The sequence below is a fragment of the Mesorhizobium sp. M0045 genome (assembly GCF_040323385.1).
GTDB lineage: Bacteria > Pseudomonadota > Alphaproteobacteria > Rhizobiales > Rhizobiaceae > Mesorhizobium.
This window is the reverse complement of record NZ_JAMYUY010000028.1, coordinates 1-51,864: the sequence shown is the minus strand read 5'-3', so window position 1 is coordinate 51,864 and position 51,864 is coordinate 1. Positions and strand designations below refer to the sequence as shown.

48 protein-coding genes and 2 pseudogenes are annotated in these 51,864 nt (G+C 61.2%); 26 read left to right on the top strand and 24 right to left on the bottom strand.

The window, feature by feature from the left end; translation table 11 throughout:
• The 9 genes from NKJ72_RS28335 to NKJ72_RS28295 all read right to left on the bottom strand — a co-directional run.
• Nucleotides 1–738: GGDEF domain-containing response regulator (locus NKJ72_RS28335; protein ID WP_352480389.1), on the bottom strand; the 738-nt coding region annotated here is incomplete at its 3' end.
• A gap of 13 nt (nucleotides 739–751) precedes the next feature.
• Nucleotides 752–1,762: a chemotaxis response regulator protein-glutamate methylesterase gene (locus tag NKJ72_RS28330; RefSeq protein WP_352480388.1), complete on the bottom strand. Its 1,011-nt coding sequence runs from the start codon at nucleotides 1,760–1,762 to the stop codon at nucleotides 752–754.
• Nucleotides 1,763–1,784: 22 nt separating this feature from the next.
• Complete coding sequence (locus NKJ72_RS28325; protein WP_352480387.1) at nucleotides 1,785–4,079, bottom strand: hybrid sensor histidine kinase/response regulator; 2,295 nt, start codon at nucleotides 4,077–4,079, stop codon at nucleotides 1,785–1,787.
• Nucleotides 4,076–4,795, bottom strand: a complete 720-nt coding sequence (locus NKJ72_RS28320; RefSeq protein ID WP_352480386.1) for a chemotaxis protein CheW — start codon at nucleotides 4,793–4,795, stop codon at nucleotides 4,076–4,078. The genes NKJ72_RS28325 and NKJ72_RS28320 overlap by 4 nt, the downstream gene beginning before the upstream one ends.
• The gene (locus tag NKJ72_RS28315) at nucleotides 4,792–6,039 is read right to left on the bottom strand and encodes a CheR family methyltransferase (protein WP_352480385.1); all 1,248 of its coding nucleotides are present in this window, start codon (nucleotides 6,037–6,039) and stop codon (nucleotides 4,792–4,794) included. Before NKJ72_RS28315 ends, NKJ72_RS28320 begins: the two co-directional genes overlap by 4 nt.
• Nucleotides 6,036–6,500, bottom strand: a complete 465-nt coding sequence (locus NKJ72_RS28310) for a chemotaxis protein CheW (RefSeq protein ID WP_352480384.1) — start codon at nucleotides 6,498–6,500, stop codon at nucleotides 6,036–6,038. Before NKJ72_RS28310 ends, NKJ72_RS28315 begins: the two co-directional genes overlap by 4 nt.
• A 28-nt stretch (nucleotides 6,501–6,528) precedes the next feature.
• Nucleotides 6,529–8,166, bottom strand: coding sequence for a methyl-accepting chemotaxis protein (locus tag NKJ72_RS28305; RefSeq protein WP_352480383.1), 1,638 nt, complete (start codon nucleotides 8,164–8,166; stop codon nucleotides 6,529–6,531).
• A gap of 828 nt (nucleotides 8,167–8,994) precedes the next feature.
• Complete coding sequence (locus tag NKJ72_RS28300) at nucleotides 8,995–9,339, bottom strand: hypothetical protein (RefSeq protein WP_352480382.1); 345 nt, start codon at nucleotides 9,337–9,339, stop codon at nucleotides 8,995–8,997.
• A complete protein-coding gene (locus NKJ72_RS28295; protein WP_352480381.1) occupies nucleotides 9,336–9,563 on the bottom strand; it encodes a hypothetical protein in 228 nt (75 codons plus the stop codon). Before NKJ72_RS28295 ends, NKJ72_RS28300 begins: the two co-directional genes overlap by 4 nt.
• Before the next feature lie 717 nt (nucleotides 9,564–10,280).
• Between NKJ72_RS28295 and NKJ72_RS28290 the strand changes: the two genes are divergently transcribed.
• Nucleotides 10,281–10,592 carry a hypothetical protein gene (locus tag NKJ72_RS28290; RefSeq protein ID WP_352480380.1) on the top strand — a complete coding sequence of 104 codons (312 nt, stop codon included), beginning with the start codon at nucleotides 10,281–10,283 and terminating at the stop codon, nucleotides 10,590–10,592.
• Between the two features lie 536 nt (nucleotides 10,593–11,128).
• Here NKJ72_RS28290 and NKJ72_RS28285 read toward each other — a convergent pair.
• The 5 genes from NKJ72_RS28285 to NKJ72_RS28265 all read right to left on the bottom strand — a co-directional run bounded on the left by NKJ72_RS28285 (nucleotide 11,129) and on the right by NKJ72_RS28265 (nucleotide 14,198).
• Nucleotides 11,129–11,512 (bottom strand): nuclear transport factor 2 family protein, encoded by a 384-nt coding sequence (locus NKJ72_RS28285; protein WP_352480379.1) that lies wholly within the window; start codon nucleotides 11,510–11,512, stop codon nucleotides 11,129–11,131.
• A gap of 10 nt (nucleotides 11,513–11,522) precedes the next feature.
• Nucleotides 11,523–12,755 (bottom strand): epoxide hydrolase family protein, encoded by a 1,233-nt coding sequence (locus tag NKJ72_RS28280; protein WP_352480378.1) that lies wholly within the window; start codon nucleotides 12,753–12,755, stop codon nucleotides 11,523–11,525.
• A gap of 2 nt (nucleotides 12,756–12,757) precedes the next feature.
• The gene (locus tag NKJ72_RS28275; RefSeq protein ID WP_352480377.1) at nucleotides 12,758–12,886 is read right to left on the bottom strand and encodes a hypothetical protein; all 129 of its coding nucleotides are present in this window, start codon (nucleotides 12,884–12,886) and stop codon (nucleotides 12,758–12,760) included.
• Between the two features lie 305 nt (nucleotides 12,887–13,191).
• Complete coding sequence (locus tag NKJ72_RS28270; RefSeq protein ID WP_352480376.1) at nucleotides 13,192–13,641, bottom strand: SRPBCC family protein; 450 nt, start codon at nucleotides 13,639–13,641, stop codon at nucleotides 13,192–13,194.
• Complete coding sequence (locus tag NKJ72_RS28265) at nucleotides 13,638–14,198, bottom strand: ArsR/SmtB family transcription factor (protein WP_352480375.1); 561 nt, start codon at nucleotides 14,196–14,198, stop codon at nucleotides 13,638–13,640. The genes NKJ72_RS28270 and NKJ72_RS28265 overlap by 4 nt, the downstream gene beginning before the upstream one ends.
• Between NKJ72_RS28265 and NKJ72_RS28260 the strand changes: the two are divergent.
• Nucleotides 14,091–14,736 (top strand): annotated as a pseudogene (locus NKJ72_RS28260) (DUF899 family protein). The gene NKJ72_RS28265 and the pseudogene NKJ72_RS28260 sit on opposite strands and share 108 nt — an antisense overlap.
• 365 nt (nucleotides 14,737–15,101) lie before the next feature.
• On the opposite strand, the gene NKJ72_RS28255 reads toward NKJ72_RS28260, so the two are convergent.
• A complete protein-coding gene (locus NKJ72_RS28255; RefSeq protein ID WP_352480374.1) occupies nucleotides 15,102–15,764 on the bottom strand; it encodes a GntR family transcriptional regulator in 663 nt (220 codons plus the stop codon).
• A gap of 139 nt (nucleotides 15,765–15,903) precedes the next feature.
• Here NKJ72_RS28255 and NKJ72_RS28250 point away from each other — a divergent pair, with 139 nt between their 5' ends.
• The 8 genes from NKJ72_RS28250 (at nucleotide 15,904) to NKJ72_RS28215 (ending at nucleotide 24,691) form a co-directional block, all read left to right on the top strand.
• Nucleotides 15,904–16,491 (top strand): amino acid synthesis family protein, encoded by a 588-nt coding sequence (locus NKJ72_RS28250; RefSeq protein WP_352480373.1) that lies wholly within the window; start codon nucleotides 15,904–15,906, stop codon nucleotides 16,489–16,491.
• Entirely contained in the window at nucleotides 16,484–18,289 is a 1,806-nt protein-coding gene (locus NKJ72_RS28245) for an alpha/beta fold hydrolase (protein WP_352480372.1), read from the top strand. Before NKJ72_RS28250 ends, NKJ72_RS28245 begins: the two co-directional genes overlap by 8 nt.
• A 5-nt stretch (nucleotides 18,290–18,294) precedes the next feature.
• Nucleotides 18,295–19,347 (top strand): LLM class flavin-dependent oxidoreductase, encoded by a 1,053-nt coding sequence (locus tag NKJ72_RS28240; protein WP_352480371.1) that lies wholly within the window; start codon nucleotides 18,295–18,297, stop codon nucleotides 19,345–19,347.
• A complete protein-coding gene (locus NKJ72_RS28235; RefSeq protein ID WP_352480370.1) occupies nucleotides 19,344–20,819 on the top strand; it encodes an aldehyde dehydrogenase in 1,476 nt (491 codons plus the stop codon). Before NKJ72_RS28240 ends, NKJ72_RS28235 begins: the two co-directional genes overlap by 4 nt.
• A gap of 59 nt (nucleotides 20,820–20,878) precedes the next feature.
• Nucleotides 20,879–21,883 (top strand): ABC transporter substrate-binding protein, encoded by a 1,005-nt coding sequence (locus NKJ72_RS28230; RefSeq protein WP_352480369.1) that lies wholly within the window; start codon nucleotides 20,879–20,881, stop codon nucleotides 21,881–21,883.
• Between the two features lie 69 nt (nucleotides 21,884–21,952).
• Nucleotides 21,953–22,813: an ABC transporter permease gene (locus tag NKJ72_RS28225; protein ID WP_352480368.1), complete on the top strand. Its 861-nt coding sequence runs from the start codon at nucleotides 21,953–21,955 to the stop codon at nucleotides 22,811–22,813.
• A 1-nt stretch (nucleotide 22,814) separates the two neighbouring features.
• Nucleotides 22,815–23,615 carry an ABC transporter permease gene (locus tag NKJ72_RS28220; RefSeq protein WP_352480367.1) on the top strand — a complete coding sequence of 267 codons (801 nt, stop codon included), beginning with the start codon at nucleotides 22,815–22,817 and terminating at the stop codon, nucleotides 23,613–23,615.
• The gene (locus tag NKJ72_RS28215) at nucleotides 23,612–24,691 is read left to right on the top strand and encodes an ABC transporter ATP-binding protein (protein ID WP_352480366.1); all 1,080 of its coding nucleotides are present in this window, start codon (nucleotides 23,612–23,614) and stop codon (nucleotides 24,689–24,691) included. The genes NKJ72_RS28220 and NKJ72_RS28215 overlap by 4 nt, the downstream gene beginning before the upstream one ends.
• Before the next feature lie 166 nt (nucleotides 24,692–24,857).
• Here the strand turns inward: NKJ72_RS28215 and NKJ72_RS28210 are convergent, their stop codons facing one another.
• From NKJ72_RS28210 to NKJ72_RS28195, 4 genes are read right to left on the bottom strand one after another with little or no spacing between them, the layout of a single operon-like run.
• Complete coding sequence (locus NKJ72_RS28210; protein ID WP_352480365.1) at nucleotides 24,858–26,057, bottom strand: mandelate racemase/muconate lactonizing enzyme family protein; 1,200 nt, start codon at nucleotides 26,055–26,057, stop codon at nucleotides 24,858–24,860.
• A gap of 17 nt (nucleotides 26,058–26,074) precedes the next feature.
• The gene (locus tag NKJ72_RS28205; RefSeq protein WP_352480364.1) at nucleotides 26,075–27,436 is read right to left on the bottom strand and encodes a mandelate racemase/muconate lactonizing enzyme family protein; all 1,362 of its coding nucleotides are present in this window, start codon (nucleotides 27,434–27,436) and stop codon (nucleotides 26,075–26,077) included.
• Between the two features lie 55 nt (nucleotides 27,437–27,491).
• Nucleotides 27,492–28,658, bottom strand: a complete 1,167-nt coding sequence (locus tag NKJ72_RS28200) for a mandelate racemase/muconate lactonizing enzyme family protein (protein ID WP_352480363.1) — start codon at nucleotides 28,656–28,658, stop codon at nucleotides 27,492–27,494.
• Between the two features lie 54 nt (nucleotides 28,659–28,712).
• The gene (locus NKJ72_RS28195; protein ID WP_352480362.1) at nucleotides 28,713–29,423 is read right to left on the bottom strand and encodes a GntR family transcriptional regulator; all 711 of its coding nucleotides are present in this window, start codon (nucleotides 29,421–29,423) and stop codon (nucleotides 28,713–28,715) included.
• Between the two features lie 208 nt (nucleotides 29,424–29,631).
• On the opposite strand from NKJ72_RS28195, the gene NKJ72_RS28190 reads away from it, so the two are divergent.
• From NKJ72_RS28190 to NKJ72_RS28165, 6 genes are all read left to right on the top strand, one after another.
• Nucleotides 29,632–31,110, top strand: coding sequence for an ABC transporter substrate-binding protein (locus tag NKJ72_RS28190; protein ID WP_352480361.1), 1,479 nt, complete (start codon nucleotides 29,632–29,634; stop codon nucleotides 31,108–31,110).
• Between the two features lie 65 nt (nucleotides 31,111–31,175).
• A complete protein-coding gene (locus NKJ72_RS28185; protein WP_352480360.1) occupies nucleotides 31,176–32,135 on the top strand; it encodes a carbohydrate ABC transporter permease in 960 nt (319 codons plus the stop codon).
• The gene (locus NKJ72_RS28180; RefSeq protein WP_352480359.1) at nucleotides 32,132–33,022 is read left to right on the top strand and encodes a carbohydrate ABC transporter permease; all 891 of its coding nucleotides are present in this window, start codon (nucleotides 32,132–32,134) and stop codon (nucleotides 33,020–33,022) included. The genes NKJ72_RS28185 and NKJ72_RS28180 overlap by 4 nt, the downstream gene beginning before the upstream one ends.
• A gap of 10 nt (nucleotides 33,023–33,032) precedes the next feature.
• Nucleotides 33,033–34,130, top strand: coding sequence for an ABC transporter ATP-binding protein (locus tag NKJ72_RS28175; RefSeq protein WP_352480358.1), 1,098 nt, complete (start codon nucleotides 33,033–33,035; stop codon nucleotides 34,128–34,130).
• 33 nt (nucleotides 34,131–34,163) lie between these two features.
• A complete protein-coding gene (locus NKJ72_RS28170) occupies nucleotides 34,164–35,327 on the top strand; it encodes a mandelate racemase/muconate lactonizing enzyme family protein (protein ID WP_352480357.1) in 1,164 nt (387 codons plus the stop codon).
• 22 nt (nucleotides 35,328–35,349) lie between these two features.
• The gene (locus NKJ72_RS28165; RefSeq protein WP_352480356.1) at nucleotides 35,350–36,099 is read left to right on the top strand and encodes a ribonuclease activity regulator RraA; all 750 of its coding nucleotides are present in this window, start codon (nucleotides 35,350–35,352) and stop codon (nucleotides 36,097–36,099) included.
• 147 nt (nucleotides 36,100–36,246) lie between these two features.
• On the opposite strand, the gene NKJ72_RS28160 is transcribed toward NKJ72_RS28165, so the two are convergent.
• Entirely contained in the window at nucleotides 36,247–37,386 is a 1,140-nt protein-coding gene (locus tag NKJ72_RS28160; RefSeq protein ID WP_352480355.1) for a mandelate racemase/muconate lactonizing enzyme family protein, read from the bottom strand.
• Between the two features lie 132 nt (nucleotides 37,387–37,518).
• Between NKJ72_RS28160 and NKJ72_RS28155 the strand changes: the two genes are divergently transcribed.
• The 5 genes and pseudogenes from NKJ72_RS28155 to NKJ72_RS28135 all read left to right on the top strand — a co-directional run bounded on the left by NKJ72_RS28155 (nucleotide 37,519) and on the right by NKJ72_RS28135 (nucleotide 42,430).
• Nucleotides 37,519–38,154, top strand: coding sequence for a GntR family transcriptional regulator (locus NKJ72_RS28155; RefSeq protein ID WP_352480354.1), 636 nt, complete (start codon nucleotides 37,519–37,521; stop codon nucleotides 38,152–38,154).
• 115 nt (nucleotides 38,155–38,269) lie between these two features.
• Nucleotides 38,270–39,508, top strand: coding sequence for an ABC transporter substrate-binding protein (locus NKJ72_RS28150; protein WP_352480353.1), 1,239 nt, complete (start codon nucleotides 38,270–38,272; stop codon nucleotides 39,506–39,508).
• Between the two features lie 84 nt (nucleotides 39,509–39,592).
• Entirely contained in the window at nucleotides 39,593–40,501 is a 909-nt protein-coding gene (locus NKJ72_RS28145; protein WP_352480352.1) for a carbohydrate ABC transporter permease, read from the top strand.
• Nucleotides 40,494–41,339: a carbohydrate ABC transporter permease gene (locus NKJ72_RS28140; RefSeq protein WP_254819851.1), complete on the top strand. Its 846-nt coding sequence runs from the start codon at nucleotides 40,494–40,496 to the stop codon at nucleotides 41,337–41,339. Before NKJ72_RS28145 ends, NKJ72_RS28140 begins: the two co-directional genes overlap by 8 nt.
• Before the next feature lie 10 nt (nucleotides 41,340–41,349).
• Nucleotides 41,350–42,430: pseudogene (locus NKJ72_RS28135) on the top strand (ABC transporter ATP-binding protein).
• A 124-nt stretch (nucleotides 42,431–42,554) separates the two neighbouring features.
• Here the strand turns inward: NKJ72_RS28135 and NKJ72_RS28130 are convergent.
• From NKJ72_RS28130 to NKJ72_RS28120, 3 genes are read right to left on the bottom strand one after another with little or no spacing between them, the layout of a single operon-like run.
• The gene (locus tag NKJ72_RS28130) at nucleotides 42,555–43,376 is read right to left on the bottom strand and encodes an alpha/beta hydrolase (RefSeq protein WP_352480351.1); all 822 of its coding nucleotides are present in this window, start codon (nucleotides 43,374–43,376) and stop codon (nucleotides 42,555–42,557) included.
• 9 nt (nucleotides 43,377–43,385) lie between these two features.
• Nucleotides 43,386–44,873 (bottom strand): NAD-dependent succinate-semialdehyde dehydrogenase, encoded by a 1,488-nt coding sequence (locus NKJ72_RS28125; RefSeq protein WP_352480350.1) that lies wholly within the window; start codon nucleotides 44,871–44,873, stop codon nucleotides 43,386–43,388.
• A gap of 18 nt (nucleotides 44,874–44,891) precedes the next feature.
• Nucleotides 44,892–46,118, bottom strand: coding sequence for an iron-containing alcohol dehydrogenase (locus tag NKJ72_RS28120; protein WP_352480349.1), 1,227 nt, complete (start codon nucleotides 46,116–46,118; stop codon nucleotides 44,892–44,894).
• A 183-nt stretch (nucleotides 46,119–46,301) separates the two neighbouring features.
• Here NKJ72_RS28120 and NKJ72_RS28115 point away from each other — a divergent pair, with 183 nt between their 5' ends.
• Both NKJ72_RS28115 and NKJ72_RS28110 read left to right on the top strand, forming a co-directional pair.
• Nucleotides 46,302–47,003, top strand: a complete 702-nt coding sequence (locus tag NKJ72_RS28115; protein WP_352480348.1) for a GntR family transcriptional regulator — start codon at nucleotides 46,302–46,304, stop codon at nucleotides 47,001–47,003.
• Nucleotides 47,004–47,156: 153 nt separating this feature from the next.
• A complete protein-coding gene (locus tag NKJ72_RS28110) occupies nucleotides 47,157–47,750 on the top strand; it encodes a DJ-1/PfpI family protein (protein ID WP_352480347.1) in 594 nt (197 codons plus the stop codon).
• A 53-nt stretch (nucleotides 47,751–47,803) separates the two neighbouring features.
• On the opposite strand, the gene NKJ72_RS28105 is transcribed toward NKJ72_RS28110, so the two are convergent.
• Nucleotides 47,804–48,715, bottom strand: a complete 912-nt coding sequence (locus tag NKJ72_RS28105) for a GntR family transcriptional regulator (protein WP_352480346.1) — start codon at nucleotides 48,713–48,715, stop codon at nucleotides 47,804–47,806.
• Between the two features lie 168 nt (nucleotides 48,716–48,883).
• Between NKJ72_RS28105 and NKJ72_RS28100 the strand changes: the two genes are divergently transcribed.
• From NKJ72_RS28100 to NKJ72_RS28090, 3 genes are all read left to right on the top strand, one after another.
• Nucleotides 48,884–49,936 (top strand): ABC transporter permease, encoded by a 1,053-nt coding sequence (locus NKJ72_RS28100; RefSeq protein WP_352480345.1) that lies wholly within the window; start codon nucleotides 48,884–48,886, stop codon nucleotides 49,934–49,936.
• Nucleotides 49,933–50,715: an ATP-binding cassette domain-containing protein gene (locus tag NKJ72_RS28095; RefSeq protein ID WP_352480344.1), complete on the top strand. Its 783-nt coding sequence runs from the start codon at nucleotides 49,933–49,935 to the stop codon at nucleotides 50,713–50,715. Before NKJ72_RS28100 ends, NKJ72_RS28095 begins: the two co-directional genes overlap by 4 nt.
• A 94-nt stretch (nucleotides 50,716–50,809) precedes the next feature.
• Nucleotides 50,810–51,724 (top strand): sugar ABC transporter substrate-binding protein, encoded by a 915-nt coding sequence (locus NKJ72_RS28090; RefSeq protein WP_352480343.1) that lies wholly within the window; start codon nucleotides 50,810–50,812, stop codon nucleotides 51,722–51,724.
• The last annotated feature ends 140 nt before the right edge of the window (nucleotides 51,725–51,864 follow it).

Below are 51,864 nucleotides of genomic sequence, written 5' to 3'. Positions count from 1 at the left end.
CGCAGCGAGATCCGTAGAGCGATTGCAAGTGCTCTGGATCACACCGGCGACCTGCTTCAGCACCTCATCGCCCGCCATGTGGCCATGGGTGTCATTATAGCGCTTGAAGTGATCTGCATCGATCATCAAAAGCGACAACTGACTCTGCGTGCGGATTGCGCGCTTCCATTCCGCCGCGAGATACTCATCGAAATAGCGCCGGTTTCCGAGACCGGTAAGGCCGTCGATCCGTGTGAGGCGCTCAAGCTCCAGATTTGCCCGCATTAACTGCCGCTGGCTTTCTCGGAGCGCGCGATAGGCCTCCTCTCGCTGAGCGTGGTCCAGATAGGCGCGCGTGTGATAACGGACGCGAGCGACAAGCTCTATGCGGTCGGGCAGTTTGACCAGATAGTCGTTCGCCCCCGCTTCGAAAGCTTGACCCTTGGTTGCCGGATCCTCTTTGCTTGACAGCACGATGACCGGAACAGAATGCGTCGATAAATTCTTTCGATATTGCCGCACCAAGTCCAGACCATCAACACCCGGCATGACCAGGTCCTGCAGGATGACTGTTGGCTTCACCTCATCGGCAACTGTCGTCGCTTTGAGCGGATCGGTGCAGAAATGGAAGTCTATGTCTGGTTCATTGGCAAGCGCCCGCCGGACCGCCTCGCAGACCATTATCTGATCGTCCACGAGCAGAACCATCGACGAATAATTATCCGCCTGGGGCGACACGAGATTTGGTTTGCCTGTCATAGCACAACCCCTTTCACGAAGATCGGCCGCACGCCTCGACAAGGCGCCGGGCGATTGAGTCAAGCGGCAGAATGTCGACAGCTGCACCGATGGCAGCTGCGGCTTTGGGCATCCCATAGACTGCACTCGACGCGCTGTCTTGCGCGATTGTCAAATGCCCTTTGTCGCGAAGCAGCTTGAGTCCTTGGGCACCATCTCTACCCATCCCTGTGAGCAAGACACCGATCACCGCACCCCGCCACCGTTGAGCGGTGCTCTCGAAGAATACATCGACGGATGGACGGTAGACGTTGTCGTGCGGCTTCGGCGTATAGCCGAGCTTGTGAGGCGACTTGAAGACCAGATGATCTGCCGTGGCAGCAATGAGAACAGTGCCGGCCTCGGGCTCATCTCCTTCCTGCGCGGGACGGATTGGAAGGGCTGCATGCTGGCCCAGCCAGCTTGCAAGACCGGGCACGAACTGCGCGTCGAGATGCTGGACGAGAACTATTGCGGCCGTGAAATCGCTCGGGAACGCGGCGAGGATCGCGGCGACAGCTGCCGGTCCGCCCGCTGACGCACCGATGGCAATTAGGTGGTGTGCCGATGACAGAGCGGGGAGCACCATCTGTGTCCTCCCGTTAGGAGATGGCGCGTCACGTACGAGTTTGCTGATCGTCGTTATCTTCTTGATGAGACGAACTGACCCCGGGCCATTAGAGCCGATTGATGGGATGTCGACCGCGTCAAGGGCGCCATAGCCCATGGCTTCATAGACTCCCGGGATGTTGGCCTCAACGCTCGCCGTGACCAGCAGAATCAGGCACGGCGTCTCCGCCATAATCCTGCGCGTAGCCTCGACGCCGTCCATTTCAGGCATCACCAGATCCATGAGGATGAGATCCGGGAGGTCTCGTTGACAGGCCACTACGGCCTCGCGCCCGTTTACCGCGATCCAGGCGACCTGATGCTCCGGGGTTGACGTAACCAGTCGCCGCAGAAGCTCGACCGCAAGGGGCATATCGTTGACGATAGCAATCCTCATTGATGGGTCCCCAAGCTGCGCCTCATTCTGCCGCTTGGCCGATTAGGTCTACGACCGCGTGTAGCAGCGTCTCGTCATGAAAGCTGCCTTTGGTCAGGTAGTAGTCGGCCCCGGCATCAAGACCGCGCCTGCGATCGTCTTCACGATCTTTGTACGACACAATCATGATCGGGGTGTTCGCGAGCCGGCCATCCTTCTTGATCAAGGTTACGAGTTCGATGCCGTCCATGCGCGGCATATCGACATCGGTGATGACAAGATCGAATGGCTCAGATCGGATGGCGTTCCATCCATCCATACCATCGACCGCGACCTCCACCTCAAAGCCGTGATTGTCCAGCAGCTTGCGTTCCAGCTCGCGTACGGTCAAAGAATCGTCAACTACCAGAACGCGCTTGCGCCTCCTCTGATCGGGGCCGGTGGTACCGCGCCGCAAAGTCCGAAGCCCGCCGGACGAGGCGAGCTTGTCGACTGATCGGGTCAGATCGTCGATATCGATGATCAGGACGGGCGAACCATCTTCCATCAGTGCCGCCGCGTTGACGTCCTTGACCTTAGCAAGGCGGGGGTCAAGTGGTCGGACCACCAACTCGCGCTCGCCCAGGAATCGGTCGACAATCAGCCCGTACGCTTCACTGTGATTGCCATTGATCAAGACCACCGAGAGTTCATCGGCATCTGTTTGCGGTTCAGCGCGATCAAGAACCTCGTGGGCGGTGATCAGTCCGATCTGTCGATCCCCGAAGCGGAAATGCGGCCGGCCTTCGAGCATTTCGACGCGAGTGCGCAGTAACTTTACGGTGCTTGAGATGCCTGCGAGCGGGAAAGCGTAGGGCTCTCCATCAATCTCGACGAGCAGCGTGCGCAGCACCGACAAGGTCAATGGCAGCTGGAGCTGGAAACGCGTTCCGATGCCGGACTCTGAGGAGACGGTTGCCAGGCCTCGGACCTGCTTGGCCATCGCCTGGACGACATCGAGGCCGACGCCGCGTCCCGAGAGATTACTAACTGTCGCTTTCATCGAAAAGCCTGGCAGAAACAGAAATTCGAGCAATTCCGTCTCGGTAAGTTTGCCGACCGTCTCCTCGGTGGTCAGGCCACGCGTCGCGATCGTTTCGCGCAGCTTGTTCAGATCGATCCCCCTGCCGTCGTCCGCGACGATGATTTGCAGCAGGCCTGCATTGTGCCGTGCTTCCAGCCTAATGACACCTTCCTCCGATTTGCTGGCTGAAACACGTTCCTCGGGCATTTCGAGTCCGTGGTCGACAGCATTGCGCAGCAGATGCCCCAGTGGTGCGTCGAGTCGGTCCAGGATGTCGCGGTCTATTCCGGTCGACCCCCCAACGATGTCCAACCGCACGTTCTTCCCCAAGGCGCGTCCAAGGTCGCGGACAGTCCTCGAATAGTGCCGCACACCATCCTCGAACGGGCGCATGCGACTCGCCAACGTTTCGTCATAGAGTCGGTTCGCAAGGTCAGTGGCTCTGCGGTCGATTGAGTCCAGTTCGTTAAGGCGCTCTGCGAGGAACGTCTGGCTGAGCCGAAGTTTTTGCTGCGCCGCCGCCAGTGCGTGCACCGTACGTTCGTCGCTGGGACTCTCGGGCAGTGCGTTACCGAGCTCGTCGAAGGCCTTGGCGAGATCCGACTGAAGCCGCTTTAGTCGCAGCAGCCCGTCGGTGAACGGCCTGAGACGGCGAGCCTCCATAAGCGACTCACCGGCAAGCCCGAGTAAGCGGTTCAGACTGTCGGCCGTCACCCTCACCATACGATCGGAACCGGCGCTGCCATTGCGGTGAAAAGCTGGCTCAGATCGATTGAGGTCGGCTGTTTCCCTGGTCGAGGAGATCCAAATGGCCTCAGGCTGGGCAGGATTTGAGGCGGCGGCCTCCGCCTCAGAGATTGCCAGCACCTTGTAATGCGATGGGGAGGATGCCTGCTCCAGCGCCAGCAGAAAACTAGCTATGTCCGGTCTGGCGCTCTCATCCGACGAAGCAGGCTCAGTGGCTATCAACCCAAGGAGATCGATGCCTTTAAAAAGTGTATCGATGTGCTCGCGACCGAGCCTGAGCTGCCCCCGCTGGGCTGTGACCAGGCACTCCTCCATCGCGTGCGCAACTTCTACTGCCGGGGTTAGATCGACGATCCGGGCGGCGCCCTTCAGCGAATGGGCAGCCCGCATGCAGGCTTCCAGACTCTGGGCGGAGATGGGATCGCGTTCGAGCGCCAGCAGACCAGACGTCAGGGCCTGTGACTGCGTCGCCAGTTCCGCACGAAAGAGGTCCAGCATGGAAAACTGGCTGTAGTCCGCGCCGCTCATGCGATGGCTCGATCGAGCATGGCCAGCAGCAGCGCCTCGTCCAGGCAGCCGACCGCGCGCTCTCGCCACGAGATCATGGCGGCTGTCATGCTCGAAGACGCTTTCCCAACCGTCCCGGGCACGGCAAGCTGGTCACTCTGTTTGTAGCGATAGATCCCGTGCATTTCATCCACACCGAAGGCAACGCGCTTGTCCCCGTTGCCGACGACGATCAGTCGTGGAAATGCGCTGGTCCGCAGGCCCCGATCCGCCGTTTTGCGGTCCTCGATTCCGAGCAGCTTGGCAAGCGAAACGCAGACTAGCAGTTCGCCTCGAACATTGACGATGCCAAGAACCGCGCTGTTCCTGCGGTGTGGCAGCGAATGAATACTACGCAGCTCGGCCACTTCTTGGAAGGAGCCAACCGGAAGCGCCAGCCATTCCTCGCTGAGACGAAAGACAACCACCGTCTGAAATGCACCGTCCTCGGCATTCCCGACTGCTACGTCGGTCCTTGCCTGGGCAAAATGTCGAGCCCACTCGTCCCGATAGCCGGGCGACAGCGGACGGTTCAGGAGGTTGCGTGCGATTTCCTTATAGGTCGGGCAGTTCCGGCAGTGGAGATGCTGCTCCAGTTCAGGGCACGACCTGTCACCACGAACGCCTATTTGCCGCCAGCAGTCGCCGACGGCGAGGTCCGGCACCAATGATGCACTACCGGACACAGCTGACGTCAAGTGCCGCTCCTCTTCTCGATCCGGCCGAGCCGCCCCTTCAGTGCTTCGGCCCCGGCGATGTCGCCCTGCTTACGAAGGAGCAGCGCAAGATGGGCGAGGGCTTCCTGATGGCGGGGTTCTAGATAGAGGGCCTTTCGATAGCTCTGGATCGCCTCGGAACGAGCATCCGCTGCATCGTGGGCCAGGCCGAGCAGGTAGAAAATTTCCGGGGACGGGCCAAATTCCGTAAGGTGCGACAGTGCGAGTTCCTTTGCCTCTGCAACTCGTCCCGCATTGGCGGTGCGCTCTACCGCAGCGAGACTCGTGGCCGTCCGCTCGGGCAGGGGGATAGGACCGCGCTCTACCTTGCCAATGACCGGCCGGGTAGTGAGCCGAGCCTTGGCGCCTGGAGAGGCTTGAACAAGGCCCGCAACAGGGGGACGCGCTTTGGGCGGTGCGATCGGAGTGGCAATCTGAGAGGGCCCCTCGTTGATGAACGCGAATGCCATGGGTAATCGGGCCGAAACAAAACCGTGCAGAAAGGGAAGCCCTGATTCCGCCGGCCCGACGAGCAGAAGGCCCCCCGGCGCGAGGAGGTTCTTTAGACAAACCAGGGCGCGATCTTGCAGGGGCCGATTGAAATAAATCAGAAGGTTGCGGCAAAAGATAATGTCGTAGGGTGCCGGACTGGGCGATGCCACAGGATCGAACAGGTTGCCGAGCCTGAATTGGACCTGATTCACGATGGATAGGTCAGGCCGAAGCCCGCCTTCGGCTGCGTGAAAATAACGCTCTCTGAATTCGAGGAAACCACCGCGAAATGAGTTGCGCCCGTAGACGGCGCGCTCGGCGGCCGCAAGATTAGCCGTGCTCACATCGACAGCGTCGATCTTGAAATCCTGGGCGCCGAAACCGGCATCGAACATCGCCATCGCCATCGAATAGGGCTCTTCGCCTGTCGAGCACGGTAGACTTAAGAGCATAATGGGATGACCCGGCCGCTTGCGAGCCGTTGAATGACGCGTCATCGCAGCGAAAGCCTCACGATCTCGGAAGAACCAGGTTTCCGGTACAACAACGGCGTTGATCAGTTCCTGGAGCTCGGATGGGGAGCACGCTAGCAATTCCCAATACGCCTCAAGCTCACCGATCCGGCAGGCAACCATCCGTTCGCGGAGCGCATGACGGACGACCGACGCACCGACGGTGCCGGTGTCCAGTCCAATCGTTTCCTTCAGCAGCTTTTCAACAGCACCAAACATCATGAACTCGTCGCGACCTGCCGGAACAGCGTATTGCGGATCTCTTTCGAGAGGAGCGCTTCTGCCCTGACCCACTGAACAAGCCCTTTGTCGTCCGTCGCTATGTGCCCCAGATAGGGTGGAGTTCCCGCCTCCATCCCCGACGGCGCGAAGTCAGAAGCATCCCGGTCGAACATATCGGTCGCTTGTTCAGCTACGAGGGCAAGCAGGTGGTCCTCACCGTCAGAGGCCGGAAAGCGTATGAGAACAATCCGTGTGCTCAGGACCGGCGACGAGGGCCGCCCAAGCGCAAGCAGGCTAAGATCGATCATTGGCACGGATACCCCGCGATAATTGATTACGCCTACCACACCGCTCGGTGCGCCCGGCAGCGTCCTCACGCCGATGTAAGGCAGCACCTCCTCAATCTGACCTACGTCCAGCACGTACCGGTCACCGCCCATGGAGAACCCGAGGAATAGCATTTCGTCCCTAGCTCGCAGGCAGTTCTGGTTAGGCCCGCAGTTTGAAACGGGAAATACTGCTGCGTAACCCGCCCGAAACCTGATTGAGTTCGTCGATCGCCTGCGTGGATTGCTGCAGAGATTCGACAGTTTGCTGCGCCGCTTCGCTCAATTGGATCAGCGTCTCACTGATCTGCCCTGCACCCGTTGCTTGCGCCTGCATTCCTTCATTGGCGACTTCGAAGCGTGGTACCAAGCCCTGAACCTGCTGGATGATCTCGTAGAGCTGGCCCCCGACCTGCTGCACTTCTTGCATGCCGCGCCGGACCTCTTCGGAGAATTTGTCCATGCCCATGACGCCGGCCGCCACGGCGGATTGGATTTCCTTGACCATCTGCTCAATGTCGTATGTCGAGACGGCCGTTTGATCGGCGAGCCGCCGGATCTCCGTTGCCACTACCGCAAAACCTCGCCCATACTGTCCCGCCTTCTCAGCTTCAATGGCCGCGTTCAGCGAAAGAAGATTGGTCTGGTCGGCAACCTTGGTGATCGTGGTCACCACCTGATTGATGTTCCCGGCCTTCTCGCTGAGGACTGCCAGCTTGGAATTGATCGCGGTGGCGGCTTCCATAACGTGCTGCATTGTTGCCTCCATGCGGGACAGCCCTGCCTGTCCGCCGGTGGCGAGTGTGGCGGTTTGTTCGGCGACCGCAGAAACTTCGCTCATCGTGCGGACCAGCTCATTGGACGTCGCGGATATTTCCTTTGCCGTCGCCCGGATTTCGGTGGTTGTAGCTGCAATCTCGTTGGCGGTAGCCTGCTGTTCTTTTGAGGTTGCGGCCACTTCGGTGATCGATGTGTTGACCTGAATGCTGGATTTCTGAACTTGGCCTATCAGCGTGGTCAGATCGTCGGCCATGGCGTTGAAGCCGTCAGCCAAAGTGCTGAACTCGTCCTGGCGCTTCAAGTCGAGACGGCCGCTGAAGTCGCCCTGGCGCATTACGCGGACGAGGTCGACTAATCGACCAAGCGGGACTGTGACGGCACGAAAAAGAAAATAGCCGCACAAAAGTGCCAAACCTAGTGCTGCGAGAAAACCGGCAATCAGGCCCAGCTCGGCAGTACGGACGATCTCGCCAATTCTTTGGGTCGAGCTGTTTGCCTCGCCTCTATGGTCCTCGACCATAGCCTGCAGAGCCGACTGCAATTTCCGAAAGATCGGCTCGACATTGTTTTTGATTGCCGGGCGCTCGTTCGGAATCTCTCCCTTCGCCAACGCCGCCCGGCTAGCATCCAGCACAGCGGCTTCGGCTTGGCGGAACTGACCCGCAACGTCCTTGACGGCCGCGTAGTTCTGCTTGTCTACATCAGAAACAATGGTCGCTTCATACTCGTCCATTGACCGTTGCACTGCATCGCGGTTCGCCTTGATTGTCTCCTCAAAAGCCCGCTTGTCGGCAGGATTGTCCTGGAGAGCATATTCCTGGAGAAGGCTATGAGCATCCATCTGTCCCATCATGATCTGGGTGCTGTGATAAAGATCTGGAAGGATCTCCTTCTCCACCCTGTTCGCTTCTTGCTCGGTCTGGAGAAACCAAACATACGCAATGATGGCCATAACTGACATGACCACCAGAACCGCGGCGAAACTGACCAGTATGCGGCGACGTATAGTCAAGCTGTTCATCAGGCTCAATTCTGCCGTGGAGGCGCCAATTTGTTACACGCACCAGCCTCGCATGGCGACTACGCCGAGCGGGCGAGGTGCGTTGTAATCGTAAAAGCTAATGTTGGATCGTTTCTTTTCCGTTCACGTTTCCCGCCACAATCCAGATGCTGTGGCATGTACAGATCGGCAGCCCGCGGGTGGCAGCAGAGCTTGTATGGCCGGATGCCGTCTCCTACCGGCCTTAGAGGCCGAACCTCCTGAGCATGCTCAGGAGCTCTTATCGGGGTAGGGATCGCTGCTTGGAGTTGAGCGACTTCTTCCCCCTTATCGTGAACTTTGGCCACCAAGGTCTGGCGCCAGGTAAATTGAGTGCTGCCCATCCAGTCACAAAAATGAGGGCAAACGGGACCAGCCCGCCAGAGACGTACAAGATCTCCTGACGCTACCTCCCTTGGCGGCGTTTCCGCCAAGCAGAGTGCGAGCACGCCGAGAATGCTTAACCAATAGACTTCCATGTTGTCTCAGCTCCCTGGAATCGCAGTGGACCAGACGGTGCTTGCGCGTCATGTTGCAGCAATCGACCTGCTGATCGCGCCATAGCCGATCTGCTTGACGCGGCTTCATTAAGGTTTCCAAAAGGGGGCACTTGAACTGGAAAGCACAATCAGAATGGCAGCCGGGCAACCATCTATATCCTGACCGAGTTTCCCGTCGACTGGCCGGAGCGTGTTCTCTCGCCGGCCAGCAAAGATTTCATGAGATGGCGTTCGCGAAGATTGTGTCGGTCTCAGAAAAAACAGCGCGGGGACGAGAGCACCGCACCGAAGGGGCTATGCGGGGACGAGATCACCCCATTGCGGTGAAGAGAGCACCCGACAGTGCCAGAAATGCGGACCCGAATGCGGTGACGACAGCACTAACGTGTGGTGTACCACTACCCATCGCCGCCCCGACCATACCCGACACAGAGCCTCGGCATGACGGCGACATGTCGGCCGCTTCGACCAATGGCTGGCCCACGTCGCTAAAGCCATCGGCCGCGTGGACGACGATCGGTTCCTGGCCGAGCACCAAGCCGCCGACGATGAACCGCGCTCGCCGTCTGTGGACATGGTTGCCGCCGTGCTTGAGCGCGAATGGTGGCGCCGCCGGCCGGAAGGTCGCGACGAATGAAACGCCGGCCCAGTTCAACCGGCGCGACGTCCTTCAAAGCTGGGGGGATCGATCTTCATCAAGCGGTCTGCGGCCTCGACCGCAGCTCGTATCCTGCTGCAAAGCGCGAGATTCTTGGCCAGCATTTCTTCAGTGCGTTGAAGCGCGAGCTCGGTCCGATGGATGCGCTGCCTGGCAATGGCAACTTCTGATGTCAAAATATCGGCCGCTATCCCGTGGCCGTGGGGTTCCATAGTGTCCATCAGTTTCTAATACATGGGGGGCGATATCGTTCCCTGATATCGGGCGAGCGGGGTGTCGCCGTTCCTCTATCAGTGATGAGCGCTGCCAATATGGTCCGGCCGTCTTTTCAGCCGCGACAAAGGCGCGATGAGCCGAATGACCAACGCGCTCCCTGTCAACACACCGCGCGTCGATACCCGGATCGCGCCATGAATATGGCCGGATCGTATGAGGGCCGACCGCTTATTCGCTCACGACCGATGGTTTGCTGCCGACACGAGCGCCTGCCGGCGCCACTCGTTCAACAGCCAAGCGAGGTCTTTCTTCGGTAGTCCGTAGTTGTCCGGAAAGTGCTTGGCGACCTTGGCGAGGCTCTGAGATCCAGCCCCGAAGCCAAGCACGTCGTATGTGACGATCAGACTGGCGGTCTGCGGTCGGTATGGGCGCTGTTCGGAGCGTCGGCCTTCTTGATTTCGCTTGCTAGAGGCGGCAGCGCTCTTTTTCCCGATACGTTTTATCGCGTGAAAATTTGTCTGGGGGTTCCCGCGGACGAGTACTATTGATGTCATAGAGGGGATCGCTGGAATGATCGAGAACCGCCCGAAGCATCTGACCGACCAAGACGACTACAACCGCGTTCCCACAGAGCCCTTTCAGCCTCGCCTTCGAGAACTTTCCGCCGCTTCTGCGGGAATGCCTGGCGCCAGTCGGCGGGATCCAACCCCATTACCGGCGCCATGTTCAAGGCCGCCGGCGGCATCCTCCGCGACAGTCCCTCGAAAGGGGAAATCGCGATGTTCCGCGCGGCCGGCACGCAGTTCCAGATGATCAGCATGGTGGCGAGCATCGCACACCTCAAAACGAGCGACGGCCCTCCGCACGCGGTCCCGTATGCCCTGACGCTGTTGCCAGCCTCAAAACGCGGCAAGGTCGATCCTTGCTCCATCGACTACATTGCCAATATGGCCGGCGGCACGGCCGATAGCAGCGATTGTGCTACACGGGGTTCGACCCATTCGCCGGCGAATGGGGGATGTATGGGCCGGTAAGCCTGTTCACCCAGACGGACTACAACGGCCATCTCGACGAATTGGGGATCGTGGTCGGTCGCTACTACATTCCGTTGCAGCATGATGCCGCCGACGTGCTCGAGACGCCGCTCGGGTTCGACACCCCGGCTCGAGGAGAAGTACGCGAAACATCGCGGCAAACTGCTCTCCACGCGATTCTCCAAGGTCGAAGCGCGGCCGCTGTGGGGTCTGGACTCCCCGATCGAGCTGTTCCTATTCCAGGAGCTGCTGCGTCGCGGCCATGAGCCTGAACCACAGGTCCTTTTCACCACGGACGGCAAGTGCCACGCGTCGCTCTACCATCTCTGGAAGGACATCGAGTTCCGGCACATGCCACAGACGGTCACCGTGTCGGATTTCTATTTCCCCAAACAGAAGCTGGCCATATTCTGCGACTCTGGTGCCTTCCACCGGGGCCAATGGGGCCCAAAGCGCCCTCGGCATTCCAATCGCCGAGAAACACCGCCAGCGCATGGTGCCGCGCATCGCGTTTGCCGTCCATCTTCGCCTCCTGTTCAAGGGTGACCTTCGCCATTGTCCTCGATGAAGCCACCCAGCATTGCCTCATGCGGCACATTCCAGCCGAAGTAGACCTGAGTCTCGACGATCCTGCCGTTTTGCACGCGGTGCAGTTCCGCATTGCGGAAGGTCTTGCCAGCGGAACTACCCTCGTAAACGATGAAGGCCCAATTGTCCTGTTCGGCGCCCTGTACGAACTTCATCCCGGTGCAGGTCTCGCTGTTGGGCCAGCAACGGGCGAAGTAGGTCTCGCGGCTCAGCGCATTATCGAGCGGACTGGTGAAGCTGTACGGATCGCCGATGACGGCCTCGATGGCTTCGCGATCTTTGTCTACATAGGCTTGCAGGGCTTTCTTCACTGCATCGAGCGGTCCGGACATGGCTGTCTCCTCATCTGACTTTGCTGAAGCAGTTTCGTAGTTCGGCGACAAATAAGTCTGGCACTTCGAGTTGCGCGAAGTGACCGCCGCGGTCGACTTCGTTCCAGTAGAACAGGTTCGGGTAGACGAGCGGCGCCCAGCTTCTTGCCGGTGGCAAATCATGCGGGAAGACGCTTACTCCGACCGGCAGGTCGACGACGCCAGGATTGTTGCGGCCTTTCAGGATCGCAGCCTGCTCGCGGTAGAAGCGGGCGGACGATGCACTCGAATTGGTCAGCCAATAGAGTGTGATCTCGTCGAGCATGTCGTCGATAGGGATCAAATTTTCCGGCCTGCCTGTCGTTCCGGTGCCGCCGTCAAAGATGTCGTAGAGCCAGGCGGCCTGCGCCACGGGCGAGTCGGCAAGCAGATAGCCGGCTAGTTGCGGCTTGGTGGCTTGCAGCATGCCGTAGGCGAAGCCGCTCTCCTGGAATTTCGTGTATGCTTCGACCGCCTTTTTCTGGTCGGGCTCCAATTTCTCAGGGATTTTGTCCGGGATGGTCTGCGCGAAGTTTAGATGAATCGCTTCGAGGCCCCTCGGCTTCTGCTGTGCGAGCGCCGTGGTGACGAAAGCCCCCCAGTCACCACCCTGTGCGACATAGCGCTCATAGCCGAGGCGGCGCATCAACTCAGCCCACGCCCGCGCCGTGCGTTCCGCATTCCAACCGGGCTCCGTTGGCTTGTCGGAGAAGCCGAAGCCGGGCAGCGACGTGACGACGACATGGAAGGCTTCCGCAGCGGTTCCGCCGTGCGCAGTGGGATTGGTCAGCGGCTCGATAACCTTCTGGAACAGGAGGATCGTACTCGGCCAGCCGTGGGTGAGGATTATCGGCAGCGCGTTCTCGTGCGGCGACCGCACATGCATGAAGTGGATGCCGAGCCCGTCGATCTCCGTCTTGAACTGCGGCCAGGCATTAAGGCGGCTCTCGGTTTTGCGCCAATCGTAGCGATCGCGCCAATGGCGGATGAAGTCCTGGAGCTCCTTGAGAGATGGACCTTGGGCAAAACCGGGCTCGGTCGCGGCTTCGGGCCAGCGCACGGCGCCAAGCCGTCGCTTCAGGTCGGCGAGCGCCTCATCCGGTGCGCGATACCTGAAGGGCGTGAATGGATCGGCCTGCTGCGCCCGAGCGGGCAGCGCGCTAAGCGCGAGAGACGCCGCCGCGCCCTTGAGCAGCGCACGGCGCGAGACAATGACCGCCGCCATGATCAGCGACGCTCCAGCGTGCATTCATACCCAGAGGGTCCGTCTCCCTTTACGGGACATTGCCAGGCCGCCTCGACCCTGTCGGGCGAATTGGGAACCTCCGCCGTCAGATCATTGTTGTTCTTGATCATTACAGTCTCCTCTCTGTTCGATCCTCACTAGGCTGGGCCGCTCTTTCTCACGGAGTGACGATGCACGTTGCCTCCACGATCAGATCATTCATGCCGGAATCTGGCCCGTCGCCGCGGAAGGCGAGCATCGCCTTCACGGTTTCTCATTCCTCGTCGACATTGACGCGGTCGTCCTCGATCGGATCGGCGGCGACGATGAAGTCGCGGCAGCTCGCCGCCTTGCGCGCCACTTCCATTACTGCGTGTGACGCCTTCAAGAAGGTGGCGCTTGCCTGACTTCACCCGCATGTGGCCAGACACGATGATCATTGCGGCTCACCGAGGATCGCACCGAGCTTGTCGAGCGCCTCACTCCAACCCTGCTTGTGGCTGTCGGCTTCTTCCTGATCAAGCAGGCCTTCCTGCGTGAAGGTCAGACGCGTTCCCCTGCCGTCGGCGGAAAATTCGTAGGTGATGCGTGAGCTCACGCCATCTGGGGGATATTCAGGCGGCCCTTCCGTCCACCGCCATGTGTGCACCAGGAGCGCAGGCGGCTCGACCGTTTCATACGTACCTTCGGCGGCCATCTCGCCGGGCGGTCCGACCATGCGGAAGGCGAATGTCCCCCCTGCGCGCACGTCAGCTTCGAGTTCGGTCACCCGAAAATCCTTTGGGCCGAACCAGCGGGCCATGATGGATGGATCAGTGCATGCGGCAAAGACCTTGTCCGGCGATGCCCTGTAGCGGCGGACGATCTGCAGTTTGGCGCCCTTCATCTCGTGTCTCCATCGACGATCTCACCAAGCCGGTCGAAGCTGGCGTTCCAGAAGGCGAGATTGCGCTCCAGCCAGGCTTTGGCGTCAGCCATCGGCTCTGGCACGAGACTGCAGCAGACGTTCCGGCCCCGACGCTGACGCCGCACCAAACCCGCGTCACACAACACGTCGATATGCTTGATGACCGCCGTCAGCGACGTGGGAAATCGCTCGGCAAGCTCGCCGACAGCCACTTCGCGCTCATGGGTAAGGCGCTCGAGAATGGCGCGGCGTGTCGGATCCGCAAGAGACGCAAAGGCCTTATCGAGGTCGTGTTGATAGGCGTGGCTGTCGATCATTCTCTGGGAACTAACCAATCGGTTATTTGTTCCACTGACGACCGAACAGCCGCAAACGAAACGGAGGATGAAATGGCTAAGCAACAAGGTCCCGGAATTCCGGCGCCGTCCATGCTCAAGAAAATCGGCAATTTGAACGTGGCTTCGCCGGATGATTGGAAAGAGGCGCGAGAGGAGTTGCTGGTAGAGGAAAAGACGTTGATGAAGGCGAGGGATCATCTGGCCGCCAAGCGCCGGCGTTTGCCCGTTACGGAGGTTTCACGAGAGGTTTGTCGGCATGGATGGCGAAACGGATTTGCTCGGATTGTTTGAAGGACGGACGCAGCTGATCGTCTATCGCTTCTTCTATGCTCCTGACGTCGAGAACTGGCCAGACGGCGCCTGCACAGGATGTTCGATGTTCACCGACATGGTAGGTCACCCGGCTCATCTGGCCGCTCGCGACACGACACTCGCCTTTGTGACGGCCGCGCCCCTAGAGATGGTCACGACCCTGCGCAAGCGCATGGGTTGGGAACATCTAACCTTCTACTCCCTATCAGACGATCGCTTCTCCGAGGACTTCGACGTAAAAGAGATGTTCGGCCTCAATGTCTTCATCCGGCAAGGTGCCCGCGTGTTCCGTTCCTATTTTATGAACGGTCGCGGCGTGGAAGAAATCGGACCGGTCTGGTCCTTCCTCGAGCATCACGCTACTCGGAAGGCAGGAAATCTGGCAGGACGTGCCTGCCGGGCGACCGCAGGGAGAGCCATATAACTGGTGGCGGCTGCACGACGTTTATGGCGAGGTCGCAACTCGACGTTCCTGACGGACCTCGACGTTTGTGTGTGCTGCAGGAGAGGCCTTCGACATCTATAACATGAGGCCCTCCGCGCCGCGCGTCATGCTAAGATGCATCACGTCTCTCGATGTGTCGGCCTGAAGGTCCGCTTCTGAATGCCTGAGTTTCAAGCCGCCTGGCTGCTTCCGGCCCCTAAACTGCCAGTCAGCAACGCCCCATGTCGGCCGTACAGTTCGATTTTGCGCTTGCACGAAAGCGACACCTCGGACGACCCGCTGGAGGTCGCGGTTGCTCGGGCATTGACCCGTGTTTCGTTGAAAACAGCCAGGGCCGTTAAGGATCAGGCCAGTCTCTTACGAGCGATCTTCCAAGCGGATTCGACATGCCGCCGCGCCGCCGCTTCCGCATCCTCAGGCTTGCGTGCCCTGATTGCATCCATAATCTCGTTCATTTCGGCGATTGCCGCCTCGCGCCGGTTCGCCGAGGCGATCGTCATTGAACGCAGTTGGTTGATGCGCACGTTGAGCCCGCTCACGATCTCCCAAGCGACACGCTTGTCCGCAGCCTCAAACAGCGCTTCGTAAAATCTCGTCGTTGCGCGCATGACCGCCCGCGGCTTGCCGGACGCCCAGGCTTCGAAGAGCTCGCCGAGAGCATGCTCCAGGACCGCCAGTTGCGCTTCGGTTGCCGACAGTGCGCAGGCGCGTGCCGCGATCCCTTCCAGCAAGGCCCTGAGCTCGTAGATCTCGTCGGTTCGGCCGAGATCTGGCTTCGCCACAGCCGGCCCGTGCCCGGGTATCATCTGCACAAGGCCTTCGGCCTCCAGTTGCCGCAGCACCTCGCGTACAACCGACCGGCTGACCCCGAGCTGATCACATAACGGCCGCTCGACCAGTCTTTCGCCGGGCTGGAAATGGAAATCCATGATCGCCTCGCGCATGCGCTCCAGCGCCAGCGTCCTCAACGTCTTGGCGGAGCGGTCGATGCGAAGCGTATCAGCCATTTTCCTCAAATCCCTAGCCTCGTCACAAAAACAGATTCCACGACCGATTGACAAGGCGTGGGGCACTCCATAGCATGGTATACCATAAGACGATACGAAAATTGATGCAGCCGCGAGCGGCTCCATCCCGAGGAATTTCATGCAGCCGGACATCCGCAAGATCGTGACCTATACCGAGAACACGCTGATCGAGGGCGGCAAGACGACCTCGCGGCCCTTGCGCCTGATCGGCGTCGCCGCTGTGCTCACCAACCCATGGGCAGGCCGCGACTTCGTCGAGGATCTCTCTCCCGAAATCCGCGCCTTCGCGCCGGTGCTCGGCCAAGCGCTCACCAACGAAATCATCGGCGTGGCGGGTTCGGGCGAAGCGATCGAAGGCTACGGCAAGGCCGCGATCTGCGGCACGTCGGGCGAGGTCGAGCATGCCTCGGCACTGATCCACACGCTGCATTTCGGCAACCACTATCGCCGCGCCGTCGGCGCCAAGACCTATCTCGCCTTCACCAATCTGCGCGGCGGCCCGAACACGCCGATCATGATCCCGCTGATGGACAAGAACGACGAAGGCCGCCGCTCGCATTACCTCACGGTGCATTTCCAGATCGGCGACGCGCCGGCTCCCGACGAACTGGTCGTGGCGCTCGGCGCATCGATCGGCGGCCGCCCGCACCACCGCATCGGTGACCGCTACCAAGACCTGAAGGAGCTCGGAGACCTGCATGGCTAACGCCGCGACGATCCGCAGCACGGCTCCCGACGGCACCGGCTTCATCCGTGCCGGTTCGGGCGCGCCGGTCCTGCTCATCCACGGCGTCGGCATGAATGCCGAGATCTGGCAGCCGCAGCTCGCAGCGATGCAGGACCGCTTCGACGTGATCGCCATCGACATGCTGGGCCATGGCTCTTCGCCCCTGCCGCCGGAGAATGCCCAGCTGTCGGACTTCGCCGATCAGGCGATCCGCCTGCTTGATCATCTTGGCCTAGACCACGTGGCCGCTGTCGGCCACTCGATGGGCGCGCTGGTGGCACAGGGAATCGCGCTCCGCGCGCCCGCTCGCATCGGCGCCCTCGTCTGTCTCAACGCCGTTTTCCGTCGCCCGCCCGAGCTCGCGCAGGCAGTGCGCGAACGGGCGGCCGCGCTTGGCGGACCCGGCGATCCGTCGGCCATCGCCGCCACGATCGCCCGCTGGTTCGGCAATCCGATTCCGCCAGCTCTTTCAGACGCGGCCGCAACAGCGCGTTCAGCACTCGAAAGCGTCGATGCCGACGGCTATGCCCGTACCTATCGCCTCTTTGCCAGCGCCGACACCGCGCACGCCGATCGGCTGGCCTATCTCGCCATGCCGGCGCTGTTCATGACCGGCTCGGAAGATCGCAACTCGACGCCCGCCATGTCGGCGGCAATGGCGCGTCTCGCGCCGGCGGGACAATGCCTGGTGCTGAACGGCGAAAAGCACATGATGACAATCGCTTCGCCGCAAAAAGTGACCCAACCCATCATGGCCTTTCTCGACCAGGCCGCGGCTGCTCAATCCGAGGCGGCGAAGGTCGGTCCGTTATCCGACACCCCGGCATTCGATACCATGGAGTTCCGGCGCGCGCTTGGCTCCTTCCTGACCGGCGTCACCATCGTCACCACGATCGACGAGACTGGCGATCCGCGCGGCTTCACCGCCAACTCCTTCACCTCCGTCTCGCTGGAGCCGCCATTGGTGCTGGTCTGTATCGCCAAGAAGGCGCTGGGGCATCAGGCCTTCTCTACCTCCCGGGGCTTTGCCATCAACATCCTGGCGGAAGCCCAGAAGGCCGCATCCGGCATCTTCGCCTCGAAGGCCGCCGACAAGTTCGCCTCGGTGGCTTGGCAGCCCGGACAGACCGGCAATCCGCTGATAGAGGGTTCGGTCGCGGTGTTCGATTGCGCCATGGAGCAGCTGGTCGATGCCGGCGATCATTCGATCCTCATCGGCCGCGTGCACGACTTCAGGCACAACGGCGCGCAGCCTCTCGGCTACTGCCGGGGCGCCTATGTCACACCGGGTCTCAGTCAGGAGGCGCTAGCCGCCGCTCCGCCTGGAACCGAGGTCGGCGCGATCCTCGAGAACGAGGGCCGCGTGCTCTTCTTCGAGACCGCCGAGGGTTCCTACCAATTGCCGGCCGGTCGCGGCCTCGGCGCCGCGAACGAACCTCGCAGCCTCAGGGGAAAACTTGCCGCCAAGGCAATCGACGCCGAACTCGGCTTCCTCTACGCCGTGTGGGACGCGACGGACGCTACCCGCACGCATGTCTACTATCGCGGAACGGTGGATGCCCCCGTTTCCGGCGACGGCCAGATCCGCTTTGTCGAGATCGAACGCATCGCCGAATTGAAGATCGCCGACCCGGCAGTGCGCTCAATGCTTGCCCGCTACGCGCGCGAGCGCGCCGAGGACACGTTCGGCGTCTATGTCGGCAACGAGGTCGAAGGCGAGGTCCGGCCGCTCGCCAAGCCCGCGTCGTCGATGCCAATTTATTCCGGCCAGCGGTGAGATCGATGAAATTTTCGCTTTTCGTCCACATGGAACGCACGGATCTCGGCAAGCCACATTCCGAACTTGTGGCGGAATTGGGGGAACTCGTCGCGCTCGCGGAGCAAGCGGGCTTCGAGACGGCCTGGATCGGCGAGCATCACGGCATGGAATTCACCATCTCGCCGAACCCGTTCATCAACATCGCCTATCTCGCAGGCAAGACGACAACCATCCGCCTCGGCACCGGCACCATCATCGCGCCCTTCTGGCACCCGGTCAAACTCGCCGGCGAGGCGGCGATGGCCGACGTCATCTCCGGCGGCAGGTTGGATGTCGGCATTGCGCGCGGCGCCTACAGCTACGAATACCAGCGTCTCTTCCCGGGGCTCGATGCCTGGGGCGCCGGCCAGCGCATGCGCGAGATCATACCGGCGATCCGCGGTCTCTGGGACGGCGACTACGAGCATTCCGGCGAGTTCTGGCAGTTTCCGCCAACCACCTCTTCGCCCAAGCCGGTGCAAAAGCCCTATCCGCCGATCTGGGTGGCCGCGCGCGACCCGAACTCGCATGATTTCGCCGTCGCTAACAAATGCAATGTCCAGGTGACGCCGCTTGCCTCCGGCGATGGCGAGGTGGCGAGCCTGATGGAACGCTTCAACGCCGCCTGCGCGGCTCATCCCGACATTGCGCGACCGGAAATCATGCTCCTGATGCACACCTTCGTCGCCGAGGACGAGGCCGATGCCGGTCGGCTGACGCAGGACCTGTCACAGTTCTACTGCCAGTTCGGCGCCTGGTTTCAGAACAAGAAGCCGGTGCGCCAGGGCATTCTCGAGCCGCTAACCGAGGAGGAGATCGAGGCCATGCCGCAATACGGCCCGGACAAGATCCGCGAAAACCTCGTCATCGGCGAGGCCGACGCGGTGATCGCGAGGCTGAAGACCTATGAGGCGCAGGGCTACGACCAGTACTCCATCTGGATCGACAGCGGCCTGTCGCATGAGCGCAAGAAGAAATCGCTGCAGCTCTTCATCGACAAGGTGATGCCGGCGTTCCAGAAGGCAGACTCGCGATGAGCAACGCGGTCTTCAGGAACTACATAGACGGCGCGTTCGTCGATGCCTCGGCAAGCTTCGACAGCATCGATCCTTCGACGGGCAAGGCTTGGGCAACAATGCCCGCCGCCAGCATTGCCGATGTCGACCGCGCCGTCGAGGCAGCTCATCGCGCGCTGCGTTCCGGTCCATGGGCCGCGATGACCGCGACCCAGCGCGGCAAGCTGCTTGTCAGGCTCGGTGACCTCGTCGCCGCCAATGTCGGGCGGCTGGCCGAGCTGGAGACACGCGACACCGGCAAGATCATCCGCGAGACGCGCGCGCAGATCGCCTATGTCGGCGACTATTACCGCTACTATGGCGGGCTGGCCGACAAGCACGAAGGCGCTTTCATACCGATCGACAAGGCCGACATGGAGGTGACGGTCCGGCCTGAGCCGATCGGCGTCGTCGCCGCGATCGTGCCATGGAATTCGCAGCTTTTCCTGTCGGCGGTCAAGCTCGGCCCGGCGCTGGCTGCAGGCTGCACCATCGTTCTCAAGGCTTCCGAGGACGGCCCGGCACCGCTGCTCGCTTTCGCCGAATTGGTTAGCGAAGCCGGCTTTCCAGCCGGCGCTGTCAACATCCTGACCGGCTTCGGTCACACCTGTGGGCATCGCCTGACCAGCCACCCGCTCGTCGCCCGTGTCGCTTTCACCGGTGGCCCGTCGACCGCCCGTCAGATCGTCGCCAACACGGCCGAGAACCTCGCCTACACCACGCTCGAGCTTGGCGGCAAAAGCCCAATCGTCGTCTTCGCCGACGCAGATCTCGACAGCGCCGCCAACGCCGTCGTCGCCGGCATTTTCGCCGCGACAGGCCAGAGCTGCGTTGCCGGCTCGCGCCTGCTGGTCGAGCGCTCGGTGAAGGAGGAATTCCTCGCGCGACTGAAGCGCAAGGCCGAAGCCATTGTGATCGGCGATCCGCAGGATCCCGCCACCGAGATGGGGCCGCTGGCGACTGTTCGCCAGCGCGAGCGCATCGAGGCGATCCTCGCCGGAAGCCTCGCCAATGGCGGTCGGCTGGTCACCGGCGGCGCACGTCCCGAGGGCAAGACAGACGGCTTCTACTATGCGCCGACCATCATCGAGGCGCCCGATCAGGATCTCGCCTGCGTGCGGGAGGAACTGTTCGGCCCGGTGCTGAGCGTTGTCGCCTTCGACAGCGAGGCTGAGGCGCTGGCGCTCGCCAACGACACCCGTTTCGGTCTCGCCTCAGGCGTCTTCACCTCGAATCTCGCCAAGGCGCATCGCATGGCGCGCGGTATCCACGCCGGCGTCGTCTGGATCAACACCTATCGTGTCGTCTCGCCACTGGTTCCTTTCGGCGGCTACGGCCTTTCCGGCCTCGGCCGCGAGGGCGGCCTTGATGCCATCCGCGATTACACGCGCTCGAAATCGGTGTGGATCCGCACCTCGGACGACCCGATCCCCGATCCCTTCGTCATGCGCTGAAGACGAAGGTTGCACTGACAAAGAACAAGAAACGGCACAACCAATCAGAGGAGAAAGAGATGAAACTGATTTTCGCCGGCGTCCTGGCCGGATTGATGGCGACCACCGCCGCGAAGGCCGATGAGATGGTGTTCACCAGCTGGGGCGGGACGACCCAGGAAGCCCAGACCAAGTCCTGGGCCGAGCCCTTCAGCGCTTCGTCCGGCATCAAGGTTTTGCAAGACGGCCCAACCGACTACGGCAAGCTGAAGGCCATGGTCGACGCCAAGAACGTCACCTGGGATGTCGTCGACGTCGAGATGGATTTCGCCATCAAGGCGGCCAAGGACGGCCTGCTCGAGCCGATCGACTTCGCCGCCGTGCCGAAGGCCGATCTCGACCCGCGCTTCTCGAACGAGAACGCCGTCGGCAGCTTCTATTATTCGTTCGTTCTCGCCTGGAACAAAGGCGCGGTCTCCGGCGAGCCAGCCAGCTGGGCCGACATGTTCAACACCAAGAAATTTCCGGGCAAGCGCACCTTCTACAAATGGTCGGCGCCCGGCGTCATCGAGATCGCGCTGCTCGCCGATGGCGTGCCGGCCGACATGCTCTATCCGCTCGACCTCGACCGCGCCTTCAAGAAGCTCGACACCATCAAGTCGGACATCGTCTGGTGGGGTGGCGGCGCAGAGTCCCAGCAGTTGATCGCCTCCGGTGAGGCGACCTTCGGCCAGCTCTGGAACGGCCGCGTCTTCGCGCTTGAGAAAGACGGCGCCGATGTTGGCGTGTCGTGGAACCAGAACCTGACCGCCGCCGACGTCCTGGTCGTACCGAAGGGCGCCAAGAACAAGGACGCGGCGATGAAGTTCCTCGCCGCGGCAAGCAGCCCGACCGGCCAGGCGAAATTCGCCGAGGCGAGCGGCTATGCGCCAATCAATACCAAGGCCAAGGCGGAAATGCCAGCCGACGTGGTCAAGGGCCTGCCCGACGCCCATGTCGACGGCCAGATCAACCTCGACATGAACTACTGGGCCGAGCATCGCGACGAGATCGCCACGCGCTGGTACGCCTGGCAGGCGAAGTGACGCCTGTCTTCTCCTGACAAGGGTCGGGACGGCGCTGGCCGTCCCGACCCGCAATCCGGGATTACCGCCATGTCGGTGGAAGCACAGCAAGGGATCGCAACCCCTCAAATACCGGCAGGCCTCGGCGGCCTGCTTCCGGCGTTGATCCTGATCGGACTTTTCTTCGTCGTGCCGGTGCTGGCGCTTTTACTGCGCAGCGTCACCGACCCCGCTCCGGGCCTGCAGAATTACACGACCCTTCTCGGCGATGGCACTTACGCGCGCGTGTTCTTCAACACCTTCCTCGTCGCCGCCGTCGTCACCATCGTCACCGTGTTTGTCGCCTTCCCAGTTGCCTGGATGCTGGCGATCATGCCGGCCACGCTGGCATCGATCCTGTTCGGCATCATCATCCTGTCGATGTGGACGAACCTTTTGACCCGCACCTATGCCTGGATGGTGCTTCTGCAGCGCACCGGCGTCATCAACAGGGCATTGATCGGCGCCGGCATCATCGACCAGCCGCTGCCACTCATCAACAATCTCACCGGCGTCACCATCGGCATGGTCTACATTATGCTGCCGTTCATGATCCTGCCGCTGGTCGGGACATTGCGGGCGATCGACCCGATGACGCTGCGCGCCGCCGCCCTTTGCGGCGCGAGCCCGCTCGCCGCCTTCCGGCGCATCCTGTTGCCGCTGTCGATGCCCGGCATCGCCGCGGGCGGGCTGATGGTCTTTGTCATGTCGCTCGGCTATTTCGTGACGCCCGCGTTGCTTGGCGGCACGTCAAACATGATGCTCGCCGAAATGATCGCGCAGATGATCCAGTCGCTGCTCAACTGGGGACTGGGTAGCGCTGCCGCATTTATGCTGCTCGTCGTCACCATGGCGCTCTACGCGCTGCAGCTGCGCCTTGTCGGCGCAAGACGCACGACCGGAGGCGCTTGAGATGCTGCTCGACTATGACCGCCTCGGCTGGCTGAAGGTCGCGCTCCTTGCCTTCACGGCATTGGTCGCAGCCTTCCTGCTGCTGCCTGTGGTCTTCATCGTGCTTCTCTCCTTCGGCTCGTCGCGCTGGCTGGCCTTTCCGCCCCCCGGCTGGACGCTGAAATGGTATCACGAGCTGTTCGCTGACCCGTCCTGGATCGAAGCGGCCCTCACCAGCGCGCGCATCGCCACGATAACGGCGATCCTCGCCGTCGCCATCGGCCTGCTCGCCTCCTTCGCGCTGGTTCGCGGCCAGTTCCGCGGCCGAGAAATCCTGCGCGGGCTGCTACTCACGCCGATGGTCCTGCCCGTCGTCGTTTTCGCCATCGCCACCTACGCCTTCTTCCTGCGGCTTGGCCTCGGCGGCACCACCATCGGCTTCGTCGTCGCCCACACCGTATTGGCGCTGCCCTTCGCCATCATTCCGATCGCCACCGCGCTCGAAGGGTTCGACAAATCGATCGAGGATGCGGCGATCGTTTGTGGCGCGAGCCCGCTGCAGGCCAGGTTGCGTATCACTCTGCCGTCGATCCGCATCGGTATCTTCTCCGCCGCGATCTTTTCCTTTCTAGCGTCCTGGGACGAGGTGGTCGTCGCGATCTTCATGGCGAGCCCCACTTTGCAGACCTTGCCGGTCAAGATTTGGGGGAGCCTCCGTTCGGACCTCACGCCTGTGATCGCCGCCGCCTCCAGCCTGCTGGTCGCGCTCACGCTGAGCCTGATGATCCTGACGGCACTCTTGCGCCGAAAGCTGCAGACATGACCCAAGCCTTTCTCTCGATCCGTAACCTGCGCAAGGCGTTCGGCGCCTTCACCGCGGTTCACGATGTGACGCTGGATATTCCGAAGTGCGAGTTCCTGACCTTCCTCGGACCGTCGGGCTCGGGCAAATCGACCACGCTCTATGCCATCGCCGGCTTTCAGGATCCGACGTCGGGCGAAGTGCAACTGCAAGGCAAGTCGTTGCTGTCGGTGCCCTCGCACAAGCGCAACATCGGCATGGTCTTTCAGCGCTACACACTGTTCCCGCATCTCAGCGTCGCCGAAAACGTCGCCTTCCCGCTCCGCGTTCGCCGCCGGCCCGAGGCCGAGGTCAAGCGCAAGGTCGCCGACATGCTCTCGCTGGTGCGGCTGGAAGGCTTCGCCGGGCGTCTGCCCGCGGCACTTTCGGGCGGTCAGCAGCAGCGCGTCGCGCTTGCCCGCGCGCTGGCCTATGATCCGCCGATCCTGCTGATGGACGAACCGCTGTCGGCGCTGGATAAGAAACTGCGCGAGGAGATACAGGCCGAGATCCGCCGCATCCACCGCGAGACCGGCGTCACAATCCTCTACGTCACGCATGACCAGGAGGAAGCGCTGCATCTGTCGGACCGGATCGCGCTCTTCCGGGATGGCCGTATCGAACAGATCGGCACCGGCGAGGACCTTTACCTGAGGCCCGCCACCGATTTCGTCGCCGGTTTCATAGGCAACTCGAATTTCTTGCCGGCCGAGCATCTCGACACCGAGAGCGGCACAGCTAGCGTGCGGCTGGCCGACGGCTCGATCATCAAGGGCGTGAAGGCCACGCATGTGTTCCATCGCGGCCAGAAGGCCAGGCTGATGGTGCGGCCTGAAGCATTCCGGCTGACCCCCTTACCAGGGAACGCCTCACTTGTCGTTGAGATCGTCGACGCGGCCTTCTTTGGCGATCGCCGACGCGTCGTCGCGCGCACCGCGTCAGGCGATGAGATCGACGTCAGGCCGACCTCGGACGGTGCGGAACCGTGCCGTGCCGGTATCGCTTCGAGCCGGCAGATCTTTTTCGATCCCGCTTCGGCATTCCTGTTTCCGGCCTGACGGCCCCCGACTGTTCACCACGTCGATGCATTGTTGAGGCCAAAGGACCGCTTTTTAAATATCTACGGCGTGAAGCTGCCATTCCGCTTCCGGCCCGAAACGGTCATTCCGGATGACAGGCTGCGTGAAGCGGTCCGCGCGGTGCAGGGTGGCGCAAGAACATGGTTCAGTCGAAGAAGCCCGCATCCTCTTCCCGGAGATACTTCCTGGCTGCTTCGGCGTCGATGTCGAGGCCCAGCCCCGGCGCTTCCAGCAGGTCCACCATGCTGTCCTTCACGATCTGCGACGGCAGGCCGATTACGAGGTCCTCCCACCAGGGGTCGGAGGCGCTCGGGTATTCAAACGCGATGTAGTTGGCGGGCAGGGTGGCGCAGACATTGATCAGCGCGCCGAGACCTAGAAGGCCGTTCGCGGTGCCGTGCGGTGCCATCAGGATCGAGTGCATATAGGCGTGCTCGGCGACCCATTTGAGCTCGGCAATGCCGCCAATATCGGCCGGATCGGGGCCGATGACGCGCACCGCCTGCGTTTCGATCAGCTCCTTGAAATTGTGCCGCAGATAGATCTGCTCGCCGGTATGAATTGGCGTCGAGGTGGAGGTGGTCAGCTCCCGATAGGCCTGCGGATTGACCCACGGCACATAGTCGCCGGTCAGCATGTCCTCGAGCCACATCAAATTGTACTTCTCGACCGCGCGAGCGAACTTGATCGCATCGGGCAGCATCCAGCCCGGGCCGCAGTCGAGCGCCAGGCTGACCTTGTCGCCCAGCACTTCCTTCATGGCGATCACGCAGTCGAGCATGTGGTTGAAACCGCGCTCGCTGATCACGCCCTGATCCATGGCACCGTGATAGTCAGCCTTCTTCTGCGTCACTCCGTAATGGAAGCCCTCGACGGTGTCCTTCATGTTGGAGTGGAACGAGATCCCTTGCTTGATCATGAAGAAGTTCTGCGGCTGCTCCATCATCCATTTCACGTCAGCGGCGTAATCCTCCGGCCGGTCCCCCGTTCGCTTCTGGCGGATCGAGCCGTTGTAGACGCGCACCTTGTCGCGCACCTTGCCGCCGAGCAGTTTGTAGGCCGGCACGCCTGCGGCCTTGCCGGCTATGTCCCACAGCGCATGCTCGATAGCGCTTACCGCCGCGCCATAGGGCTTGAAAGAGCCGCGTTGGCGGATCTTCAACATCACCCGCTCGACGTCGGTCGGGTCCTCGCCGATCAGCGCCTCGCGGAAATGCAGCACCCAGGGTTTGAGGTAGGTCTTGGTGAATTCGACTTCGCCAAGGCCATAGAGGCCCTCGTCGGTAACGATGCGGACGATGGGATGCTTGCCGATGACGGCGCAGCGGAGGTCGGTGATCTTCATCTTCGGTTCTTTTCGCCTCAGCTCCAGGTGCGGTCCCAGGAATACTCGTTGTCCCAGTGATCCGTGGGCTGCCAGATGCCGGTGACACCCGGCTGCAGATGCTGCGAGATCACCTCGTCGACGACGTCGTCAATCCCCAGGCCAGGTTTGTCCGGAACAGTGATAAAGCCGTCCTTCACGAGCGGCCTGGGAACGCCGGTGACGATATCGTCCCACCAGTCGACATCGGCAGAGTGGTATTCGAGCGCCATGAAGTTTTCGGTCGCGGTCGCGACATGTGCCGCGGCCATTGCAGCGATTGGACTTTCGGCCATGTGGATGGCCATTGCGACGCCGTGGTCCTGCGCCATGTCGCCGATCTTCTTGGTCTCGAGAATGCCCCCGCTGGTGAGCAGGTCTGGGTGGATAATGGAGAGGCCGCCGCTCTTGAGCAGGGGCTCGAAGCCCTCCTTAAGGTAGATGTCCTCGCCGGTGCAGATCGGCACCGTGGTGGCGGCCTGCAGTTGCCGGTACTGCTCGGGGTACTGCCATGGGATCACATCCTCGAGCCAGGCCGGCACGTATTTTTCAATCCGCCTGGCGAGCCGAATTCCGTTCTGCAGCGAGATGTGGCCGACATGGTCAATGGCGAGCGGAATATCCATGCCGATAACATCGCGAACCTCGGCAATGTACTGCTCAAGCAGGTCGAGGCCCTTGTCGGAAAAGTGGAGGCCGGTAAACGGATGGGGGACGTTGTGCAAATCGTAGGCGGCATTGCGGGCGCGTCGCTCCTCAAGGGTCTTGACGGGGCTGCGGCCGGGATGGACGCGGTACCCTTCAAGTGAGCCGGCAGGGGACACGACCGCACCGGGTACGTCCGCGATCTGCATCAGCCCCAGATCCATCTTGAGGAAGGTGAAGCCGAGCGCCATGCGCTGCTTGAGGCGCTTGCCGGTCTCGGTGCCGCTCGGCACGGTAGCGTCGGTGTCGCAATAGACGCGCACCTTCTCCCGAAACCGGCCGCCGAGCATCTGGTAGACGGGCACGCCGTAGGCCTTGCCGGCGAGATCCCACAACGCAATTTCGACCGCCGAGACGCCGCCGCCTTGCCGGCCGTGCCCACCAAACTGTTTGACCCGGCGAAACAGGCGGTCGATGTCGCAAGGGTTCTCGCCAAGCAGCCGGTTCTTCAGCATCAGCGCGTAGGTGGCACTGGCGCCGTCGCGCACCTCGCCAAGCCCGACGATGCCCTGGTTGGTGTAGATCTTGAGCAGGGTCGAGGTGAACGGCGCGCCGACGATTTCGGCTATCCGCATGTCGGTGATGCGAAGCTGGGAGGGCTTGGAGTTCGTGTTTACCCGATTGAGCGCTTCGTCGGCGCCACCTGTCTTTGCCATCACTTATCCTCGTTTCGGCTTGTCGCCCCGCACCCTGCGCCGGCACAGAGTGTTGCTAGCCCAGCTCGATCTCGTGGGCCTGCAGGTAGTCGCGGTCCATCTCAATGCCGAGACCAGGCTTCGACGTCAGCTTGAGGCTGCCGTTCGAAATGTCGAGTGGTCTGTCGATCAGGTGATCGTATTTGCCCAGGTTCCACTCCGACGTTTCGAGTTTGTAGAAGTTGGGAACAGTCATCATCACCTGCGCTCCCGCAACCACGTTGATTGGTCCCGCAGCGTCATGTGGCGAGACCGGCACGTAGTAGGCTTCGCACAGCGCAGAAATTTTCTTGAGTTCGGTAATGCCGCCTGTCCAGGTAACGTCGGGCATGATGTAGTCGGCGAGCCTGTTCTCAAGCACCGGCACGAAATCCCATTTCGTGTGGCCGCGCTCGCCCCATGAGATAGCGGTATTGACCTTCTCACGCACCTGTTTGAGCGCGTTAAGGCTCTCGGGCGGGCAGGGCTCCTCAAACCAGTCGATCTGGCCCGCCTCCTCGAGACTCCGACAGAGGCGAATGGCGGTGGGGACGTCGAAGCGGCCATGCGCATCGATGAGAATGTCGATATCGGGTCCTGCCGTTTCGCGGATCAGAGCCGTGAGCTCGGCGGCTTCGCGCTCGTCCTTGCGGGTCATGCTGCCATCGAGGTAGCCGTCCCGCTGTTCGCGGGGCAGGCCATCGGCGCTGCGGCCCTGGTGGGGGTAGGGATCGAACTTGAGCGCAGTGTGTCCGGACTCGACAATGTCTAGAATTTCTCGGACCACAGCCTCTTTGCTGGTGAATTTGGCCTGGTTGGGATGGGTGTAGAGCGCGATTTCATCGCGTACCGGCCCGCCCAGCAGCTCGTAAATCGGCTTGCCGAGGACTTTGCCCCTGATGTCCCAGAGGGCTATGTCGATGGCGCTCACGCATTCGACGGCGGCGCCGCGGCTACCCATGTAGGTGAAGCTGCGGAAGATCTTGTGCCAGAGATGCTCGATGCGCGCCGGATCCTCGCCTGTCACGGCGACGCCGATCTGCCGCAGGATCGTGCAGAGAGCGCGGTTGGCGAGCCTTGTCGTGGTGGTGATCTCTCCCCAGCCACTCACTCCCTCGTCGGTCGTCACTTCGACGAACAGGAACTCTCCCCAGTAAGAAGCATCGGACTTGATCAGCCACGGCTGAATGCTCGTGATTTTCATCTCAACTACCTTTGCCTGAAAATAGTCAGCTAACGATGTTCTGGACTGGACATTCTATCCGGCCCGAGCGGCGTTGCGCGCTCGCATCTGTTCCAGAATATGCCTGCCCGAACCCTCGACATGGCGGCAAACGAGTTCGGCCGCCTTGTCGGCCTCTCCCGCTTTGACAAGCGCGATGAGTTCGCGGTGCTCGCGCATGATCGCGGCACGTCGCGCCAGCGTGAAATTGAAACGACGGCTCACGGCTCGCAGCACTTCCCGATGCTTCCACCAAAGCTCGGCGGCGTGGCGGTTGTAGTGCCGTTGGTACATCACGGTGTGGAAAGCGGTATCCAGCTCACTATGCCTGAATGTGTCGGCGAAGTTGTTCTCTTCGATCAGGCCCTGGAGACGTTCGAGTTCGGCGATGTCCTCGCTGGTAGCCATGTTCACAAACCATCGTGTCAGGGCTGGCTCGATCAGAACACCGATCTCGTAGATATCCCGGACAAAATCCTGATCTATGGGTCGGACGCGCGCCCCGCGGTTGGCGACAAAGGTGACAAACCCTTCGCCGCGCAACAGTTGCAGGGCTTCGCGCACAGGATTGGTCGAAGTGCCGTGACGCCGGGCGAGATCGGTGACGACAAGCCGTTCGTTGGGGGCGAGCCGTCCCTCGATGATGTCTTCCCGGATCAATTCATAAAGCGAGGCGTCCTCGCTGGAGGCCCCGATGGGATCGGTCCCCACCGGTGGCATCGCTTTGAAATCGCTTGTTTCGGCCAAGGCCGGCTCTCCATTTTAATACATACCTTGCCCGATATCACACACGGCTTTCGCAAACAATGTACGATTCTGCGCGTTGACAGGCAATCCATGATCTGAAAACGTACCAAGCGATCGAGCGGATACACTGATCTGAAAGAAGCATCCTCGCGATCGAAACGAGCAAGGACCGCTTTAGGGCGGCATGGGAGAACCAGGGAGGATACCTATGACGAGAATTGCCCTCGGCAGTGCCGTCCTGCGCGGCACTGTCGCCACTGCTTTGATCGCATCCCTGACGTCTACATCGGCGCTGGGTGCACCGCCGGTCGACCTGAGCAAGTGGTCGCCGGAATATGTGCGCTCGATTGCGGGCACACAGGATTTTGACACGGCGGCCGATTGCGCCAAGGTCACCCCGCTCGATTACAAGGGGCGACTGACTTTCTGGTATCAGGGCGTGTTCGAGGGCGACCCCGACCTCCTGCGCCAGTACTACAAGGATTTCTTCGAGACCTTCCGCAAAACCTATCCGAACATCCAGCTCGAGGAACAAGCCCTCACCTATAACGATCTTCTCGACAAGTTCCGGACCGCGCTCCTGGGCAATGCCGCGCCGATGGCGGTTCGCCTGCAAATCCTGGGTGGCACCGAGTTCGCCTCAAAGGGCTATCTGCAGCCGCTCAAGCCAGAGGATGTGGGGTATTCGACCGAGGATTTCTGGCCCGGCGCCATGAAGGCCGTGACCTGGGAGGGCGTGACCTACGGCATTCCGACCAACAACGAGACGATGGCGTTCATCTGGAACGCCGACATCTTCAAGCGTGCCGGCCTCGATCCGAACAAGCCGCCCGCAACGTGGGACGACGTGGTCAAGTATTCCAAGCAGATCCATGATAAGCTCGGCATTGCCGGATATGGCCTCGTGGCTCGCAAGAATGCCGGCAATACGCCGTACCGCTTCATGCCACAGCTATGGGCCTATGGCGGCGGCGTCTTCGACGAAGCGACGCCGAATCCAACCTATGAGCAGGTCCAGCTCGATAGCCCGCAGAGCAAGGCAGCGCTGCAAGCCTCCTATGACATGTATGTTCGCGACAAGTCGGTTCCGGTTTCGGCACTCACCAACCAACAGGCCGATAATCAGCCCCTGTTCCTCGCCGGCCAGCTCGGCATGATGATCTCGCACCCGTCCGACTACAACGTGATGCTCGACCTGCAGAAAAAGGCGACGGGCACCGACAAGGACAAGGCGCAGACCGTCATCGACAACATGCGCTACGGTCTGATCCCGACTGGTCCCGACGGCAAGCGCGCCGTCGTGTTCGGCGGCTCGAACATTCACATCCTGAAGCCCGAATATGTCGAGGGCGGCAAAGTAGACGAGCCGGCTGCAAAGGCCATCATCTGCATGTGGACGAGCCCTGAATGGTCGCTGAAGATGGCCTACGCCGGCTCGAATCCGGGCAACCTCAACGGCTTCAAGACCAAGTGGATGAAGGAACGTCTGGACAACATCAAGTTCCTCGATGTCACGACCTCGATGCTGCCATACGGCATCCCGTTCCCAGCGCTGCCGCAGGCCCCCGAGATCATGAACATCATCATCCCGGACATGCTGCAGAATGCCCTGACCGGAGCGATGACCGTCGACCAGGCAGCGGACGACGCAGCCAAGAGGGTGAGAGAGCTGATGGGCGGACTCTAGCCCAAGCCTGACCGGCTGGGCCGATGGTCCAGCCGGTTCGTTCCGAAGAATAAGGGCACCCCACCGTGACGATCGTAACCGGCAAGGCCGAGGCTCGCCGAAGAGTGCAACCCGGCAGGTCCGGCGCGCTGCGCAAGATCTGGCAGCATCGCGCGGACTACGCGTACGTGCTCCCAGCGATCGCCGTGATGCTCATCGTCATCGCCTATCCGATCTACTACACGGTCGAGCTGTCGTTCTTTAAGACACCGCCTGGCCTGCAGCTCCGCGACAAGACCTTCATCGGCCTCGACAACTACACGACCATCCTCACCAGTCAGGTGTTCTGGAAAGTCACCTGGAACACACTGATCTGGACTCTGGGGTCGACTTTTATCTCTTTTGTCCTGGGGTTTGCCACAGCGCTGGCGCTCCACCGCGACTTCATCGGCCGTGGTGTCTTGCGCGCTGTCCTGATCATCCCTTGGGTCATCAGCGCCGTCGCCGCCTCCTACATCTGGAAGTGGATCTACCATTCGGACTTCGGAATCATCGGCGCGGTGCTGGTTGGCCTCGGATTGGCCGACCAGCCGCCGAATTTCATCGACAATGTCAGCACGGTGCTGCCCTCCCTGATCGTCGTCAATATCTGGCGCGAGTTTCCGTTCGCCATGATCATGATGATGGCCGGCCTGCAGACAGTCCCCGATCAGTTGCTGCGCGCCGCAAAAGTCGACGGCGCCAATGCATGGCAGCGCTTTTGGCACGTCACCTTCCCGCACTTGCGCAACGTCTCGGTGGTGACGATGCTGCTGCTCGCGGTGGCCAACTTCAATTCCTTCATCATCCCCTGGATCATGACCGGCGGCGGGCCGTCGAATGCATCGCATATCTGGATAACCCATATTTATGAGCTCGCCTTCGGACGGCAGCGCTGGGGCGTGGCATCGGCCTATTCGGTGCTCCTGTTCCTCACACTGATGACGCTGGGCTACTTCTACGTCCGTGCGTTAAGCGGCAACGAGCGGAAAGAGGGGAGCGCATGAGCACGATTGCCGAGACAGCCCCTCGAGCCCAGGCCCGTCGCCGCATGCGCGTCGACGGATGGCGGTGGGCCGGGCGCATATTCCTCGTGTTCATGCTGCTTTATACGGCGTTGCCGATGATCTGGATGCTGATCACCTCGATCAAGTCCGGATTCGCGGCGACACAATTCCCGCCGCAATGGTGGCCGGACGAACCTACCCTCGCCAGCTACCAGAAACTGCTCGATCCGCAGAACAGCGTCGGCCAGGACTTCCTCCGCTTCTTCTGGAACAGCCTTTTCGTGTCGACCGTCACGACAATTCTTTCGGTGATCGTGGCTGTCCCTGCGGCCTACGCGTTTTCGCGCTTCAGTTTCCCCGGCCGGAATTTCCTGTTCTTTGCCGTGCTGCTGCGCAATATGTTCCCGGCGGTGATCTTTCTCGTACCGCTGTTCATCCTGATGCGCGCCATCGGTCTGATAAACACGCACGGCTCGCTGATCCTCACCTATCTCACCTTCGGCCTGCCATTGGCGATCTGGCTGCTCAAGGGCTTTTACGACAACATCCCCGCGCAGCTTGAGCAGGCGGCGCGCATTGATGGCGCCACACGGTTCCAGGCCTTCATCATGATCGTGATGCCGCTCTCGACGCCGGGGATTATCGCCACCGCAATCTATTCCTTCATCGGCGCGTGGAACGAGTACATCTACGCCTACACCTTCCTCTCCAAGAACGAGCAGTTGACGCTGCCGGTCGGCATCCAACGCTTCTTCTCGGAAAATACGACGGACTTTCCGGGCCTGATGGCGGCGAGCTTTATGATGAGCGTGCCCGTCGTGGTGCTGTTCCTGGTCCTGCAACGATACTTTGTACGCGCCCTTACAGAAGGCGCGGTCAAGCACTAGGGAGTTGCCGATGGCCCACGTGGTCCTCCAAGATCTCGTCAAGAGCTATGGCAGCTTCAAAGCTGTCAACCACGTCTCACTGACGGTCAATGATGGTGAGTTCGTTGCGCTCGTCGGCCCTTCAGGCTGCGGCAAGACAACCACGCTCAATCTCGTCGCCGGGCTGACCCCGATCACATCGGGCGACATCATCATCGGCGAGCGGGTGGTCAACGACCTCGACCCCAAGGACCGGGACATCGCAATGGTGTTCCAGAACTACGCGCTCTACCCGCAGAAATCGGTCTACAAGAACCTGGCGTTCCCGCTTCAAATGCGCAAACTCCCCAAGGACGAGATCGACAAGAAGGTCAAGGAAGCGGCGCGAGTGCTCGACATGACGCATCTGCTCGAGCGCAAGCCGCGCGAACTTTCGGGCGGACAGCAGCAGCGTGTGGCCCTTGGCCGTGCCCTCGTTCGCGACCCCGCCGTGTTCCTCATGGACGAGCCACTGTCTAACCTCGATGCCAAACTGCGCGTGCAGATGCGGTCGGAGATCAAGCGTTTCCACCAGGACCTCAAGGCGACGATCATCTATGTGACGCACGACCAGCTCGAAGCGGTGACCATGGCTGACAAGATGGCAGTGATGAATGGCGGCTACCTGCAGCAATACGATTCACCGGCGCAAGTCTTTGCCCATCCGGTGAACATGTTCGTGGCCAGCTTCATCGGCAGCCCGGCGATGAGCCTCATTCCGCTAGAGGCCTCGATGGCAAACGGCAACACGGTGCTGACCGGCGCCGAGGGCTGGCGCCTTGAGCTCTCAGCGCGCAATGCCCAGAAGGTGGCGAAAGCGACGACCCGGAAAGTCGTGCTCGGCGCGCGTCACTCGACGATCAAGCTCCACAAGAGTGCTGTGCCAGGCAGCGTCCCTGCCAAGGCCTATACGGTGGAGCCGACCGGCGACGTCACCTTCGTTCAGGCGTTCCTGTCCGGCGCCATCGTCAACGTCAGCGTGCCGCCGAACATTGCCGTCGCGCCCGACGAGCAGATCTGGCTCGAGTTCGACCAGGAGCGGATGCATCTGTTCGACGGCGAAACTGAAATGGCCCTCAAGGCCAACTGAGATAGGGCGAATGCGCGTGAAACGTGGGCGTGTATGACTGAGAAGCTTAAGATCACCGCGATCAAGCCCTATCCGGTGTGGGTAGGAACGCGCAACCAGATGCTCGTCAAGATCGAGACCGACCAGGGCATCTTCGGCTGGGGCGAGAGCGGGTTGAGCGGTCGCGAGAGGGCCGTGGCCGGCGCGGTCGAGCACTATCGCGAGTTTCTCATCGGCCGCGACCCGATGCAGATCGGGCGGATCTGGCAGGAGGTTTACCGCAGCCAGTACTTCGAAGGCGGGCGAGTCCTTCAGGCGGCGATTTCCGCCATCGACATCGCCCTTCACGACATCAAGGGCAAGGCTTTGGGAATGCCGGTGTACGAGCTGCTGGGCGGCAAGCAGCGCGATCGCATCCCCACCTTCGCCTCGACCGGCGACAAGGCCGAAGGCGATGTTGCCATCGAACGGGCGCGCGAGCTTCGCGCACAGGGGTGGCAGGCAATCCGCTTCTTCCCTTTCGGGCAAAACAGCAAGGACATCTTCGAGCCGCGCGAGTCGATCGGCGCTACCGCGAGTATGCTGAACAAGGCGCGCGAGGCGCTGGGCGGCGACGTGGTCCTCGGCCTCGACTATCATCATCGGCTATCGGTGGCAGAGGCGGCGAGCTTCTGCAACAAGCTCGGCCGCGGCGTGCTTGATTTCCTCGAGGAGCCGATACGGGCCGAGACGCCGGAGGCTTATGAATCACTGCGCACGATGACCGACATCCCCTTTGCCATCGGCGAGGAATTTGCCAGCAAGTGGCAGTTCCTGCCCTACATCGAGCGCGGCATCCATCAGTTCAACCGGATCGATGTCTGCAATGTCGGCGGGCTCACCGAGGCGATGAAAATCGCTGGCTGGAGCGAGGCGCATTATGTGGACCTGATGCCGCACAATCCGCTTGGTCCAGTGTGCACGGCCGCGACCGTGCATCTCGCTGCAGCAGTACCCAACTTCGCGTGGCTCGAGACCAGGGCGCCCGAAACAAAGCTGGGCTTCGACAATTCCGACTTCTTCCCCGTGCAACCACGGCTCGACGGGACCGATTACCCGGTCGGCGATCTGCCGGGGCTCGGCGTCGAGGTCAACGAAGTTGCAGTCCAGGCGCAAAGTCTGCGTTTCTGGGAAGCGCCTCACCTTAGGCGCCGCGACGGTTCTGTTACGAACTGGTAGTTCCATTCAATCGGAGTCCACAATGACGCATACTTCCGACATCATGCGGCCGCCTAAAGACCTGATCGACGCACTCAGGGAGATCGGCGCCGCGACGGTGGCCGGCACGCTTGGCCACATGGGCTTCCGCAATCCGCACATGGTCGGTCCGGTGGCGCAAAACCACGGGAAGTCGATCGTCGGGCCGGCGCTGACGCTGCAGTTTCTGCCGCAGCGACCGGACCTCTTCACCGAGGGAGAATATGCCGATCCGGAGACGCAACTGCACCGGCACGTGCTCTATCACGCGCAGGAGGGCGATGTCGTCGTGGTCGACGCGCGCGGCGACATGAGCTCGGGCGTCTTCGGCGATATGATGTCGACGTATTTCAAGGGTAGGGGCGGGGCGGGTATCGTCATCGACGGATGCATGCGCGACCGGCCCAATGTCGAAAAGCTCGATTTGCCCCTATGGCTGCGCGGCTGGACGCCAAACTATCATGTGCAGACCAGCATCTATCCCAATGCCGTCAACGTCCCGATTGCCTGCGGCGGTGTCACGGTGATCCCCGGCGACATCATCGTCGCCGACGACGACGGCGTGGTGGTGCTTCCCGTCGTGATGGCCCCGAAGGTGATCGAAGAATCACGGAAGCATCACGATTGGGAGGAGTTTTCGCGAGCGAAGCTCATGGAGGGCGGCCCATTGCAACGCTACTATCCGCTGCATGACGATGCCCGCGGGGAGTACGAGGAGTGGCGCAAAGCAAACCGCCCCGAGAACCCGAGTTAGCTCATAGACTACCTCGTGGCGGGCGGCAGAGCTTCTGGCGGCTTCGCCACGGTTGCTCCCGCAGAGGATGGAAGACGCCTTCCCAAAAAAACAGTGCAGGCCGTGAATTGCGCCATGCATCGCCAACTCCCAAGCTGGCTCGGTCGCTCACTTGGTAGCGAGGCGTGCATTTTCTGGCGCAGTACCCAACTCCGAGCGTATCAGGCGCCTTGGTCTCATCCATTCGCTGCGCGCTTTTTCGGACAGTACCAATCCATGGCCAGGTCGATCGGGCGCATAGGCGTAGCCGTCCCGGATTTCGATGGGCTGCTCCACTAGATGATCGAAGTTCTGAAACGAATATTCCAGCCATTCGACTTCCGGAAGCGCGACCGCCATGTGCACGCCGATCTCCAGAAAGGTGTTGCCGATGCTGACCGGGATGCCGAGCTCGGCGGCCAGCCAACCGATGCGCATAACATCGGTGACTTGACCGTGGACATTCAGGATGTCGGCTGCGTGGGCTTCCAGAAGAAGCCGTTTGCCTTGAAGATCCAGATACTCGCCGCTGTTGATCTGAGTCCATGTTATTGCCTGCCTGAGTATTCTCAATCCTTCGTGGTCGTGACGCAGGATTGGATCCTCGACCCAGAGAAGATCGTGACCGGCATCGCGGATCGCCACCAATTTCATTAGCGCTTCCTTCGAAGACCATGCCTCGTTCGGGTCGATCATGATTTCCGAGCCTGCCGGCACGCAGGATTTCAACAGCTCCAGGCGCCGCAGATCGCGACCGAAATCCGGGTGGCCGACCTTGATCTTGAAAGCGGAATAGCCAAGCGATGCCGCGTGGGAAAACAAGGAAACGAAAGCATCATCGTCGAGGTGAAAATCAAGGCCACTGGCGTAGGCTTTCACACGGTTGCGACGACTGCCGAGCAGCACGTGAAGGGGCAGGCCAGCTTCCTTTGCCGCAAGGTCCCAAAGCGCCACCTGAACCGCTTCATGAAAAGGCAGGGAGTAAGGCCGCTGATTGCCGCCGCGCGGGCGGTTCACGCGATGAACCAGGGCGATCGCCTTGTGTCCTTTCAGGGCCGGCCAAACCTCGTTTTCGAAAACGGTCTCAATCTCGATCTGGTCGGGCAGGGGATTGAAGAGCGTCTGGATGAAGCCCAGTCCCACCTCACCACTTTTCGAAACGAGTTCCAGCGCGGCGACGTTTACATCGTCGGCTCGAACCTGACTGTCCCCGATTACCCGGTCGCGGGCGAACTGAAAACGGGTTATACGAAAATGCGAAAGGCTCATCACAGGGGCTTTCTGATCGTTTAGTTCCAGAAACTGATCTATCAGGCATGTCTCAGTACCTAATCAACGGAGGTGCCGCAAGTGGCGGGCAAAGCAAAAGCCATCTCTCATACCTTGGTGGCGGCCACCCGTATGAGCGATGTTGCCTACGAACGAATTCTGGAACGCTTGTTCGACAGGCGCGTTCCGGTCGGGGCATTCGTTTCGCAGAGCGAACTGTCCGCGATCGTTGACGTGCCCGTCGCTCCGCTTCGTGACGCTCTGCGCAAGCTCGAGGCGGAAGGAATTCTCACCATCCATCCTCGCTCCGGAATCCAGTTCATAAAACCTGGAATGGAGCTCACGCGCGCCACCTACCAATTCCGCGCCATCATCGAGCGCTCGGCAATTCGCGTCTTTGCCGAGCAGGGCGATGAAGCCATCATGAATGCCTTGGAAATGCGGCACTCCCGGCTGGTCCGGCGCATCGAACGGGAGGGTGTGGGAAAGGAGCAACTGGAGGAGATGGATGCGCTTGAGGGAGAGCTACATGGCGCAATCATCGGCGCGCTGCGCAATCCCTTGATCGACAGCACCTATCGGCGCATGCACAATTATCTGCGCCTGTTGCGGCTGGAGAGCAAACTCACCTCGCCGATCATGATCCGGACGCTCAAGGAGCACCTCGACATCCTTGAGGCTTGCAGCACCAGGAATGCCGAGGCTGCCGAAGCAAAGCTGCAGTCCCATTTCCAGGCGGCCATGCAGCGGAACCTTGGTCTGGTCTGACACCCGTCGTTTGCCATTTGCCTCTCCCGCGCGGTTGCACGGCTTGGGAAATGATGTTACCCAACACTCCAACTGATCGATCAGTCTGCTTATCTGATATCTTGGAGGAGGTCGCATGCAGTTGAACAAGAGGCAGTTTCTCGTGGGTTCGGCGGCTCTCGCGATGGCAGGGCACATTGGTGGTGCCCGTGCCGCGAGTGCCATCAGTTACTGGCACCACTTCACCAGTCAGTCGGAAATGGCCAGCTTGCTCAAGATCATCGAGTTGTTTCAGGCGGCGAATGCAGATGTGGCGGTAACCCAGGAGAACATCCCGAACTCGGAATATATGGCCAAGGTTTCATCGGCCGTGCTGGCCGGCGGGCGCCCCGATACCGCCATGGTGATCGCCGAGCGCTTCGCCGATCTTACCGCGATGGAGGGATTGATCGACCTTACCGAGCGCGTGAATGGGTGGGCGGGCAAGGCGAACTTTCCCGACAACCGCTGGACCGGGCTTTCCAGCAATGGCGCAATCTATGCGGTTCCCGCCTTCGCCTTCGTTGACTGGATGTACTACCGCGCAGACTATTTCGAGGAAGCTGGGCTGGCGGGGCCACCGCGAAATTTCGACGAATTCCTGCAGGCATCCCGCAAGCTGACCAATCCTTCGAAGGGCAGGTATGCCTTCGGCATGCGCGCCGGCGCCGGCGGTTTCAAATATGTCATCGATGTCATGGAGGCGTTCGGCTCGCCGATCGTCAAGGACGGGCAGCCGGCCATCGACAAGGCCGCCGCGATCGAGGCGATAACGTTCTATTCCGATCTCTTCCTGAAGGAAAAGGTCGTGCCGCCGAGCGCGCCCCACGACAGCTACCGTCAGATCATGGAGGCCTTCCGCACCGGGCAGACTGCGATGGTGTGGCATCATACCGGTTCGCTGAACGAAATCTCGAGTGCGATGAAGCAGGGCGAACAATTCTCGACCGCGCCTATGCCGGCCGGTCCGAAGGCGCATGTCGCTCGCGTCGCGTACGCCGGCAACGGCGTCATGAAGGAAGACAATATCGAGGCTGCCTGGCGGTGGGTGAGTTTCTGGGGCCAAACAGACGCTGCCTTGGCCCTGCTCGAGGGGACCGGCTATTTTCCGGCTTCCGCCGCTGCGCTGCAGGATCAGCGGATCACCGGCAATCCGATCTATAGTGCGGCGACGGAAACGCTCAAGTTCGGACGCCTGCCGAACAATTTCGTCGGCGCCGCGGGCTGGTCCGAAAATGTCGTCAATCCCGCTTTCCAGTCGGTGCTGACAGGTCAGTCGACGCCGGAACAGGCGGTGGACCGCATGATTCAGGGCCTGGAGGCGGCGCTCCGCTGATCCCCGCACCTGCAGCCGTGTTCTGAGCGCAACGGGACGGTGCTTTCGCATCGCAGATTCATGACAACAGCCTCGAGCAGATATATGCCCTTGCGGGCTCTCGGCGAACTGTCCGAGACCCGATACTGGATGTATCTGCTGCTCCTTCCCAGCCTCGCCCTTATCCTTCTCGTGATCGCCTATCCAACGCTTTACGGCATGGCCATCAGCTTTCGCGAGATGCGTCTGACGCGTCCCGGGTTGGATGGCTGGGTGGGCTTCAAACATTATGTGGCGATGTGGTCAGACCCGGTCTTCTGGATCGCATTGAAGAACACAGTCGTGTGGGTTGCTGCCGCGGTCGCGCTGGAACTGTCGCTTGGTCTTCTCGCCGCGACAGCTCTCAACAGGGATTTGCCAGGCACGAAAATCTTCGCCGTGCTCATCCTGCTTCCCTATTTCCTGCCCAACGTCGTGGCGGGCCATATGTGGGCCTTGCTGCTCGATCCGCGGCTCGGAGTGATCAACGATCTTCTTGTCCGGATAGGCGTCCTGCAGTCCTACAAGGCATGGTTTGCTGATCCCAACACTGCCCTTGCGGCGACCATTCTCGTCGAGGCCTGGCATGGGTTTCCATTCTTCGCGCTGCTGCTGCTCGCGGGCCTGAAGGGTATTCCCGAGGATCTCTATAAGGCAGCGGCGGTCGACGGCGCGGGCCTGGCGGCGCAGCTCAGGTTGATCACTTTGCCCATGCTCAAGACCGTCATCGCGGCGGCAGTGATCCTGCGTGTCATCGGTCTGGTCAATTCGCCCGATCTGCTCCTCATTCTCACTGGCGGCGGACCGGGAGATGCCACGCAGGTGCTGTCGTTGTATGCCTTTCAGACCGCCTACAAGGAATTCAATTTCGGCTACGCATCCGCCCTGTCGGTGGTGATGTTCGTGACCCTGATGATCTTCGCGGCCGGCTACATCCGCATCTCCAGGATTACCAAAGGACAGGGCGATGATTGAAAGTAAGCGTCAGCGGCGGATGATCGCGAACATCGCCACCTACATCGTGCTCGCAAGCCTGACGGTGTTCTGCATCGGTCCGATGATCTGGATGTTCCTGACATCCCTCAAATATGAGGCCGACATTGTCACCCAGACGATGCAGTACCTCCCGAGCCGCGTTACCTTCGACAATTATGTCGCCATCTGGACGCAGTCAGGTTTCCCGCGGCTTATAGGCAACAGCCTCGTCGTTACCTTCCTGACGGTGACGGTCTGCGTCGTCACGGGCACGCTTGCCGCCTATGCATTCTCTCGCTTCGCGTTTCGAGGCCGGGATCAGCTCATGCTCGGCTATCTTGTCGTTCGCATGTTCCCGGCAGTCATGATGATCATTCCCCTTTACGTCGTTATGCGCGGTGTGGGGCTCGTGGACAGCCGTTTCGGCCTGGCGCTTGCCTATACGAGCTTCCTGCTGCCGCTGTTCGTATGGATGCTCAAGGGGTTCTTCGATTCCGCACCTAAGGAACTCGAGAGCGCAGCACGCATCGACGGCTCGACAAGGCTTGGCGCCATGGTCCGTATCGTCATGCCCCTTGCGCGGAATGGCCTGGTCGCAAGTTCGGTGTTCATTGCCATCGCGGCCTGGAACGAGTTCCTGTTCGCCCTGATGCTCACGACCGGGCAGGGGTCCCGCACCTGGCCCGTGGGCTTGCAACTAATGGTCGGAGAGTTCCAGCTTCCCTGGGGCGTTCTGGCGGCAGGCGGCATTCTCAGCATCATCCCGGTCATCGTGCTCTTCGCGATCGTCCAGCGAACCATGGTCCAGGGGCTGACCGCAGGCGCCATCAAAGGTTAGGAGTAGTCGCATGGCGACACTTTCCATCAGGGACGTGCGCAAGTCTTATGGCTCCGTACAGGTTCTCCACGGAGTCGACATCGAGCTCGAGGACGGAGGCTTTCTGGTTCTGCTCGGGCCGTCCGGATGCGGCAAGTCGACCTTGCTCAACATCATTGCCGGCCTCGACGACACCTCCGGCGGTGACATCCTGATCGGGGGACGCTCGGTCCTCGACCTTGCACCCAAGGACCGCAATATCGCGATGGTGTTCCAATCCTACGCGCTTTATCCCACCATGTCGGTCGCGAGGAATATCGGCTTCGGATTGGAAATGCGTGGCGTGGGTGCCGACCAGCGCAAGCGCGCCGTGGAAGGTGCCGCGCGAATGTTGCAAATCTCGCATCTGCTCGACCGACGCCCCGCCAACCTTTCGGGCGGACAGCGACAACGCGTTGCGATGGGCCGCGCGATCGTGCGTGACCCGGAGCTGTTCCTTTTCGACGAGCCGTTGTCCAATCTCGATGCCAAGCTTCGCGTGGAAATGCGCACGGAGATCAAGCGCCTGCACGAGCGTCTCGGCACGAGCATCGTCTATGTCACGCATGATCAGATCGAGGCGATGACGCTGGGCACCAAGGTGGCCGTCATGAAAGGCGGCTACATCCAGCAATTGGGCGACCCGCGCACCATCTATGAACGGCCTGCCAATATGTTCGTGGCAAGTTTCATCGGATCTCCGGCAATGAACTTTCTTGCCGGACGACTGGTCCCGGATTCGGAGGGTGTCCGGTTTCAAGCGAGCGGAGTATCGATCGTGTTGCCGACGCGGAACAGGCAGGTGGACTCTGAGCGACCGGTGGTGCTGGGCATACGGCCCTGAAGAGCTGAGGACCGTTCCGCACAATCGAGCTTCGATCATGGGGGAGATCGATGTGGTAGAGCCCACCGGGCCTGAAACCATGGTGACGGTGCAGGTCGGCGAGCACGCGATCATCGCGCGCCTGCCGCCGAGGTTTGCCGGCCGGCGCAAAGAGCCAATAGGTCTTACCGTGGATCCAGCGAGCGTCAACCTTTTCGATCCGGATAGCGGACAGCGCACCGACATTTAGGGCGTGGATATCAAGCGGCTGGACGCAGTGGCGCAGGGTTCCGCGATCTCGCCCCGAAACTCATCTGGAGCGAGTGCGGACCGCTTGCCGTCAACCTGCGCTGACCGGCATCTCGGCAGGGTGGTCAGCAGGCCGTGGCGATCAGTTTTGCCAGGCAATCGGCAGCCTCAGTCCCCGGCACGCCAAGATCTCTGACACTGTCCATGTGGTTGCGGTTCGAGAGCACATGCGACGTTACCAACGATCCCTGCCGCAGCAAGCTTGCTTTGAATCGATCGGCTTGCTGATGGAAGGGTGGCGTCTCGTTGGCTCCGACCAGAACCGCCGTCTTGGTTTGAGGATCATGCCGACAAGCGAGAGGTGTGAACATGGCGACTTCCTCGTCGGTTATTTCAATCTCGTTGGCAAGAAAGGAATCCTGGAGCGGCTTCAAATCATAGAGTCCGCTCAACAGAAGGGCTGCCCTCACATTCGAGGGGGTATGCTCTCCCTCGAACAGAAACGTTGCAAGATGTGCTCCTGCCGAATGACCACTGACAGTCAGGGCCATCGGGTTTCCACCATGATCGGCGATGTTGGCCAGGACCCACTGCTTGGCGCGGCGCACCTGGTCGACGATCGTCGCCATTCTGGCCTTGGGCATCAGAGCGTAATCAAGGATGACGGCAATAGCCCCGGCCTGGGTAATCGTCGTCGCCATGTATGAATAATCGCGCTTGGAGAACATTCTCCAGTAGCCGCCGTGGACAAAGATGTGCACTGGCAGGGCCGTTCTTTTGCACGCGGGAAAGAACAGGTCCATGGTTTCGGTCGGATCCGGTCCGTAGGCCACGTCAGCGGTCATCGCAATGGTGGCGCGGGCGGCCTCGCTGCGATCAATGAAGTCCTGCACGATTTCGTCAAAATCCGCGACGTGGTCGCGTATACGAAAGGGATCGCCTTGCATTTCGTCTGCTCACATGCTGATGGCGAGGTATTTCGCCTCCATGAATTCCGCAATGCCGTGATGCTGCCCTCCCTCGCGGCCAAGCCCGCTCTGCTTGACGCCGCCGAAGGGGGCTGCCGGATCGGACATCAGCCCGCGGTTGAGAGCAATCATCCCGGCCTCGATCCGGGAGGCCACCCGCATCCCGCGCGCCAGATCGCGCGTGTAGATGTAGGCAGCAAGCCCATATTCAGTGTCATTGGCGCGCGCGATGACCTCGGCCTCGGTTTCGAAGCTGGAGATTGGCGCCACCGGCCCGAATATCTCCTCATGCGCCATCTTTGCCTCGCCTGGCACGTCGCGAAGCACTGTCGGAGGGTAGAAGAAGCCACGTCCGGCCAGGACTGAGCCGCCGCACATGACCCGCGCGCCGCGTGCGACCGCGTCGGTGACAAGGCGGTCTATCTTCTCGACCGCCTGTTTCGTAATCATTGGCCCGCATTCCGTGTCCGGATCAGTGCCGGGGCCGACCTTGAGCGACGACATCCGCATCTCGAGGCCATCCGAGAAGGCTTCGTAGATGCCGGATTGCACGTAGAGGCGGTTCGCGGCCGTGCAGGCCTCGCCGGCGTTGCGCATCTTGGCCACCATTGCGCCATCGAGCGCCGCTTCGAGATCGGCGTCGTCGAACACGATAAAAGGGGCATTGCCTCCGAGCTCCATGGAACACGAAACCACATGCCTGGCAGCTTCTGCCAGCAGAGCGCGACCCACACCCGTCGAACCGGTGAAGGAGAGTTTGCGCACCCGCGGATCGGCCAGCATGGCGGCTGTCAAAGACCCGGGACTGGAGGTTGTCAGGACGTTGACCACCCCCGGTGGAACGCCTGCGTCCTGGTAGAGCGCGGCCAGCGCGTAGGCGGTAAGCGGGGTCTCACTGGCCGGCTTCAGGATCACCGTACATCCAGCGGCAAGTGCCGGCGCGATCTTGCGCGTCGCCATTGCGGCAGGAAAATTCCAGGGCGTGATCAGGATGCAGATGCCGATCGGTTCGTAGTCGACCACGATGCGGTTGGTGCCGGAGGGCGCAGTACCGAATTCACCGGTAATGCGAACCGCCTCCTCGGCATTCCAACGGAAAAACTCCGCGGCGTAAGCAATCTCGCCTCGGGCATCCCGCAGGGCCTTGCCATTTTCCAATGCGATGAGAGTAGCCAGCGCTTCCGATCGTTCCGTCATCAGTTCAAAGCAGCGTCGGAGGATCTCGGAGCGCTTTCGCGGCGACGTTGTCCGCCAGCCATGGGCTGCCTTGGCAGCGGCGTCAACGGCGGCGGCCGCGTCCTCCAAGGTCGCATCGGGTACGGCAGCGATTATGGCTTCCGTCGAGGGATCGATAACCGGAATTACCTTGCCATCCGCGGACTGCCGCCATTGGCCGTCAATATGGAGCCCGTGCGAAATTGTGTGGAAGTCGCTGACGCCCTGATCATCCGACAGAACCTGTGAAAACGTGTTCATCTCGATATTCCCGATTGTTTACACCGCGCAGCTGGCGAGGTCGCCATCAAAGGCGGCCTGGACCAGGCGTCGCATGGACCTCAAATCGAATGGCCGCGGATTGTTCTTGATGAGGCGCTCGATACCGATCGCTTGTTCCGCCGTCCAATCGAGCTTGTCGGCGGGCAGCCCTAGCTCGGCCAACGAGGGGGTGATCCCGATGGCCCCAAACAGGCGACTGACCTCGCCAATGGTCGCGTCGGCCAACTCGTCCGGCGTCCGGCCTTTTCCATCGAGGCAGAGCGCGCCGGCGATCTCGGCCATCTCGGTCGCTGCGGCTGTTCTGTTGTACTTCATGACATACGGCAACATGGTGGCGACACCCAACCCGTGAGCGGTGTGGGTTATCGCGCCGACCGGATATTGTACGGCGTGCGCTGCCGCCGTGCCGGCCGTTCCGAACGCGCAACCGGCTGCAAGTGCGCCCATCATCACGTCGGCCCGGGCGTCCTCGTCAGAGGGCCGGCGGTATGCCGTTTCAAGGCTTCGGCCAAGCAGCTTGATCGCCAGCAGGGCGAAATGGTCGGTCAAGGCGGTTTTGCCGATAAAGACATGTTTCTGCGGAAGGCCGGGATCGGTTCCGCGCCTGGCGGCGGTGAAGGCCTCGATTGCATGTGTCAGCGCATCGGCGCCTGCGATCGCCGTCAATCCCGGCGGGCATGTCATCGTCAGTTCAGGGTCGCATATGGCTGCGGCCGCGATCAGATAAGGGCTGGAGATGCCGACCTTCAGTGTTCGATCCGGATCCGAGATCACGGCAACCGGGGTCACTTCAGAGCCGGTCCCGGCTGTCGTCGGCACCGCGATCAACGGCAGCGTTGGACCGGCCACCTTGAACTCGCCGTAGTAATCCTGGAGCTGACCGCCGTGGCTGATGAGCAACGCGGCGCATTTGGCCATGTCGAGACAACTGCCGCCGCCAATGCCGATCACCATGTCGGGCGCGAACTTCCGCGCCTCCTTAACGCAGACGGCAACCGTGTCTCGGGGAACGTCGGGTAGTACTCGGTCATGCACCAGCACATCTATCGCGGCGGCTCGCAGCGCCGCGACAATCTCTGCGAACGAACCCGTTGCGGCAAAACGTTCATCGGTGCAGACGAGCGCGCGACGCCCGAGCCTGGCCGCGACAACCGGAATGACGTGGCGTTGACCCTTCCCGAAGAGGATTTCGCGCGGCAGCCTTATGGCAGCGAAAAGGCTCATGACCTGCATCCTGCGATGATGTCTGGAAAGGCTGCGGGCGCGGCACGCTGCTCCCGCAGGGCCACCGCCAGCGCCATTGTCTCGTCTCGTAACGGTGGCAAATGATATCCTCTATCGTATAGGATATAGGATTGCATTGGCCCGAGCATCGTGTTAGCAACTCAATGTGTCAAGAGGCAAAACATGCAGGCCATTAACTTACTCAATGCAGACGATACGAACCTCGGCAGCGGGCGTATCCAGCGCTCCAGCAGCCTGGTTGAGGACGTCTACGAAGCGATCTTTGCGCAACTCATGTCGCTGAAGATTGCGCCGGGCTCGCGCATCACGGTCGACAGCCTGGTCAAGGAATTCAACGTCTCTCACACGCCGATCCGCGAGGCGCTCGGCCGGCTCGAGGGCGAAGGCCTGGTGCTGAAGACGCATCTGATCGGTTACCGCGCTGCGCCGCAGATCACGAAACGGCGGTTCGACGAACTCTACGAGCTTCGCCTGCTGCTGGAGCCTCATGGTGCAGCAAAGGCAGCGGTGCTCATGGATGAGGTAAAGCTCGCACAACTTCAGAAATCCGCCGGCGTCATGGCGCGCCATGAGGGCAAGGACGAGCGCCTGCGGTATTCCAACTTCGCCCGCCAGGATGCCATTTTCCATGACAAGGTCATGGAATTCGCCAACAACGAACTCGTGCGCGAGACACTGGCTCACCAGCATACCCACTTCCACATATTTCGCCTGATGTTCCATTCGCGCGTCACCGAGGAGGCGCTTGACGAGCATGAGGCCATTCTGGCCGCTTTCGCTGCGGCCGATCCTGCCGCTGCCGAGCAGGCGATGCGTCGCCATATCGAGCATTCCCGCGACCGTTTGTTGTTGGCGTTCGACTGAGACTGTCCCGATGTCCCCGTACCCGCCATCGACGATCATCACGCAGGCCAGTGCCAACGAAGACTACTTCCCGGATTCAGCCTTCTAGAAACTCAAGCTTACCGGGCGAGTACAGGTCTCGCCCGGCCCCGTTCTCACAGGAAAGGAAGTACCATGCCAGGCAAAAAGATCCTGATGCTGACCGGTGAATTCACCGAGGAATACGAAATCTTCGTCTACCAGCAGGCTATGGAAGCGGTGGGCCACACCGTTCACGTCGTGTGCCCAGACAAACGCGCCGGAGACCTGATCAAAACATCGCTGCACGATTTCGAGGGCGATCAGACCTACACCGAAAAGCTCGGCCACTATGCACTGATCAACAAGACCTTCTCCGACGCCGAGAAGCAGCTGGAGCAATACCACGCTGTTTACTGCGCTGGCGGTCGTGGGCCCGAATACATTCGCACGGACAAGCGCGTCCAGACGATGGTGCGCCACTTCCACGAAAGCAGGAAGCCGATTTTCACGATTTGCCACGGCGTGCAGATCCTGATCGCGGTAGATGGCGTCGTGCGTGGCAAGAAGGTCGGCGCACTGGCGGCATGCGAGCCGGAGGTGACGCTTGCGGGCGGCACCTATATCGACCTGTCTCCGACGGAGGCATATGTGGACGGGACGATGGTTTCGGCAAAAGGTTGGACGGCGCTTGCTGCGTTCATCCGCGAATGCCTGAAGGTGCTGGGAACCGAAATCCGCCACGCGTAGACCTTTGCTCCGACGCATCTCAAAGGGGGTGCGTCGGTTGCGAAAGTCTTTCGCTATGCATTGATGCTCGTTTCATCAAATCGGGTAAGCGAACGCATCAGTGTTTTCCTTGCTGAAGCCAGATGCGCTCGGCAGGCCACTTCAATCCGAGTGGAGTTGCGGCTCTCAAGCGCATCGATATAGGCGATGTGTTCGTGGATCGCGGCAAGGTTGCGCTGCTTTTCGTCCTGCTTGTTCCATTGATAGTGATAGTGAAAAATGAACGTGATGATGTCGTAGAAATCGTCGATGAAGCGGTTCGGAGATGCCTCGTTTATGAGCCGGTGAAAGCGGTTGTCCAGGCCGGAGAAGTCGTGAAAACGGCTTTCAATTCGCTCCAGCAGGTCGGCATGCGCCATCTTGAGCGCGGCGAGTTTCGACCATAGCGGGGAACGGTCCGGCTGCAGTGAAAACAGGTGTGCCGAACGCAGTTCGAACATCACCCGGATCTCGAAGAGCTCAAGTGCAAAGTCTTCGGTGAAACCCTTGAAAAGCCAGCCTGTATTCGGCCTTTTCTCGATCAGCCCAAACCGGCTGAAGCGGATCAGGAATTCGCGAATTCCGTTGGTCGCGACGCCGAATTGGCGCGCAAGCTCGAGCTCATTGATGCTGGTGCCGGGCCTGGTGTCACCCCGCAGCATCCACTCCATGAATTGCTGTTCGACATGCTTGGCGCGAGGCGTGGTTTCGGCGTCCGGATAGTAGTCGTTGTCGCTGACCGGGCGGCCCGTCGACCTGAGGCCGTGGCGTTCGGTGATAAGTTCGCGGTGAACCAGTTCCCGCAAAACCTTTCTGACGGTTGTGCGGCTGACGCACATTCGCCGTCTAAGCTCATTTTCGGAAGGAAGTTCACCGGCCAGTTGCCCGTCGCGCAACATATTCGCAGCTCGATTGAAGGCCTTCTTGTAGACGGTGTCGGTTCTCATCGGATTTTCCTTGGGAACAATACCTTGTCCTTTTTAGCATGAACTTTATCCATAAAAAACAACTTGACCCGGCCGGGCCGGTTGTTTTTTATCGATAAGAAGAGGACCTGAACACAAATTGAGTTTTTGACGACGCGGCTCGTACGGGCCGCGGCGGGGAGGGGAAATTTGCCTGAAACGGGAAACACCGGCACGACTGTCGGCGAGGCCGCGTTGCCAGCATCCAGGAAGTCAGAAGCCGTTCCCGGCCTTGCGCTCGGCCTGATGCTGCTGAGCGCTGGTCCGGTGGTCATCCTCGTGCTGCTGATCGCCGTCCTCAGCTTTCTGTCGCCCTATTTCCTGACAGGTCGCAATCTCGGCAACATCCTGGCCCAGACCGCCGTCATCTCGGTTGTCGCGATGGGTCAGCATCTGGTCATCCTGACACGCGGCATCGATCTCTCCGTCGGTTCGAACCTTGCACTGGCTTCCGTCGTCGGCGCGCTGAGCTTTCATGCCGGCGCCCCTGCCTTCGTTGTGATCGCGGTGATGGTTGGCTGCGGTGGCGCGGTCGGCGCCGTCAACGGGCTGTTCTACGTCTTCGGCCGACTGCCGCATCCCTTCATCATCACGCTGGCAACATTGAGCATCGCCAAGGGGCTGGCCCTGCAACTGGCCGATGGCCGCGCCATCCCTGGCATGCCGGATTCGATCGATGCGCTTGGCCGCGAGGCGGTTTGGGGCCTGCCTGGATCGGTTTTCGTGGTTGCAGGCGTTGCCGCGGTCCTTTTCATCATGGCCAAAACCATGGTCTGGGGGCGCTGGATTTATGCCGTCGGCGGCCGGCCCGACGCCGCGCTGCGCATGGGTATTCCCGTGTCCTGGGTGCTGGTTTCGGTCTATGTGATCTCAGGACTGTGCGCCGGCATCGGTTCCGTCATACTTGCCGGCCGTACCGACGCTGGTTCGCCGCTGTTCGGCAATCTGCTCGAACTGGACACGATTGCGGCTGTGATCATTGGCGGCGCCAGCTTTCTTGGCGGTCGCGGCCACCTCGGCCATGCCCTGATCGGCGCCATCATGATCGGCGTCATTCGCAACGCGCTCAACCTGCTCAACGTCAACGTCTTTTTCCAGCTCATCGTCATCGGCGTGGTCATCGTGATCGCGGTCGAGTCCGACGTGCTGCGCAATTACCTCGAAGGGCGTGTGCGTGTCCTGCAAGCCGGGAGGCAGTCATGAGCGCCGTTGCGGCCAAAGTCGATCACGCCGCCTCCGACCATCCCGTTTTGGCGGTACGCGGTGCTACCAAGCGTTTCGGTTCGGTGCTGGCCCTGGACGACGTCAGCATCGAGGTGCGGCGCGGCGAGATCGTTGGCCTGCTCGGCGACAATGGCGCGGGTAAGTCGACGCTGACCAAATGCATCAGCGGGGTGCACCAACTCGATGCCGGCGCGATCCTGTTGGACGGCGCGCCAACGCAGATACGCTCCCCTGCGGATGCGCGCTTCGCCGGCATCGAGACCGTCTACCAGGATCTGGCGCTGTTCGACAATCTGACACCGGGGCAGAACTTCTTCGCCGGCCGCGAGCTGGCTGGCCCGCAATGGCTTCCGCGCGGCCTGCGGTTTCTGCAGCAGCGCCGGATGGACGCCGAGACCCGCGCTCTGCTGGCAAATCTGAAGGTTACCTTGCCGCGGCTGGATGCCGTCGTCGCCATGATGTCTGGCGGTCAAAGGCAAGCGATCGCCGTGGCCCGCTCGACCGTGTTCGCCCGCAAGGTTGTCATTCTGGATGAGCCGACCGCCGCACTCGGCCTGCGTGAATCACGCCAGGTGCTCAATTTGGTCGCTGCGCTCCGCGACCAAGGCAATGCCGTCATCCTGATCACTCACAACATGGAACACGTCGTCGAGCTCGCCGATCGCGCGGTGGTGCTTCGCCAGGGCCGCAAAGTCGGCGAACTGGTGCCGACCAAGGGCAACAAACAGGAACTGGTTTCCATGATCGTTGGAGCCTGACCCGTTCGAAATTTGGGGACCTTTCAGGTCCGCAAATGCCTGAAGCGTCTCCCGCCGGGAGGCGTCTCAATCCAAGGGAGGAATACAAATGCCAATGAACCGAAAACTGTTCGCAGGGCTGGCGATCGCGATTGCGCTTTCCGTGCCGGCTTCGGCCGCAGACAAGATCAAGGTCGGCCTGATTACGAAATTCCCGGTGCCGTTCTACTCGACCATGGAGGACGCCGCCAAGAAATACGCGGCCGCTCATCCGGAGATCGAACTGGTCACCGGCCAGGGCCAGGCGGCTACCGACATTGAAGGCCAGATCGCTCTGATCGAATCCATGATCACGCAAGGCGTCAAGGGGCTGGCAATCACTCCAGTCGACCCGACGGTCGCGCCGGCGCTCGACAAGGCGGTGGCCGCCGGCATCAAGGTGGTTCTCGTCGACAACAGCATCCCTAACTGGAAAGGCCAGACGGCATTAGTCTCGACCAACAACCTCAACGGCGGCAAGATCGCCGGAGAGTATCTCAAGACGGTGCTCAAGAGCGGTGACAAGATCGGCATCTTGCAAGGCGTTCCCGGCGTGCCGGCTCTGGATGACCGGGTCACGGGCATGATGGAGGGACTGGGCGACGTCAAGGTCGATGTCGTCGGCAAAGGTGCAACCAACTGCACGCTGGAGCTTGGTACGTCAGTGACCGAAGACATCCTGACCGCCAATCCGGATCTCAAGGCAATCTACTCGGCCTGCGGCCCGCCGATCCCTGGCGCCGTCAAGTCGATCAGCAATGCCGGCATTGCCAACGACAACCTCATAGTGGTCGGCTTCGACGCGTGCTGCGGTGAGATCGAAGCGATCAAGTCGGGAGCAGAGGACGCCAGCGTAGCTCAATTTCCCGCGAAAATGGGTGAGCTTGGCATCGACACTGTCGTCAAGGCCATCCGTGGCGAATCCGTCGAGGCCAATGTGGATACCGGGGCCGGACTGGTGACGCTGCAGAACGTCAAGGACTTCGAGTGATCCACCAGCGGTGGGGCGGGGGGGGGCGCCCGCGCCCGGCCGGGGTGGGGGCGGCCCCCGAGGAGGGGGCGGGGCGGGGGGCCGGGGGGCCCCCCCACCAACATGGGTGTCCGGGGGGCCGGGGCGGGGGGGGTTGGGGG

Coding starts and splice junctions, on each gene's coding strand:
- NKJ72_RS28270 (WP_352480376.1), bottom strand. CDS start 13,641: ATGAAGGGCGCCAAACTGCAGATCGTCCGCCGCTACAGGGCATCGCCG.
- NKJ72_RS28215 (WP_352480366.1), top strand. CDS start 23,612: ATGACCCAAGCCTTTCTCTCGATCCGTAACCTGCGCAAGGCGTTCGGC.
- NKJ72_RS28175 (WP_352480358.1), top strand. CDS start 33,033: ATGGCCCACGTGGTCCTCCAAGATCTCGTCAAGAGCTATGGCAGCTTC.
- NKJ72_RS28160 (WP_352480355.1), bottom strand. CDS start 37,386: ATGAGCCTTTCGCATTTTCGTATAACCCGTTTTCAGTTCGCCCGCGAC.
- NKJ72_RS28265 (WP_352480375.1), bottom strand. CDS start 14,198: ATGATCCCTCGCCTTCATCAACGTCTTTTCCTCTACCAGCAACTCCTC.
- NKJ72_RS28145 (WP_352480352.1), top strand. CDS start 39,593: ATGCCCTTGCGGGCTCTCGGCGAACTGTCCGAGACCCGATACTGGATG.
- NKJ72_RS28190 (WP_352480361.1), top strand. CDS start 29,632: ATGACGAGAATTGCCCTCGGCAGTGCCGTCCTGCGCGGCACTGTCGCC.
- NKJ72_RS28285 (WP_352480379.1), bottom strand. CDS start 11,512: ATGTCCGGACCGCTCGATGCAGTGAAGAAAGCCCTGCAAGCCTATGTA.
- NKJ72_RS28095 (WP_352480344.1), top strand. CDS start 49,933: ATGAGCGCCGTTGCGGCCAAAGTCGATCACGCCGCCTCCGACCATCCC.
- NKJ72_RS28315 (WP_352480385.1), bottom strand. CDS start 6,039: ATGATGTTTGGTGCTGTTGAAAAGCTGCTGAAGGAAACGATTGGACTG.
- NKJ72_RS28280 (WP_352480378.1), bottom strand. CDS start 12,755: ATGGCGGCGGTCATTGTCTCGCGCCGTGCGCTGCTCAAGGGCGCGGCG.
- NKJ72_RS28220 (WP_352480367.1), top strand. CDS start 22,815: ATGCTGCTCGACTATGACCGCCTCGGCTGGCTGAAGGTCGCGCTCCTT.
- NKJ72_RS28325 (WP_352480387.1), bottom strand. CDS start 4,079: ATGAGCGGCGCGGACTACAGCCAGTTTTCCATGCTGGACCTCTTTCGT.
- NKJ72_RS28090 (WP_352480343.1), top strand. CDS start 50,810: ATGAACCGAAAACTGTTCGCAGGGCTGGCGATCGCGATTGCGCTTTCC.
- NKJ72_RS28170 (WP_352480357.1), top strand. CDS start 34,164: ATGACTGAGAAGCTTAAGATCACCGCGATCAAGCCCTATCCGGTGTGG.
- NKJ72_RS28110 (WP_352480347.1), top strand. CDS start 47,157: ATGCCAGGCAAAAAGATCCTGATGCTGACCGGTGAATTCACCGAGGAA.
- NKJ72_RS28290 (WP_352480380.1), top strand. CDS start 10,281: ATGTTCAAGGCCGCCGGCGGCATCCTCCGCGACAGTCCCTCGAAAGGG.
- NKJ72_RS28230 (WP_352480369.1), top strand. CDS start 20,879: ATGAAACTGATTTTCGCCGGCGTCCTGGCCGGATTGATGGCGACCACC.
- NKJ72_RS28245 (WP_352480372.1), top strand. CDS start 16,484: ATGGCTAACGCCGCGACGATCCGCAGCACGGCTCCCGACGGCACCGGC.
- NKJ72_RS28130 (WP_352480351.1), bottom strand. CDS start 43,376: ATGCAAGGCGATCCCTTTCGTATACGCGACCACGTCGCGGATTTTGAC.
- NKJ72_RS28155 (WP_352480354.1), top strand. CDS start 37,519: ATGAGCGATGTTGCCTACGAACGAATTCTGGAACGCTTGTTCGACAGG.
- NKJ72_RS28305 (WP_352480383.1), bottom strand. CDS start 8,166: ATGAACAGCTTGACTATACGTCGCCGCATACTGGTCAGTTTCGCCGCG.
- NKJ72_RS28310 (WP_352480384.1), bottom strand. CDS start 6,500: ATGCTATTCCTCGGGTTCTCCATGGGCGGTGACCGGTACGTGCTGGAC.
- NKJ72_RS28225 (WP_352480368.1), top strand. CDS start 21,953: ATGTCGGTGGAAGCACAGCAAGGGATCGCAACCCCTCAAATACCGGCA.
- NKJ72_RS28140 (WP_254819851.1), top strand. CDS start 40,494: ATGATTGAAAGTAAGCGTCAGCGGCGGATGATCGCGAACATCGCCACC.
- NKJ72_RS28235 (WP_352480370.1), top strand. CDS start 19,344: ATGAGCAACGCGGTCTTCAGGAACTACATAGACGGCGCGTTCGTCGAT.
- NKJ72_RS28255 (WP_352480374.1), bottom strand. CDS start 15,764: ATGGCTGATACGCTTCGCATCGACCGCTCCGCCAAGACGTTGAGGACG.
- NKJ72_RS28125 (WP_352480350.1), bottom strand. CDS start 44,873: ATGAACACGTTTTCACAGGTTCTGTCGGATGATCAGGGCGTCAGCGAC.
- NKJ72_RS28120 (WP_352480349.1), bottom strand. CDS start 46,118: ATGAGCCTTTTCGCTGCCATAAGGCTGCCGCGCGAAATCCTCTTCGGG.
- NKJ72_RS28250 (WP_352480373.1), top strand. CDS start 15,904: ATGCAGCCGGACATCCGCAAGATCGTGACCTATACCGAGAACACGCTG.
- NKJ72_RS28105 (WP_352480346.1), bottom strand. CDS start 48,715: ATGAGAACCGACACCGTCTACAAGAAGGCCTTCAATCGAGCTGCGAAT.
- NKJ72_RS28165 (WP_352480356.1), top strand. CDS start 35,350: ATGACGCATACTTCCGACATCATGCGGCCGCCTAAAGACCTGATCGAC.
- NKJ72_RS28205 (WP_352480364.1), bottom strand. CDS start 27,436: ATGGCAAAGACAGGTGGCGCCGACGAAGCGCTCAATCGGGTAAACACG.
- NKJ72_RS28210 (WP_352480365.1), bottom strand. CDS start 26,057: ATGAAGATCACCGACCTCCGCTGCGCCGTCATCGGCAAGCATCCCATC.
- NKJ72_RS28275 (WP_352480377.1), bottom strand. CDS start 12,886: ATGATCAAGAACAACAATGATCTGACGGCGGAGGTTCCCAATTCGCCC.
- NKJ72_RS28180 (WP_352480359.1), top strand. CDS start 32,132: ATGAGCACGATTGCCGAGACAGCCCCTCGAGCCCAGGCCCGTCGCCGC.
- NKJ72_RS28330 (WP_352480388.1), bottom strand. CDS start 1,762: ATGAGGATTGCTATCGTCAACGATATGCCCCTTGCGGTCGAGCTTCTG.
- NKJ72_RS28200 (WP_352480363.1), bottom strand. CDS start 28,658: ATGAAAATCACGAGCATTCAGCCGTGGCTGATCAAGTCCGATGCTTCT.
- NKJ72_RS28150 (WP_352480353.1), top strand. CDS start 38,270: ATGCAGTTGAACAAGAGGCAGTTTCTCGTGGGTTCGGCGGCTCTCGCG.
- NKJ72_RS28115 (WP_352480348.1), top strand. CDS start 46,302: ATGCAGGCCATTAACTTACTCAATGCAGACGATACGAACCTCGGCAGC.
- NKJ72_RS28295 (WP_352480381.1), bottom strand. CDS start 9,563: ATGGACACTATGGAACCCCACGGCCACGGGATAGCGGCCGATATTTTG.
- NKJ72_RS28240 (WP_352480371.1), top strand. CDS start 18,295: ATGAAATTTTCGCTTTTCGTCCACATGGAACGCACGGATCTCGGCAAG.